Annotated in this window: 46 protein-coding genes, 1 tRNA gene and 12 pseudogenes (2 of these 59 cut by a window edge); 35 read left to right on the forward strand and 24 right to left on the reverse strand. The window is 33.8% G+C overall.

Annotation, left to right across the window (positions count from 1 at the left end):
- From tgt to ACQH21_RS02270, 8 genes are all read right to left on the reverse strand, one after another.
- Nucleotides 1-1,182, reverse strand: the 5' portion of a protein-coding gene (gene tgt / locus ACQH21_RS02235; protein ID WP_425384408.1) for a tRNA guanosine(34) transglycosylase Tgt. It extends 30 nt beyond the left edge of the window; only the first 1,182 of its 1,212 coding nucleotides appear in the window; the start codon lies at nucleotides 1,180-1,182; its stop codon lies beyond the left edge, outside the window.
- Nucleotides 1,183-1,683, reverse strand: coding sequence for an NADH-quinone oxidoreductase subunit NuoE (gene nuoE / locus ACQH21_RS02240; RefSeq protein WP_425384409.1), 501 nt, complete (start codon nucleotides 1,681-1,683; stop codon nucleotides 1,183-1,185).
- Nucleotides 1,684-1,780: 97 nt separating this feature from the next.
- Entirely contained in the window at nucleotides 1,781-3,292 is a 1,512-nt protein-coding gene (locus ACQH21_RS02245; protein ID WP_425384410.1) for a hypothetical protein, read from the reverse strand.
- Entirely contained in the window at nucleotides 3,258-3,845 is a 588-nt protein-coding gene (locus ACQH21_RS02250) for an ankyrin repeat domain-containing protein (RefSeq protein WP_425384411.1), read from the reverse strand. The genes ACQH21_RS02245 and ACQH21_RS02250 overlap by 35 nt, the downstream gene beginning before the upstream one ends.
- A gap of 668 nt (nucleotides 3,846-4,513) precedes the next feature.
- Nucleotides 4,514-5,968, reverse strand: a complete 1,455-nt coding sequence (locus ACQH21_RS02255; RefSeq protein ID WP_425384012.1) for an IS4 family transposase — start codon at nucleotides 5,966-5,968, stop codon at nucleotides 4,514-4,516.
- Nucleotides 5,969-6,220: 252 nt separating this feature from the next.
- Entirely contained in the window at nucleotides 6,221-6,376 is a 156-nt protein-coding gene (locus ACQH21_RS02260; protein ID WP_425384412.1) for an XRE family transcriptional regulator, read from the reverse strand.
- A 106-nt stretch (nucleotides 6,377-6,482) separates the two neighbouring features.
- Nucleotides 6,483-6,578 carry an ArsR family transcriptional regulator gene (locus ACQH21_RS02265; protein ID WP_425384413.1) on the reverse strand — a complete coding sequence of 32 codons (96 nt, stop codon included), beginning with the start codon at nucleotides 6,576-6,578 and terminating at the stop codon, nucleotides 6,483-6,485.
- Nucleotides 6,579-6,786: 208 nt separating this feature from the next.
- Nucleotides 6,787-7,710 carry an Rpn family recombination-promoting nuclease/putative transposase gene (locus tag ACQH21_RS02270; protein WP_425384414.1) on the reverse strand — a complete coding sequence of 308 codons (924 nt, stop codon included), beginning with the start codon at nucleotides 7,708-7,710 and terminating at the stop codon, nucleotides 6,787-6,789.
- A gap of 365 nt (nucleotides 7,711-8,075) precedes the next feature.
- Between ACQH21_RS02270 and wmk (ACQH21_RS02275) the strand changes: the two genes are divergently transcribed.
- The 5 genes and pseudogenes from wmk (ACQH21_RS02275) to ACQH21_RS02295 form a co-directional block, all read left to right on the forward strand.
- Nucleotides 8,076-8,996, forward strand: coding sequence for a WO male-killing family protein Wmk (gene wmk, locus ACQH21_RS02275; protein ID WP_425384087.1), 921 nt, complete (start codon nucleotides 8,076-8,078; stop codon nucleotides 8,994-8,996).
- A gap of 171 nt (nucleotides 8,997-9,167) precedes the next feature.
- Entirely contained in the window at nucleotides 9,168-9,824 is a 657-nt protein-coding gene (locus tag ACQH21_RS02280; protein WP_425384088.1) for a JAB domain-containing protein, read from the forward strand.
- Between the two features lie 106 nt (nucleotides 9,825-9,930).
- On the forward strand, nucleotides 9,931-11,064 hold the full coding sequence (locus tag ACQH21_RS02285) for a hypothetical protein (protein ID WP_425384415.1): 1,134 nt from the start codon (nucleotides 9,931-9,933) through the stop codon (nucleotides 11,062-11,064).
- A gap of 82 nt (nucleotides 11,065-11,146) precedes the next feature.
- Entirely contained in the window at nucleotides 11,147-12,055 is a 909-nt protein-coding gene (gene wmk / locus ACQH21_RS02290; protein ID WP_425384416.1) for a WO male-killing family protein Wmk, read from the forward strand.
- Nucleotides 12,056-12,080: 25 nt separating this feature from the next.
- Nucleotides 12,081-12,575: pseudogene (locus ACQH21_RS02295) on the forward strand (helix-turn-helix domain-containing protein); the annotation flags it as partial.
- Between the two features lie 16 nt (nucleotides 12,576-12,591).
- Here the strand turns inward: ACQH21_RS02295 and ACQH21_RS02300 are convergent.
- The 3 genes and pseudogenes from ACQH21_RS02300 to ACQH21_RS02310 all read right to left on the reverse strand — a co-directional run.
- A pseudogene (locus ACQH21_RS02300) lies at nucleotides 12,592-13,170 on the reverse strand (IS982 family transposase); the annotation flags it as partial.
- A 14-nt stretch (nucleotides 13,171-13,184) separates the two neighbouring features.
- On the reverse strand, nucleotides 13,185-14,057 hold the full coding sequence (locus tag ACQH21_RS02305) for an IS982 family transposase (protein WP_425383942.1): 873 nt from the start codon (nucleotides 14,055-14,057) through the stop codon (nucleotides 13,185-13,187).
- 75 nt (nucleotides 14,058-14,132) lie between these two features.
- Nucleotides 14,133-14,444 (reverse strand): annotated as a pseudogene (locus tag ACQH21_RS02310) (IS982 family transposase); the annotation flags it as partial.
- A gap of 126 nt (nucleotides 14,445-14,570) precedes the next feature.
- Between ACQH21_RS02310 and ACQH21_RS02315 the strand changes: the two are divergent.
- Nucleotides 14,571-14,663 (forward strand): annotated as a pseudogene (locus ACQH21_RS02315) (WO male-killing family protein Wmk); the annotation flags it as partial.
- 199 nt (nucleotides 14,664-14,862) lie between these two features.
- Here ACQH21_RS02315 and ACQH21_RS02320 read toward each other — a convergent pair.
- A pseudogene (locus ACQH21_RS02320) lies at nucleotides 14,863-15,232 on the reverse strand (IS630 transposase-related protein); the annotation flags it as partial.
- Nucleotides 15,233-15,412: 180 nt separating this feature from the next.
- Between ACQH21_RS02320 and ACQH21_RS02325 the strand changes: the two are divergent.
- The 6 genes and pseudogenes from ACQH21_RS02325 (at nucleotide 15,413) to ACQH21_RS02350 (ending at nucleotide 20,072) form a co-directional block, all read left to right on the forward strand.
- Nucleotides 15,413-16,285, forward strand: coding sequence for an IS982 family transposase (locus ACQH21_RS02325; RefSeq protein ID WP_425383942.1), 873 nt, complete (start codon nucleotides 15,413-15,415; stop codon nucleotides 16,283-16,285).
- Nucleotides 16,286-16,329: 44 nt separating this feature from the next.
- Complete coding sequence (locus tag ACQH21_RS02330) at nucleotides 16,330-16,458, forward strand: hypothetical protein (protein ID WP_264376161.1); 129 nt, start codon at nucleotides 16,330-16,332, stop codon at nucleotides 16,456-16,458.
- Nucleotides 16,433-17,360 (forward strand): annotated as a pseudogene (locus tag ACQH21_RS02335) (reverse transcriptase domain-containing protein); the annotation flags it as partial. The gene ACQH21_RS02330 and the pseudogene ACQH21_RS02335, both read left to right, overlap by 26 nt.
- 168 nt (nucleotides 17,361-17,528) lie before the next feature.
- A complete protein-coding gene (locus ACQH21_RS02340; RefSeq protein WP_425384541.1) occupies nucleotides 17,529-17,897 on the forward strand; it encodes a group II intron maturase-specific domain-containing protein in 369 nt (122 codons plus the stop codon).
- 455 nt (nucleotides 17,898-18,352) lie between these two features.
- Nucleotides 18,353-19,090, forward strand: coding sequence for an ankyrin repeat domain-containing protein (locus ACQH21_RS02345; RefSeq protein WP_425384417.1), 738 nt, complete (start codon nucleotides 18,353-18,355; stop codon nucleotides 19,088-19,090).
- A 74-nt stretch (nucleotides 19,091-19,164) separates the two neighbouring features.
- Nucleotides 19,165-20,072, forward strand: a pseudogene (locus tag ACQH21_RS02350) (IS5 family transposase).
- 93 nt (nucleotides 20,073-20,165) lie between these two features.
- Here the strand turns inward: ACQH21_RS02350 and odhB are convergent.
- A complete protein-coding gene (gene odhB, locus ACQH21_RS02355; RefSeq protein WP_425384418.1) occupies nucleotides 20,166-21,338 on the reverse strand; it encodes a 2-oxoglutarate dehydrogenase complex dihydrolipoyllysine-residue succinyltransferase in 1,173 nt (390 codons plus the stop codon).
- A 151-nt stretch (nucleotides 21,339-21,489) separates the two neighbouring features.
- Between odhB and ACQH21_RS02360 the strand changes: the two genes are divergently transcribed.
- The 3 genes from ACQH21_RS02360 (at nucleotide 21,490) to ACQH21_RS02370 (ending at nucleotide 24,674) form a co-directional block, all read left to right on the forward strand.
- On the forward strand, nucleotides 21,490-23,127 hold the full coding sequence (locus ACQH21_RS02360) for a hypothetical protein (protein WP_425384419.1): 1,638 nt from the start codon (nucleotides 21,490-21,492) through the stop codon (nucleotides 23,125-23,127).
- 235 nt (nucleotides 23,128-23,362) lie between these two features.
- Complete coding sequence (gene uppS / locus ACQH21_RS02365; protein WP_063630495.1) at nucleotides 23,363-24,058, forward strand: polyprenyl diphosphate synthase; 696 nt, start codon at nucleotides 23,363-23,365, stop codon at nucleotides 24,056-24,058.
- Nucleotides 24,048-24,674, forward strand: coding sequence for a phosphatidate cytidylyltransferase (locus ACQH21_RS02370; RefSeq protein ID WP_264375531.1), 627 nt, complete (start codon nucleotides 24,048-24,050; stop codon nucleotides 24,672-24,674). The genes uppS and ACQH21_RS02370 overlap by 11 nt, the downstream gene beginning before the upstream one ends.
- 15 nt (nucleotides 24,675-24,689) lie before the next feature.
- Here the strand turns inward: ACQH21_RS02370 and ACQH21_RS02375 are convergent, their stop codons facing one another.
- Both ACQH21_RS02375 and coaD read right to left on the reverse strand, forming a co-directional pair.
- Entirely contained in the window at nucleotides 24,690-24,899 is a 210-nt protein-coding gene (locus tag ACQH21_RS02375; RefSeq protein ID WP_007302836.1) for a zinc-finger domain-containing protein, read from the reverse strand.
- 71 nt (nucleotides 24,900-24,970) lie between these two features.
- Nucleotides 24,971-25,477, reverse strand: coding sequence for a pantetheine-phosphate adenylyltransferase (gene coaD, locus ACQH21_RS02380; protein WP_007302835.1), 507 nt, complete (start codon nucleotides 25,475-25,477; stop codon nucleotides 24,971-24,973).
- A gap of 74 nt (nucleotides 25,478-25,551) precedes the next feature.
- Here coaD and ACQH21_RS02385 point away from each other — a divergent pair.
- From ACQH21_RS02385 to ACQH21_RS02395, 3 genes and pseudogenes are all read left to right on the forward strand, one after another.
- Nucleotides 25,552-25,624, forward strand: a tRNA-Phe gene (locus ACQH21_RS02385).
- A 60-nt stretch (nucleotides 25,625-25,684) separates the two neighbouring features.
- Entirely contained in the window at nucleotides 25,685-26,623 is a 939-nt protein-coding gene (locus ACQH21_RS02390) for a gamma-glutamyl-gamma-aminobutyrate hydrolase family protein (protein WP_264375532.1), read from the forward strand.
- A 163-nt stretch (nucleotides 26,624-26,786) separates the two neighbouring features.
- Nucleotides 26,787-27,735: pseudogene (locus tag ACQH21_RS02395) on the forward strand (IS5 family transposase).
- A gap of 211 nt (nucleotides 27,736-27,946) precedes the next feature.
- On the opposite strand, the gene ubiH reads toward ACQH21_RS02395, so the two are convergent.
- On the reverse strand, nucleotides 27,947-29,104 hold the full coding sequence (gene ubiH / locus ACQH21_RS02400; protein ID WP_425384420.1) for a 2-octaprenyl-6-methoxyphenyl hydroxylase: 1,158 nt from the start codon (nucleotides 29,102-29,104) through the stop codon (nucleotides 27,947-27,949).
- Nucleotides 29,105-29,243: 139 nt separating this feature from the next.
- Between ubiH and ACQH21_RS02405 the strand changes: the two genes are divergently transcribed.
- From ACQH21_RS02405 to ACQH21_RS02425, 5 genes and pseudogenes are all read left to right on the forward strand, one after another.
- Nucleotides 29,244-29,624 (forward strand): hypothetical protein, encoded by a 381-nt coding sequence (locus ACQH21_RS02405; protein ID WP_374699349.1) that lies wholly within the window; start codon nucleotides 29,244-29,246, stop codon nucleotides 29,622-29,624.
- Nucleotides 29,625-29,670: 46 nt separating this feature from the next.
- A pseudogene (locus tag ACQH21_RS02410) lies at nucleotides 29,671-30,297 on the forward strand (IS6 family transposase).
- Between the two features lie 146 nt (nucleotides 30,298-30,443).
- A complete protein-coding gene (locus ACQH21_RS02415) occupies nucleotides 30,444-31,043 on the forward strand; it encodes a peroxiredoxin (protein ID WP_010401485.1) in 600 nt (199 codons plus the stop codon).
- Nucleotides 31,030-31,977: a thioredoxin-disulfide reductase gene (trxB, locus tag ACQH21_RS02420; protein ID WP_425384421.1), complete on the forward strand. Its 948-nt coding sequence runs from the start codon at nucleotides 31,030-31,032 to the stop codon at nucleotides 31,975-31,977. Before ACQH21_RS02415 ends, trxB begins: the two co-directional genes overlap by 14 nt.
- 91 nt (nucleotides 31,978-32,068) lie before the next feature.
- Nucleotides 32,069-33,520 carry a TomO hydrophobic C-terminal domain-containing protein gene (locus ACQH21_RS02425; RefSeq protein ID WP_425384422.1) on the forward strand — a complete coding sequence of 484 codons (1,452 nt, stop codon included), beginning with the start codon at nucleotides 32,069-32,071 and terminating at the stop codon, nucleotides 33,518-33,520.
- Between the two features lie 136 nt (nucleotides 33,521-33,656).
- Here the strand turns inward: ACQH21_RS02425 and ubiB are convergent, their stop codons facing one another.
- Entirely contained in the window at nucleotides 33,657-35,078 is a 1,422-nt protein-coding gene (ubiB, locus tag ACQH21_RS02430; protein WP_425384423.1) for a 2-polyprenylphenol 6-hydroxylase, read from the reverse strand.
- Nucleotides 35,075-35,806 carry a metal ABC transporter ATP-binding protein gene (locus ACQH21_RS02435; RefSeq protein ID WP_264686436.1) on the reverse strand — a complete coding sequence of 244 codons (732 nt, stop codon included), beginning with the start codon at nucleotides 35,804-35,806 and terminating at the stop codon, nucleotides 35,075-35,077. The genes ubiB and ACQH21_RS02435 overlap by 4 nt, the downstream gene beginning before the upstream one ends.
- Here ACQH21_RS02435 and ACQH21_RS02440 point away from each other — a divergent pair.
- Nucleotides 35,798-36,673, forward strand: coding sequence for a zinc ABC transporter substrate-binding protein (locus ACQH21_RS02440; protein WP_425384424.1), 876 nt, complete (start codon nucleotides 35,798-35,800; stop codon nucleotides 36,671-36,673). The two genes, ACQH21_RS02435 and ACQH21_RS02440, sit on opposite strands and share 9 nt — an antisense overlap.
- A gap of 549 nt (nucleotides 36,674-37,222) precedes the next feature.
- On the opposite strand, the gene rpmG is transcribed toward ACQH21_RS02440, so the two are convergent.
- Nucleotides 37,223-37,423 carry a 50S ribosomal protein L33 gene (rpmG, locus tag ACQH21_RS02445; protein WP_012481745.1) on the reverse strand — a complete coding sequence of 67 codons (201 nt, stop codon included), beginning with the start codon at nucleotides 37,421-37,423 and terminating at the stop codon, nucleotides 37,223-37,225.
- A 149-nt stretch (nucleotides 37,424-37,572) separates the two neighbouring features.
- Between rpmG and ACQH21_RS02450 the strand changes: the two genes are divergently transcribed.
- From ACQH21_RS02450 to ACQH21_RS02475, 6 genes are all read left to right on the forward strand, one after another.
- The gene (locus ACQH21_RS02450) at nucleotides 37,573-39,330 is read left to right on the forward strand and encodes an Rne/Rng family ribonuclease (protein ID WP_264704611.1); all 1,758 of its coding nucleotides are present in this window, start codon (nucleotides 37,573-37,575) and stop codon (nucleotides 39,328-39,330) included.
- A 73-nt stretch (nucleotides 39,331-39,403) separates the two neighbouring features.
- The gene (gene dnaK, locus ACQH21_RS02455; protein WP_425384425.1) at nucleotides 39,404-41,314 is read left to right on the forward strand and encodes a molecular chaperone DnaK; all 1,911 of its coding nucleotides are present in this window, start codon (nucleotides 39,404-39,406) and stop codon (nucleotides 41,312-41,314) included.
- 72 nt (nucleotides 41,315-41,386) lie between these two features.
- On the forward strand, nucleotides 41,387-41,671 hold the full coding sequence (locus ACQH21_RS02460; protein ID WP_425384542.1) for a BolA family protein: 285 nt from the start codon (nucleotides 41,387-41,389) through the stop codon (nucleotides 41,669-41,671).
- A 7-nt stretch (nucleotides 41,672-41,678) separates the two neighbouring features.
- Nucleotides 41,679-42,911 carry a cystathionine beta-lyase gene (gene metC / locus ACQH21_RS02465; RefSeq protein ID WP_425384426.1) on the forward strand — a complete coding sequence of 411 codons (1,233 nt, stop codon included), beginning with the start codon at nucleotides 41,679-41,681 and terminating at the stop codon, nucleotides 42,909-42,911.
- Nucleotides 42,880-44,442, forward strand: coding sequence for a Mur ligase family protein (locus tag ACQH21_RS02470; protein ID WP_425384543.1), 1,563 nt, complete (start codon nucleotides 42,880-42,882; stop codon nucleotides 44,440-44,442). The genes metC and ACQH21_RS02470 overlap by 32 nt, the downstream gene beginning before the upstream one ends.
- Nucleotides 44,443-44,555: 113 nt before the next feature.
- On the forward strand, nucleotides 44,556-44,681 hold the full coding sequence (locus ACQH21_RS02475; RefSeq protein WP_006013387.1) for a hypothetical protein: 126 nt from the start codon (nucleotides 44,556-44,558) through the stop codon (nucleotides 44,679-44,681).
- A 163-nt stretch (nucleotides 44,682-44,844) separates the two neighbouring features.
- Here the strand turns inward: ACQH21_RS02475 and ACQH21_RS02480 are convergent.
- The 3 genes and pseudogenes from ACQH21_RS02480 to ACQH21_RS02490 all read right to left on the reverse strand — a co-directional run bounded on the left by ACQH21_RS02480 (nucleotide 44,845) and on the right by ACQH21_RS02490 (nucleotide 50,826).
- A pseudogene (locus ACQH21_RS02480) lies at nucleotides 44,845-46,075 on the reverse strand (IS256 family transposase).
- 24 nt (nucleotides 46,076-46,099) lie between these two features.
- On the reverse strand, nucleotides 46,100-48,220 hold the full coding sequence (locus tag ACQH21_RS02485; RefSeq protein WP_425384427.1) for a hypothetical protein: 2,121 nt from the start codon (nucleotides 48,218-48,220) through the stop codon (nucleotides 46,100-46,102).
- A gap of 41 nt (nucleotides 48,221-48,261) precedes the next feature.
- Nucleotides 48,262-50,826, reverse strand: coding sequence for a valine--tRNA ligase (locus ACQH21_RS02490; protein WP_425384428.1), 2,565 nt, complete (start codon nucleotides 50,824-50,826; stop codon nucleotides 48,262-48,264).
- A 132-nt stretch (nucleotides 50,827-50,958) separates the two neighbouring features.
- Here ACQH21_RS02490 and tnpA point away from each other — a divergent pair.
- Nucleotides 50,959-51,379: pseudogene (gene tnpA / locus ACQH21_RS02495) on the forward strand (IS200/IS605 family transposase).
- Nucleotides 51,380-51,404: 25 nt separating this feature from the next.
- Nucleotides 51,405-51,998, forward strand: a complete 594-nt coding sequence (locus ACQH21_RS02500; RefSeq protein ID WP_425384429.1) for a hypothetical protein — start codon at nucleotides 51,405-51,407, stop codon at nucleotides 51,996-51,998.
- Between the two features lie 117 nt (nucleotides 51,999-52,115).
- On the opposite strand, the gene ACQH21_RS02505 is transcribed toward ACQH21_RS02500, so the two are convergent.
- On the reverse strand, nucleotides 52,116-53,408 hold the full coding sequence (locus ACQH21_RS02505) for a cbb3-type cytochrome c oxidase subunit I (protein WP_425384430.1): 1,293 nt from the start codon (nucleotides 53,406-53,408) through the stop codon (nucleotides 52,116-52,118).
- A gap of 323 nt (nucleotides 53,409-53,731) precedes the next feature.
- Between ACQH21_RS02505 and ACQH21_RS02510 the strand changes: the two genes are divergently transcribed.
- From ACQH21_RS02510 to ACQH21_RS02520, 3 genes are read left to right on the forward strand one after another with little or no spacing between them, the layout of a single operon-like run.
- Nucleotides 53,732-54,841 carry a PQQ-binding-like beta-propeller repeat protein gene (locus tag ACQH21_RS02510; protein ID WP_425384431.1) on the forward strand — a complete coding sequence of 370 codons (1,110 nt, stop codon included), beginning with the start codon at nucleotides 53,732-53,734 and terminating at the stop codon, nucleotides 54,839-54,841.
- Nucleotides 54,834-56,213, forward strand: a complete 1,380-nt coding sequence (gene lpdA / locus ACQH21_RS02515; RefSeq protein WP_010401379.1) for a dihydrolipoyl dehydrogenase — start codon at nucleotides 54,834-54,836, stop codon at nucleotides 56,211-56,213. Before ACQH21_RS02510 ends, lpdA begins: the two co-directional genes overlap by 8 nt.
- Nucleotides 56,214-56,215: 2 nt before the next feature.
- Entirely contained in the window at nucleotides 56,216-57,136 is a 921-nt protein-coding gene (locus tag ACQH21_RS02520; RefSeq protein ID WP_010401376.1) for a tyrosine-type recombinase/integrase, read from the forward strand.
- Between the two features lie 433 nt (nucleotides 57,137-57,569).
- Here ACQH21_RS02520 and ACQH21_RS02525 read toward each other — a convergent pair.
- Nucleotides 57,570-57,671, reverse strand: a pseudogene (locus tag ACQH21_RS02525) (IS256 family transposase) (it continues 1,129 nt past the right edge of the window).

Here is a 57,671-nt window from a genome sequence, read left to right on the forward strand (position 1 = left end):
TTCACTAATCCAATTATTTTTTTCCTGATCTAGCCTATCATTCAATATTGCTTGTCTTATTGATTCCATCAACTTATTCATGAAGAAAACATTGTGAATGGTAACGAGTGTATAAGCCAGCAACTCTTTAGCTTTCAGTAGATGGTGTATATAAGCTCTTGAATGTTTTCTGCAGGTAAAGCACAAACAATCACTCTCAATTGGGTTATCATCTAGTTCGAATCGTTGATTTCGCAAATTAATATGCTCTTTGCACTTTGAAGAAATAGAATCTCTATTTTTTACTTTAACAAGCGCGCCACCATGTCTTGCGAGGCGAGTTGGATGCACGCAATCAAATGTATCAACTCCAAGCTCTACTCCACGAAAAATGTCTACAATTCCACCAATACCAAGCAAATGAGTAGGCCTATCTTTTTTTAAATGTTCCATAGTAAAGGAAACTACATCATACATCTGCTCTTTACTTTGACCAAGTGATCCACCTATTGCTTGACCAAAAAATGGCAAATCGTTGATAAAATCACAACTTTCTCTACGCAAATCTTGATACACTCCGCCTTGACTAATTCCATAAAGCACCTGTTTGCCATTATTATTTTTTTCAAATTCATTTAAAGAACGTTCAGCCCATCTATGGCTCATGAGCATCGATTTCCTTGTGTACTCCTTGCTGACGTGAAATGGAGTACATTCATCTAAAACTAAGATTAAATCTGCACCTAATTTTTGTTGAATTTGTATCGACTTTTCAGGAGTTAGACAATAAGTTTTACTATTTATGTAAGAACGAAAAATTGCCCCATCCTCGTTAATTTTGATCAGAGTTTTTTGTTTCTGTCTTACTCCCTTTATCTCTTCTGAAACTGATCCGTGTCCTAAACTAAATATCTGGTATCCACCAGAATCAGTGAGCATTGGCCCACTCCATCCCATCATCTTGTGCAAGCCACCAAGCTTTGCCACAGTATCCTCTCCCGGTTGGAGCATTAGGTGATAGGTGTTGGAAAGTATTATCTGAGTACCTGCTTCTCTGATTCTCTCGATATCTGCAGCTTTAATAGCAGCTTTGGTTGCACAAAATATAAATGCTGGTGTTTCTATACTTCCATTTGGAGTTTTGATCGTTCCAACTCTTGCAGAACCTGATTGCTTGGTTATCCTAAACGAGAACTTTTCCATCTATTTACTTGAAAGTTCTGCTATGATATTTTCCACTTTTTCAGGAGTGAGGTTTTCATAAAAATCGTTATTGATCTGTACAACAGGGGCATTAACACATGCACCAAGACATTCAACTTCCTTTAAAGTAAATAGATTATCTTTAGTGGTTTCACCGATATTGATTCCAAGCTTCTTTTTAAAGGTACTTAAAACTTCCTCGCTATTGCATAACCAGCAAGGAGTTGTTCTACAAACTTGTATTAGATATTTACCTACTGGCTTTAAATTATACATGGTATAAAAATTTGCCACTTCATACACGCGAATATGTGGAATATGAAGCATGTCAGCAACGTAGCGCATGGCAGATTCAGAAACCCATCCGCATTGTTCTTGTACTAGATACAGTAAAGGCATAACAGCGCTTCCTTCTCTACCTTTAGGATACATCTCTATAGACTTTTTTGCTTTGCTAAGATTGTCTGGTGTAAAACTAAACTGCTCTTCTTTCTCTTTCATCTAATAAGGTTCATGTAAATCTCAACAAATTATACTTGAAGAGTTAACAATTGCAATTAGACTTCTTGCATAATCTAAGACCTACTGTAAACCAAGCTTAGTATAATCCAATTTGACGTACCTTATTATTTTTTTTACTTTGTAATTGATCTACATGAGAAACTTTTTCACCACTTTGTAATCTTTCTCCCTGGAAAATTCCTGCAGGCCTTTCAAAGTACCCACGTTCAATAGCATTGTAAACTGAGTAACCACCAAATAAGCAATTTTTTCCTATTTCTTCTCCACAATCTTTTAATTCTTTCAACCTCTCTTGATCTCTTACTTCTACCTTTATCCAGTCTTTATTTTGCTTATCAGGATATAACCTAACGTCTAACTCTCCCTTAGTGGTAGGGAAAGTCAACACTATATCACTATCGTCCGCAAGATTGGTGTAATTCCTTATACCATTCTTTGTTATAATTGCTACCTCACTTTTACCAATCTTTATTATATCTCTTTCATAGTCTATGTTTCCCTGAGCTCGCCTTAACTTACTAGCTTTTTCTGTGAGCCTTGCAACATTTATTATACTATCTTCGGAATATTCCGAGTATAAAGTAGTGTTATCTATTTTTGCATTCTTTACCATACCATTAATAACTGCTCCTTTTATAACTTCCATAAAATCTAGGGTACTCTCTAGATAATCTAGATAAGCTTCTATCATATTTTCTTTGTGCTCTTTAAATTCAGATTCTAGTGTATCAATTACTTTCATATTATCTTTATTATATAACACTGCCCCTATTGATACCAACTTGCATACTATCTTGCTTGCAACTTCAGGATTCTTTCCTAACTCACCAATCCTTTCCATAACACAATCTGTAAAATTACGCTTCTTATCTTGAGAAAATCGTCTATTAATCCTTCCTCCTGAGAGAATAGCCTCATTTACAACTCCTTCTAGTTCATCCATATTTTGAGCTTTAGAAACTTTATCTAAAAATTCTTTTAGCTTTATCTGTCGATTCGGCGGTAAATTACTCCATAAATCCCTAGAATAATACTCCTTCTCATCATAACTTGACCATTGTAAATTGATTGCATCTGCTTTCAAAAGTAATCTTTTTACTTCAAATTTATTTGCTCTTTCATCAGTACCTGAACGAGCAAAAGAATCAAGATTTTTAGCATGTTGATGCACCTGCAACTCTCCTTCATTACTTCGAAGATTCAAAACCATTCTTAGATCTTGATCATTCCCAAAATCATCTAAGAATTCTTGTAGATCTTCAACAACTGAATCACCTTCTGAGTTATTTACTATATCCAACAACTTTCTTCTCAAGCCCCCCTGTCTCTTAGTTAAAACGTAACCTGAACCATCTTCGAACCAGTCTTTTGTTTCCATTATAGAGCGTAACTTATCACTCAACTTCTCTCGCTTATAAGTCACAAAGTACTTTTCAATATGTTCATGATGATTATCACGTGCAACTTGCAGAGGAGTTTTTCCTTGTTTATCACCTTGATCAGAAATAGCTCCTTTCTCTAAGAGTAAAACTACGCCTTCAGAACAACCAACACTAGCAACATGATGCAAAGGCGTTTTTTTTTTCATTATCTTCTGCATTAAGGTCAGCTCCCTTTTCTAAGAGAGCAGCTATACTATAAGGTCCAGTAGCATAGTGTAATGGTGTCCTTCCTTTATCATTCTTGATATTAGGGTCAGCTCCTGCTTCTAAAAGCAAACTTACGGCACAATCATATTGTTTTCTTGCCCAAGCCATACTTGATATTATGTGCAATATCGTCAAACTAGACTCTCCCCTTTCACAATTAAGAACGGTTTTTAGATTTTGATTATCTTTATTATTTAATAAAAACTTTTGAAGTTGTCGGTAACTATCTCCTGCACTCAAAGATCTCATTGCACTAAAAATAGATAGCAATTCCTCATCTAACTCTTCTTGACTGTCTGTCAACTCAGTTGTAACAAGCCACGCACACATTAAATTATCAAACGAGCCTTTTGTAGCTTCAGCAATATCTACCAAATGACGCCTATCAGGAAACATGAATAAACTTTTAATCAATTCATATTCATAATCCTGTTGTAGCTCGTTTTCTATTCTACTTTCCTTATTAGAATCTTCCCCAGTAACTTCTGGCATATTTACTCCTCACTTTATAAAACCGAATGTAATTATAACAAATAAAGCTAATGCAAGCTAGCTTTCTACTACTTCTTGTATAGTTATATCACTAACACGTAGCGGGATTATAAACATTAAGAAATTAACTAGATGGAAAAAAGGCAAAAGAATCCCCTAGTAGTGAGTTTTATAATGTAAATTGGCGCCGTAATAATGTGCTAACGCTTAAAATAAGCGCGATTTGGCTGAATGTAGAAAAAATAAAAAAAGCCGCTATAATTTTATGTAATTCGCCAATAAATACTCTGAGTTTTTTACTGAATTTTGTCATTGAGCCTGCAGATCAAAACAAGTTTTGAGTCATAAATACCCTTGATGTCATGGTAAGGGTATTTGGGGGATTTGTAAAGGAATTTCTGTTGTCAACAAGCTGCTAAATTTATTATATGGTTTCAAAGGAAACATATTGTCTATGGGAAATCTGGGTTTATTAGCGTATTATCTTAGAGTACTTAAAAAGTAATTTCTTAATTTTAGTTAAAATTTTATTGACGTTACATATAGAAATAATCATAATAGCGTTTTGTTAAAATTTTAAATATAATTATGTCTATATTAAGTAGATTATTTAGAGTTAATACAACTACACTGAAAGTTAAAGAAGCGATAGGTTTTAACACTCACTTTTACCCACAACTTTGAGAGGTCATTATGCGAAGCATAACCATGCTTTCCCTGAGGTTTTCATAACCACGCCATAGAGTCATAGTTCCTGGTAAATTATCACTTTTTCTATTCATAAATCCACCTAATTTTCCTAACCAAATAATAGCTTGTTTTATGTTTGGAGGTTCTTCTGGCAATTTGGCTACTTTATGCTCACGTATGTAAAGGGTTTTCCACTCTTCATTACTTAAAACCTTGGTACAAACCTCCATGGGATTCGATAAAGCGACTTTTGTTAAATATAAAATTTTAAATGCAATAATGCTCTTTATAGCGATTAATTTCTCTAATCTTTCTTTTGTAGCTAAACGAGAGCTTTCTACCTTACATCCTGATTTTAAAATCCTAAAATACTCCTCGATTTTCCATCTTAGCTTATACCAATTGATCCTTTCTATAGCATCTAAAGTGCTATTAACTGGTACATTAGTCAGCAAAGTCCAATCAATAGCTTCTACTCTTTCAGGAGGATTTGTTTCTTTGGCACTTACTACATATATAGCGATTTTATCACTTATTTTATGCTCTGTATCTTTCGATCCATAAATGTAAGAAGATCTGATAGGTATATAGCCTTTCATATACCTGACTTCAATGTTAGCTTTTCTTGAGATTTGGTATTTATTTTCAGCAACATTCAAAACAATTTCCCTTTTTACAGGCAGTTGAGTTATACGTGTTTGCAAATCCGTTTTTCCCCCTTCAATACAGATGAATTTCCTATTAGTTCGGTTGCGGATTACATAAAAACTATCCAATGATTCAATAGTCCATAAAAACTTAAAAATATCTGCTTCCCTATCACCAATAGTAACAAGCTGTGCACCTTCTGCGAGGTTATTTAGGGTTTCTTTTAGTGCCGCTATCCATTTATAGCTTTCTTTCTCCTTTATAGCAGTACGGTATTTCCTGTTTGCTTTTTCTTGCGCTGTTTCTTCCCTGATAGAACGTGCCCAACACTGTTGAGAAGATAGCCCTAAAGGTAATCCGTCTTTGTTAACTATTAAGGCACTGTGCAATAACAAACCCTTTTTATGTTTTGTATAGGCTTTAGAAATACTACCTAGACCCTTAGTCTTTATATGAGAGTCAAAATCCAAATAACTTGTATCTTGAACTGAAAATACAATCTCATCTCCTTTTATCCTTTCTATAGTTTCTTTATAATGGGAAGAATAAATTTCCTTAGCTTCAAGCTTTTCATTGCTAAATAATCTGTATGCACCTTTAGCTTCTTTCCATCCTACACAGCTTTGATTAATTGACCCAGACGCCTTATTCTCTATTAAATAGCTTGTTTTAATAAGTCTTTTATTAAGCCTTACATCTCCCAGATTAACATGTCTCAACTCTTTTTCTAGCCATTTATCTCCTAAGCCATCAGCACATTGTACATTTCTATTTACTTCACACATTTTTACCTCATCTTACTCAGTATATTTTTCTCTATCTTACTTGCTTTTTATACTTGTGGGTAAAAGTGAGAACTGAATCCTGTAGAGAGGTTGTGGCAATATTTAAAGGACAATCTCATAAAGAACAAGATATATGACTATATTACATCATTAGAAGATTCTGTATCTGAGTTTATTTGCAATATTACCGAAAGTTCAATTAGAACCATTTGCTCTGTGAATTATTTGCAATTTTATTTGTGATGGTTGGTATTACCTGACTAACAGGGTTAAAAGAAGTTCTAAAGAAATAAGGTCAGTTCTGAGTCTATTGATACACGATACTTTAGGTTGATCAATTTGCATAAGTGTGGCAGCCTTGTTCTGAGATAAATTATGCTTAGCTATAATGTTTTTCATAAGATGCATAAGCGCTTTGGAATCTATTTTTATTATTGCAAGGTTGTTAATTTTTAAATCTATATCATATCCAAGTTTTAGTAAAAAGCTGAGAAAAAGAAAAGCCAAAGGTACGTCAGTTTTTTATATGTGAAATTTTTGGTTGATCTACACCTAAGATTTTTGCTATTTCTGTTTGTGTACAAGACTTTTCTTGCAAAATAATTTTCATTAATTCTGTCTTGATGTTGTATGGATCAAATTGAATTATAACTATTTTCTAAAGAAACAAGACATTCAGTAACAGCAACATCCATTTTTTTATTTACCTCATTTATCTTACACTACTCACAGTAAGGCACCTATTTGTAGACTATTCAAGTGCTTTATATTCTGTAAGAAGTATAATTAATAAGATAGCAACTATAAAGGTGAAAATATTACTTTTGAAGTTTTTTTATTTCATCTATAGATAAGCCAGTAGACTGTGAGATAATATCAACTGAAACTCCAACTTTAAGTAGGTTCTTTGCCACTACTATTTTAGCTTTCATTTCACCTTCTTCTCTACCTCTTTCCTCGCCGATTTGAATACCTTCTTGTCTACCTTCTTGTCTACCTTCATGTTTAGCATCATCGAGTTTTTGAGCAAGGACAGCCTGTTCATCACGAATACGCTTGATCTCTTGTTCATAGGCAATAAATTCTTTTTCTGACCAGTTAAACCTATTTAGTTCTTCATATGCTCTTTTAATTATTAAATCACTTCCTATTATTCTCTCTAGCTCTTCTTCACTAGTTTCGTCTGCATATCTAAAGAAGTAGACCCATTTTTCAACTATACTTGAAAGCTGATCTTCTTTAGTTTTTGGAAATTTAGGCAACTCAATAAATATAAAGTAAAAATCTTTTAAATCATGTTCATTAGTATTTTCATCGCGAATAGTATGCTTTGACTTATACTCGGACTTATCAGGAAATAAAATACAATCTGCTATAGCAATAAAGATAATTTCCTTAAGGTCATGGTATTGATCACCCTTACTAGCTTGTCTTGAATAAGCTTTAGCTGCGTAATATTGGGCACGTTTTTCAAAGCCTTTGGTTTTAGCGACCTGCATTTCGACTATCACTTGCAGCCCATTTTCATCTCTACAGAGAACATCAACAATGCTTTGTTTTTTAGAAGCAATATCAGGGTCTTGAATAGTACTTAAAAACTCTATATCCTTTATTGTACTTTTGCCAGTGAAGCCAAGAATATCATTAAGAAAGTGAATAAGGATATCTTTATTTTTTTCAGTACCAAAGATACGCTTAAACGATATATCATTCTTGGGATCGAGAAACTTAGAAAGAGCCATGATAAATTAACCTAGAAAGCATTAATAATTATACACAATTGTGAAGAAATATTCAACTAAAATTAAACCAAAGGAGAGCTTACCATAAAATTTTGGGCTGGGTTTTTTAAAATTATTTCTGTTTTGAAATTAGTGAAGATACCTAATAGAGATTGATTTTTATTGACATTAAAGCTATATCTTCATCAGACTGAGAGTTGAAAATATGGCAATAATTCTTTTAGATACAAAAACAACAAACCGTCTTACATAGAAATGAAACTAAGTGATATAGAAAAATTGTTTGAAAGGAGATGAGTTCAGTTTGTCAAAAAGGTTCCCAATTAAGTATACGTAACAGCTCTTCTGGTTATGGAGTATAAAATGTGAAAAAAGAGAATAAATGCTCTAATTTTTTAGATTACAAAGTAATAGGACAGGAAGTAAGAAATCATAGATTAGCAAAGGGATATACTCAAAAAGATTTAGCAAAAAAAATCGGAACAACATATCAGGTAATACTGCAATATGAAAAAGGAACACGAAAAATTTCGATTGAAAAGTTATATGCTATAGCAAAGGTGTTATCGGTTGATATTATAGACCTAATTCCTGTATCAAATGAGAAAGCCTGCTTTAAAAATGAGGAACTAAATCTAATAAGAGAATATAAAAAGATTAACGATCATGAGTTACGTAGGATGTTTTGTTTATTAACCAAATTTGTTCAAGTTAGTGAGAAAAGTAGTAAAAAAACAGAGAGAATAAAAATTGCAAAAGGTCTGGTTAAAGCAGGAGTTTCTGTTGATACTGTTTCAAAAACAATTGGTCTGTCTGCTGATGAATGTGTTGAAGAAAAAGGAGGTTCTATTTACTACCAAATAGGGAAAAAGATAAAAGAATGGAGGCTAGTGAGAGAGTATACTCAAAAGGATTTGGCTGAGAAAATGGATACAACACGTGATGAAATAAGCAACTATGAGCAAGGGCGTGTAGCTATTCCACTGGAAAAATTATATGCAATAGCAGAAACATTATCGATTAATATTACAGATCTGCTAATAGAGGAAGGTAGTAAAGTAGAAAATGAACTACCGAATTTAATTGAAGAATACAAAAAGATTGAAAGTCAAGAACTACGTCATGTACTAATAAAATCTCTGTTTGAAAGCATACAAGTTTGCAAAGAGAAAGTGGAGAGAGCAGAAAAGATGAAAATTGCAAAGAATTTAGTTAAGGAAGAAATTTCTATCAATATTATTTTAAAAACAGTAGGCATCTCTTTAGACAAAATTCAACAAGTTTAAAATAAAAAAATCACCATATATTAATATCTTCACCTATTCATGAAAAAATAAGTAAAAAAGATTGAAAAATTGATTTGACTTCACTCGGAAGCTATGGCTTTATGCCAATGCTGATAAAAAAACAGCAGTAAATAATTAAAAACAATTTGTTGTTAGTGAAAGGTAAATTATATGAATAAAAGTAAAGAAGAAATAGAATTCAGAATATTAGAAAGCAAAGGTAAAGCACTACTTGATCGTGAAATAATGGAAACGTTTCTAAGTGCAGTACATGAAAGGCCACAAGCTCAAGAAATTGCTAAAAATCTGGTGAATACCTATACGGGAGTAGGAAGGATTTTAGGCCGAGAAATGGATGACCTGAAAGTTATAGAAGGAGTAACTGATTCTGCAGTAGCAATGATTATGTGTGTTAAGGAAACACTAGAAAGGGTACTGAGAGAAAAGCTTAAGAGTGAGCCAATAATGGACTTACAAGGGCTAGTAGAGTACTTAAACGTAAGTATAGGCCACTCAGAAAGGGAATGTGTAAAAATACTGTACTTGAATAAAAGGCGCCAATTAATTGGAGAAGAATCCTATATTGGTGAAATGGAAAAAGCACCAGTATACATAAAGGAGATTATAAAAAAAGCATTAATAAAGAATGCAACATTAGTAATAATGTCACATAACCATCCTGGAGGAAGCTTAGAGCCTTCAGAAGAAGATCAAGCAGTAACAAAGAGCTTAGCAGCAGCATGTAGTACTGTAAGCGTTAGATTATTTGATCATATTATCGTTACAAGTGCGGGCTATTTTAGCTTTAGAGAAAACGGATTGTTATAGCAGAAAGTATTTGCAAATCTGCTCGCTATAATTTATAATGAGTAATAAAATGTATAATAACAAAGTTTATTGTACACTTAAAAAGTATTTTTAATATGAGGTTTATATGACTAGTAAAGATCAGAATAAAAAGACTAATGTTAATCACAAGAAAATATTTGGTGCTCTTGAAGGCGTTGATATAAAGCAGTCTAAATTTGTGAGCAAAATTAATAATCAGAAGGAGATAAATCGGGAGGCTTCCCCTAGCAGAAACATTCAAATCAACTACGGGAAAAGCCTTGACTATGTTTATGGCATAAAACCTTTAAATGATCAAGCAGAAGATTTAAATCCATTTGCTTCAAATTTGCAAAAAATAAAACCAAGTGCAAGCGAAAGTGAAAAGTTGAGCTGGTTTAAGAGTGCGATAGTAGAGGCAAAAAGCGTAAATGAATTACACAAAAATATAGACCAAGTATTAGCATCTGGAGCAAGGCTAAATGCATGTAATGATGGCGAATGGAGTATTGCAGAGTATGTAGTATTGGGTACACACTTTCACAGATTAGAAAAAAGTGATCGTAAAAAGCTAATACGTAAACTAATGCTAAGTGGTGCAGAGTTTCATGATACTTTATTGGAGAATAAATTGATAGGTGAAATCTATAATGAGCTACAACCAGAAGTTCAGCCACAGATAGATGAGAGACTAGAAGAACTAGAGAAAGCTGGCGAAAGTGCTGTTCAAGAAGGAGAATTAATAGATATCGAGATAGACAATACAACATCGTATATAGAGTTCTCTGAAAATAGTAAGATAGAAGTAGCCAAAATACTAGAAGCAAACAGAAAGTTAGGAAGTAATATTTTAAAAATTGGTAATGATGCAGTTGAGGTTAAAAGCGAGAAGGGAGGTACAAGAAATTACGTTGATGTATCAGGTGGAGGCTCTATTGTATTAGAATTTCCTACGAGCACTGGTAAGCTTAATATCATATTGTGCCATGATGTAAAAAAATATGATCAAGTACAAGTCAGAGTAGAAAACAAGGAAATGTGGGCTGAATTACAACAAATAGGGGAAGAAATTGGAAAAAATTGCCTTTTCGGGGGAGTAAAACTTAAAGAAGCAGTAGAGAAAGGTAGTTTCACTAGATGTGGCATATGGAGTGAAAAGCAGAAGGAAGTAAGTGAAAAATTGTTTTTATGGGTGGACAAAGTACGTGAAAATAGTAAAGAAACTTGTAGGGCACTTTAATTCATCTACAACCAATTTAAAGGTTCCAGAGTCTAGCTATTATATCTGGAGCCTTTGAGCTATAATAGAAAATATTATATGCATGGTTGTTTTCGTGGAAAAAAGTCTAGACTGTGAAGTAGGGGAAAAAGTGAAAAATTGGAGGTTAGAGAGAGGTTATACTCAGAAGGATTTAGCAGAGAAAATTGGTGTAAAGTACAGGGTAATACTGCAATATGAGAAAGGGAACCGTAGAATTTCAATCGAAAGGTTATATGCTATAGCTGAAGCACTATCAATCAGTATTACGGATCTTATTCCTGCATCAAAAAGCTGTCTTGAAGATGAGGGAGAAGAAATATTAAACCTAATAAGAAAATATAAGAAGATTAACGATCAGGAGTTACGTAAGATGTTTTGTTTGCTAACCAAATTTGTCCAAGTCAGTGAAAAAAGTAGTAGAAAATCGGAAAAAATAAAAATTGCAAAAGGTCTGGTTAAAGCAGGAGTTTCTGTTGATATTGTTTCACAAGCAATTGGCCTCTCTGCTGATGAATGTATTGAAGAAAAAACGGGTTCTATCTACTACAAAATAGGAAAGAAGATAAAAGAATGGAGGCTAGTGAGAGAGTATACTCAAAAAGATTTAGGAGAGAAAATGAGTACAACCCGTCACGAAGTAAGCAACTATGAACAAGGAAGGACTGCTGTTCCACTTGATAAATTATATGAAATGGCAGAAGCGTTATCGATTAATATTACAGATCTACTAATAGATGAAGGTAGTACAGTAGAAAATGAGCTACCTGATTTGATTAAAGAATACAAAGAAATTGAGAGCCAAGAACTACGTAATGCATTAATAAAATCTTTATTTGAAGGGATGCATATTTGCGAAGAAAAAGTGAGGAAAGCGGAAAGGATCAAAGTTGCAAAGGATTTAGTAAAAGGGGGAATTTCTATTGATATTATTTTGCAAATAGTTGGTTTATCCGCTGATCAAATTGCATGAAAATTTATTTCTAAGTAAGGTATATATGTTTGTTTCTGTAAGAGATATTAGTTCTATAAGTTATAAAATAGGGCAAAAAATAGAAGATTGTAGATTAATGCAAAGGTGTACTCAAGCAGAGTTAGCAAGTGAAATCGGATTAGCATATAAAGAAGTAACCAATTATGAAAATGGGTATATTCCTATTACGATTGAAGTACTATATGTAATAGCAAGAGTACTGTCAGTTAATGTTGTAGATCTATTACCTAAACCAATAACAGTAAGAGAGTATGAAGATGAAGACGAAGAAATACTCTATCTAACAAAAATATATGAGAATCAAAAGTTAGGCAAAATAGTACCTTCATTAGTCAGGTTTGTTCATATTAGCGAGAAAATCAATCAAGAGGAGGCAAGATTAGAAGTAGCAAAAAATCTAGTTAAAGAAGGAGTTTCAGTTGACATAATTTCCCAAGCAACCGGCTTATCTATTTACGAGTATGATAATACAGAGAAAGAAGTCTGCACTGATTCTATATAACCTCAGTTGCGGATTAGCCAACGAAGTAAAGCTTAGAAATGCAGGGCTTTTTCGGCTGCATGGAATATGAAACAAGCGTAGAAAAAATGTGTACCAAAAAATTTATCGGTGATCTATGTCTTGTATGCTCAATCTCAAAGTTGTTTTTCAGAGAGCCAAAAACTGTCTCAATAATCGATCTTTTTCTTAACAAAATCTTCTCATTTAGCGCCATTAATGAGTTTTTCATACCCTTTTTTATACTGGTTACAAGCTTTAACCCTCTATCGAATAATTCGTGAAAAAGATCTTTTTTGATATATCCTTTATCTCCAAACAATAATCCAGTCAATTTCTGAGTTAAATTTGGCACAGGTTTTCTATCATCAATGTTGCCTTTTGTCACCGTAACCCCTTGAATTTCGCCAGCTTCGTTGATTACTAGATGTAGTTTAAAACCGAAAAACCACCCATAGGTAGTCTTTCCAATCTTTGCCAACCCTTTGAAAACTTTATTTCTCGAGGTCCTTTTTGGATGGCAAACAGCGATAGATGTTGCATCTATGTACGAAATCCCTGTCACTTTTGACTGTTCGCAAAACCATTGCATTAAACCTCAGTTGCGGATTAGCCAACGAAGTAAAGCTTAGAAATGCAGGGCTTTTTCGGCTGCATGGAATATGAAACAAGCGTAGAAAAAATGTGTACCAAAAAATTTATCGGTGATCTATGTCTTGTATGCTCAATCTCAAAGTTGTTTTTCAGAGAGCCAAAAACTGTCTCAATAATCGATCTTTTTCTTAACAAAATCTTCTCATTTAGCGCCATTAATGAGTTTTTCATACCCTTTTTTATACTGGTTACAAGCTTTAACCCTCTATCGAATAATTCGTGAAAAAGATCTTTTTTGATATATCCTTTATCTCCAAACAATAATCCAGTCAATTTCTGAGTTAAATTTGGCACAGGTTTTCTATCATCAATGTTGCCTTTTGTCACCGTAACCCCTTGAATTTCGCCAGCTTCGTTGATTACTAGATGTAGTTTAAAACCGAAAAACCACCCATAGGTAGTCTTTCCAATCTTTGCCAACCCTTTGAAAACTTTATTTCTCGAGGTCCTTTTTGGATGGCAAACAGCGATAGATGTTGCATCTATGTACGAAATCCCTGTCACTTTTGACTGTTCGCAAAACCATTGCATTAAGAGCACTAAATACCATAAAACCCTAGATTTTAGCCTAATAAACCTACTATAGGATGGCAATTTTGGAAACGCTGATTCGTATAATAATTTCAAATAATGCACATAGAAAATTTTAAAATTGTCGCACTTGGATTGGTGATATAGCAATATTATGGTAAGAATCTCTGAATGCGTAATCTCTGGCGTCCTGGTTGGTTTTTTGCTACTTGGTAGAAGTTTTTCTGCAAAATTCTTGTCAACTGAATTGCAAAAATCGTCGATCAGGCAAAATAATTCTGTTATATTTTCATTCATTGGTAACCTCTCTATTTTGTAAATAATTTTCCGAGGTTACCCTATTTTCCTGGCTTTTTCACTGATTTCTAATCCGCAACTGGGGTGCATTAAGAGCACTAAATACCATAAAACCCTAGATTTTAGCCTAATAAACCTACTATAGGATGGCAATTTTGGAAACGCTGATTCGTATAATAATTTCAAATAATGCACATAGAAAATTTTAAAATTGTCGCACTTGGATTGGTGATATAGCAATATTATGGTAAGAATCTCTGAATGCGTAATCTCTGGCGTCCTGGTTGGTTTTTTGCTACTTGGTAGAAGTTTTTCTGCAAAATTCTTGTCAACTGAATTGCAAAAATCGTCGATCAGGCAAAATAATTCTGTTATATTTTCATTCATTGGTAACCTCTCTATTTTGTAAATAATTTTCCGAGGTTACCCTATTTTCCTGGCTTTTTCACTGATTTCTAATCCGCAACTGGGGTTATATACTATAGAGTAGGGCAAAGAATAAGAGAATGGAGATTGATAAAAAGGTATACTCAAAAAGATTTAGCAAACAAAGTTGGTTTAACACTCAAGGAAATACACGAGTATGAAATAGGATACACTGCCATATCATTTGATAAATTATATCAAATAGCAGAAGGATTATCAGTGAATATTAAAGTTCTGCTACCTAAAACAAGAGAAAGCAAAAAGCTATTGAGTTTAATGGATCAGTACAGAGAACAAGAATCATTAGATGCATTAGTCAAATCTCTATCTGAAGATATGAAAAGTGGCAAGGAAAAAGTTAAAAAAGCAGAGAAAAGGGAATGTTCAAAAATTCAGCGCGTTTTTCTTCGTTTCTTTCTTTGTATCCATATGTCTTTTTTTGCGTGTGAGTCCAATTTTTTTAAGAGCTCGATGGATCGTTGGGATACTAACATTGCTCCAAAGCTTAGCCATTTCCGATACCACCATATTTTTTAGCAAATTCAGTAAATTTATTCCAGTCAGTAATTTTGTGATTATAACCTCCATTTCCAAGTTTTTTTGACTGAAAATCTCCTGTTTCTTTTCTTCTTTGCTGCCACTCCCATAACGTAGTTCTTCCAATTTTAAATCTTGCTGCCACCGTTTCCCTGCTTTCTCCTTCTTCTAGTGCTTCCATTGCTTTTTTTATAACTATATGCTGCTGGCATCCTTACCTTCACTACTATAAAACCTTATTTTACCTCGTTTGGACTATTATGAAAAGAGCTATAACTAAGAAGGTGGCCCACTAAATGCTTCTATACCCCAGTTGCGGATTAGAAATCAGTGAAAAAGCCAGGAAAATAGGGTAACCTCGGAAAATTATTTACAAAATAGAGAGGTTACCAATGAATGAAAATATAACAGAATTATTTTGCCTGATCGACGATTTTTGCAATTCAGTTGACAAGAATTTTGCAGAAAAACTTCTACCAAGTAGCAAAAAACCAACCAGGACGCCAGAGATTACGCATTCAGAGATTCTTACCATAATATTGCTATATCACCAATCCAAGTGCGACAATTTTAAAATTTTCTATGTGCATTATTTGAAATTATTATACGAATCAGCGTTTCCAAAATTGCCATCCTATAGTAGGTTTATTAGGCTAAAATCTAGGGTTTTATGGTATTTAGTGCTCTTAATGCAATGGTTTTGCGAACAGTCAAAAGTGACAGGGATTTCGTACATAGATGCAACATCTATCGCTGTTTGCCATCCAAAAAGGACCTCGAGAAATAAAGTTTTCAAAGGGTTGGCAAAGATTGGAAAGACTACCTATGGGTGGTTTTTCGGTTTTAAACTACATCTAGTAATCAACGAAGCTGGCGAAATTCAAGGGGTTACGGTGACAAAAGGCAACATTGATGATAGAAAACCTGTGCCAAATTTAACTCAGAAATTGACTGGATTATTGTTTGGAGATAAAGGATATATCAAAAAAGATCTTTTTCACGAATTATTCGATAGAGGGTTAAAGCTTGTAACCAGTATAAAAAAGGGTATGAAAAACTCATTAATGGCGCTAAATGAGAAGATTTTGTTAAGAAAAAGATCGATTATTGAGACAGTTTTTGGCTCTCTGAAAAACAACTTTGAGATTGAGCATACAAGACATAGATCACCGATAAATTTTTTGGTACACATTTTTTCTACGCTTGTTTCATATTCCATGCAGCCGAAAAAGCCCTGCATTTCTAAGCTTTACTTCGTTGGCTAATCCGCAACTGAGGTTTCTATGTGGAGGGATTGTTTAAGAAGCTAATGCCTAAAGTAATATTTGGGATATGCAGACGTAAACACTTTAATTTGGAAGGTAAAGTTGTGAATAGTAGTGAATATGTTATGAGCCAACAAAATGTTAAGTATGAATGGAATTTGGCGCAAGCTTGAGAAATCTTCATTTAAGCTACAAAAACGAATTTACCGAGCTTCACAATGTAATGATATCAAGAAGATGCATAATCTTCAGAGGTTATTACTAAAGTCAACAAGTGCAAGAATGCTCGCTGTTAGAAGGGTAACTCAGGATAACAAAGGGAAAAAGACTTCAGGCATTGATGGAAAGTCTAATCTTAATAAAAAGGAAAGATTGCTATTAGCAAATTCCTTAAATATAAGAGAGAAGGCAAAGCCATCAAGACGGGTATGGATCCCAAAATCTGATAGGCCATCGGAGTATCGCCCGCTCGGTATTCCTACAATAGCAGATAGAGCAAAGCAAACACTTGTTAAAATGGCACTAGAACCGGAATGGGAAGCAAAGTTTGAGCCTAACACTTACGGTTTTAGATCTGGTAGATCGTGTCATGATTCAATAGCAGCTATATTTATCGCACTTGGTCAGAAAACAGCATTTATACTAGATGCTGATATTTCCGGATGCTTTGAAACATTCTGCACTGCTTGAAAAACTTAATACCACACCACCTTTAAAGAGAATTATAAAAGGATGGTTGAAAGCAGGCATTATGGAAGATAGAAAGTTCAGTCCTACCAAACGTGGCACAATTCAAGGTGGAGCAATTTCTCCATTACTTGCATGTGTAGCACTATATGGACTAGAACAGAATATCAAAGAAGAACTTAAGGAAGAACTTTTCCAATATGCGAAAAAGAAATATAGCAGGGTGTCTCGCAAGCAGGCGCAAAATTCAGTTAGTGTAATTACGTACGCTGATGATTTTGTGGTATTACACGAGAGCGAGGAACTTGTGATGAAGGCAAAGGTTCTAACTGAAAAATGGCTAAAACCCGTTGGACTAGAATTAAAGTCATCAAAGACAAGAATTGCACATACACTGAAATCCCTAAATGGGGAAAAGCCAGGATTTGATTTTCTTGGATTTTCAATAAGGCATTATCAAACACGTCAAAATAAGAGAGGTTACAAGTTATTGATTAAACCAAGTCGTAAATCTATAAGTCAACACTTGTTATCTATAAAACATAAGCTTAAAGAGTTGCGAGCAGCGCCACAAGAAACTGTAATAAAAGAACTTAATCCAATAATAAGGGGTTGGAGCCAATATTACATCTCGGTAGTCTCAAGCAAAGTCTTTAATTTATTAGACTACTCTATGCATAACAAACTTTGGAAATGGGCTGTCTATAGACACCATGACAAAAGAAGGTGTTGGGTTAAAAGAAAATACTTTAAAAAGTATGGTAACGACAATTGGAGATATATGGTAAATAACAAGTTATATCTTATTAGACATAGGGATCATGCTATTAAACGACATATCAAAGTAAATGGAAATAGATCTCCGTATGATGGAGATTGGCCATATTGGGGAAATCGTTTAAGTAAATTACCAGATCACGAGTAATAAAATTACTGAAGTTACAGCAAGGTAAATGTAATTATTGTTATCTTTGGTTTAGGTTTAACACATGTACATCATCAAGATTGCAATAATAACATGAAAAATCTATCCTTGCTTCATAAGCACTGCCACGATCAATTACATGGAAGTATGTATACCAAATTAGAGAGAAGCCGGATGATGGGAAGTCCGGTTTTGAAGTCGAGTGGGGAGAGGTGACTTTCTCCACTTAGATAACTCACTAGCTGGTTTTGAGTTCTGGAAATGGTTATTTTATCTAAATTTTTAGTAGAATGTATTGCTAGGCCAAAGAGATATATAACTCTTTAGTCAAAAACTTAAATAAAATAGCCTGAAGATAAAATATTAAAAGACACATAAAAACTACTTGCATTGCCAATTGTATTGATTAGCATATAACAAAATTTAGGTTTTTATGTAAAATAGAGAGGGATTTTATGCAAGATATAAAGACTAACCCACAAGCAACTAGTTCAGATAGGGAAGAAAAATCTTTTCAGTTTAAAAATAGAATAAGACGTCAATATAACCCTGATGATACTAATATTGCCAAGTTGTTTCTTATGATACGTGAACACAAAACGGGCAATCCTGAGCTAGACAAGACTAATGCAATTAAAGAATTACTTACTCAAGTAGAAAATATTAATGATATAGATCTCAATGATGGTGGTAATACACCACTACATGTTGCTGTAAGCAAAGAACATCAAGACATTGTCGAACTTCTTTTGAATGTGTCTGGTATAGACCAAAACATTAAAAATAATCAAGGTAAAACTCCACTCGATATTGCTAAGCAATCCAATAAGGAAAAGATTATTGAAACTTTAGAAGAACATTTAACAGAATCTTCTAATCAAGCAGAAAGACTTTCTGCGCAAGAAAAGGAAGTGCATGAAAAGCTCAGAAAGTTTGTTGAAGATTTTGTTTTTATTTATGAACGCTCTTTATCAGAGTACTATGAGAGACTAGAAAATCAAATAGGAAAGCCAGGTAAATGGGCTGAGTTTGCTAATAAAATAATGGATATAGGAAAAAGTGGAACAGAAGGAACAGAAGACATAAAAATAAAGGCCTTTTCTCTTATTGGAATTAAAGTTCTTCAAGAAGCAATATTCAGCATTGGTAGTAGTTATAATAGAGCAGAGCTGGCTTTGTTGCATAGCGAGTAGAGATGGGAGAAAAAAAGGGAGAAAATCTAAAGAAAGTGGTTACTCTATTAAGAAATGAACATTTTGTAGAGTATATGCCACAGAAGATGAAAGTCAGTAGTCATAAAGAGTATAATCAATTTTTAGAAAAAAGAGGAAATGTCTTTCATTTTATCGATGAAGCTATAGAAAACTGGTACGAAAGTTCAGAAAAAATTCCTGGAGATTTATAGCGATAAGGTTGTTATTGCAGTACATATAGTTGTTAATCTATTTAGAATAGGCTTAAGGCAAGCAGTTGGATTTATAAAAGGATATTTACAAAGTATAGTGAAGAATCTCCAAGTATTCACAAGCTTCTCGTCAAACTTAATTTGAAATTATGTGACCACAGAACAGATAAAAATGACATAGAGAATATTGAAATTGCTATAGATAGTACTGTAATCCATATTTATAGTAACAGTACTCAACATAACAAAGATAACGCCAAGATAAGGAAGTATAATGGTACAGATCAAATAAGAAAGCTACATGTTGCTTTGGACGAAAACAGCAAAAAGGCAATAGCAATTCGATATACTAATTTTCTTTCACATGATAGAATCTAAAATACTAAAGGAAATGGGTGATATCTATAAGATTAAGTCTCTGCGTGCAGATGGAGCTTATGATACAGATAATTTATATAAGTTGTGCAATCAATACAATTTGAAACCCATCATAAAGCCAAGAAAAAATCTGCAGCAATATAGATTATCTATCAGAAAGAAACAACAACATTAGTATAAGGAAAACTTACAATTTAACCCACTGGAAAAAGAAGACAAGGTATGAAATACGTTCACGTATCGAGAGTTTTTTCCTGAGGCTCAAAAAAACATTTGGATTTAGTTTTAAGAATAAATCTGAGGTAAATCGCTCTCAAGAGGTGCTTTTAAAATGCTATTTGATTAATAACTTTACTGATATAGGTATGCCTATTTTCAAATTTGCCTCGTAAATTCCTTTCATTACTCCTCCTCATTCCTTGCCATTCAACAAAGCCACCCATCTTGAAAACTTCAGAAAAACTTACTTGTCGCTTTTAACCTGCTTAAATTTCCAAAACCAATCTATTTGGATCTTCTATGTAATTTTTGATTTTCACAAGGAAAGTAACTGCTCCTTTGCCATCAACTATTCTGTGATCGTAAGAGAGGGCAATGTACATCATAGGTCTGATTTCAATTGAGCTACTCACAGCAACTGGTCTATTTTGTATTGAGTGCATGCCAAGTATTCCAGATTGCGGAGGGTTTATTATCGGAGTAGAAAGAAGTGAACCATACACACCACCGTTTGAGATAGTAAATGTTGCACCTTCCATTTCCGATACTTGCAGCTTACCTTCTCGTGCTTTTTTGCCAAGAGCAACTAAAGTTAGTTCAATTTCAGCAAATGACATTTGATCAGCATCACGAATAACTGGTACAACAAGACCTTTGTCAGTGCCAACAGCAACACCTATGTCATAGTAATTTTTATATACAATTTCATCACCTGAAATCTCAGCGTTAATCTCACGAATTTCTTTTAGTGCTTGCACTGCTGCCTTTATAAAAAACGACATGAAACCCAGTTTTATTCCATATTTCTTTTCAAAAGTTTCTTTATACTTTGCCCTCAGATCCATGACGTTTTTCATGTCAATTTCATTGAACGTGGTCAGTATTGCAGCAGTATTTTGCGATGCTTTCAAACGAGCAGCTATTACTTGCCTTATTTTGCTCATTTTCACTCGCTCTTCTCTTCTCTCTCCACTTACTACACTTTTTGGCGATTCATATTGTTTTACCGGAGGTTGTTCAGCTTTACTCATATGGTCTATCACATCCGCTTTAGTTATTCTGCCTCCCATGCCAGTTCCTTTTACATTTTCTGCACTAATTGCATTTTCTTCCATAATTTTACGAGCTGAAGGGGCATCTTTTTTATCAGGGCTTTCGCCTTTATCTTCTTTTTTCACTTCTTCTTTTACTTCTCCTACAGCAAGTTTTGCCAGTAATTGATCAGGGCTAATTACATCATCTTCTTTCACAAAAAATTCAGTTATTTGTCCTGAAGCTTCTGCAGTTAGTTCTAGCGCCGTTTTATCAGTTTCAATTTCAAAGATCAAGTCATCTACTTTTACTGCTTCGCCGATATTTTTCTTTATTTTTACTATACCTTCCGTAACTGATTCACCACCAAGAGTTTTTGGCGCTCTGATTTCTATAATTTTGCTCATAAAATAACTTCTACATAAAACTTTCTATAAATTTATACATGAAAAGAAACATAAATAAACTAATAAATTCATTAGGCCTTTTATCATAATGCTTGATTATTTCCTCCTAATACATGCAAAATTAAAATACTAAGTAAATTGAAATAAGATTATGGATTTTGATAAGGCAGGCAATGCAGAAGACTTATATAACGAAAAACTTCAACTGATATGTAAGACTTATAACAGAGAATTACTATCAAATCAAAGAGTTGTTGATGGCATCAATTCAATGGATTACAGTAAGCTTAAAATCTTATGCAAGTATCATAATAAGTTTAGTCACAAAGGTATTGAAGAATTACTATTAGATGAGAGCATTGTTAATCACATCAACGATTATGATGATGAAATGTTTAGGTCCATGCTAAATGATGCACCTGCGGAGCACAATATTCTAGAAATACTAAAAGGTGGGAAGGTTTGCAATATCAACAATGAATTCGAAAGTAGTGATAGTGAGGAGAATGAAGAAGATTATGGATATTATGATTACGAGGAAGATGAAAAAAATGATCCGAATAACTTCGCTAAAGAAGCACTAGGAAATAAAGGAATTAATGAAAAACATGTTGATGATGTTCAGTTTTGCAACGATGCAGATGTGGGAATACCACTAGAAAATCAAAATGCTATTAGGAATATCCGTTTTATTCAATGGATGATAGTTGAGAGTGATGGTAAGCTTAGTGAGCAAAATGTTACAGAATTACTAAAAGATTCGAGTTCTATTGATCGAATTAACTCTCTTGATGATAAAAAGCTTCAACTTATACTCAAGAGTGATAAGTTTAGTGGTGAAAATATTATAGAGTTATTAGGAAATCAAAGAGTTGTTGAATACCTCTATTTTATTGATTATGAAAAATTTGAACTCATTCATAATAGTGATAAGTTTAATAGTAGCAAGTATGCTAGTAGCAGTCACAAGGTTATAAGGTTGCTAGAAAATCAAGAGCTTGTTAAGCACATCAATTTTATTGATTATGAAAAACTTCAATTCATACTTTGTAATGATAAGTTTCTTCTTAGCGATATTATAATACTACTAAAAAATCAGGAGGTTGTTGAGAATATCATTTCTTTTAACATTGAAAAATTTCGACTCATATTTTATAGTGATAAGCTTAACTGTGTAGATACAATAGAATTACTAGAAAATCAGAAAATTGTTGATTGCATCGATTCGATTGCTCTTAAGAAATTAGAATTCATATTTAATAATGGGAATTTTAGTTTTGAAAATATTATAAAAACACTAAAAGATCAAAAAATTGTTGATTGCATCAATTCAATTGCTCCTGAGAAATTAGAACTCATATTTAATAAGTTTAGTTCTCAAGATATTATAAAAGTACTAGAAGATCAAGATGTTGTTAAGGGCATCAATTCTGTTACCACTAAAGAGCTAAAAGCAATAACAGATAATGTTACTGGTAAGGTATTTGTCAATATATTTAAAAATTTTAAACCTAGCGTAAAGTCGACTTTGAGGCTTGCTATACTCCTGCGTAAAGCTGGTAAAATTACAGATATTAATATCGATTACTTGAACAACAAGGAACGTATTTACGAAGATATAATTAAATATGTTCCCCAAGAGCTGGACATAAATATAGAGTCACTTATACCACTCCCTACATTTAAAAGATATACTGAATGCGAAGAACCTGTGTCAAAATTATATAATTTATCTTTAGAGCAGGTTATTGAGAATATAAATCCACATAAAAGAGCCAGGTATTCCTAACACCACTAAATTCATTTGTTTATAATAATTTCACTATATCGTAAAACCATCTATATCAGACTATTTTTACTATATTTTCTTGGTAAAATCACTGGCAGCTGACACCGAGGTTGAGAAAATTTTTGTAATATAGACTATCAATGATTTTTCAGTAATAATATAGTTTTAGGTGGATATAGTGAACGTTTCATACAGAGATATAGACATTAAGCTAATTAGAACAGGTTGAATTCAAATGTTGAATCTAGAATCTCTGCCAAAACATCTAGCAATTATTATGGATGGTAATGGTAGGTGGGCAAACAATCAAGGAAGGGTAAAAATTGATGGCTATAGAAAAGGCAGTGAGGTTGCATTTGATATTGCTAAGCATTGCACAGTCCTGGCCATACCTTACTTAACTTTGTATGCATTTTCCATGGAAAATTGGCTCAGATCTGAAAACGAAACAGACTACCTATTTAATTTATTTTACTCCACTTTAACTAATGAAGATAAAATGAAATTCATTTACAATTGTAACATTAAGTTAAATTTTATTGGCAATTTAAGTCTATTGCCCAGTAAAATATTCGATCAAATCAAAAAAGCAGAAGAAGTGACACATAAGAACGATGGTCTATTACTCACTGTTGCAGTTAGTTATGGAGCAAAGCAGGAAATTATACATGCTATCAACAACGTCATAAAAGGAAATATTGATTGCGTATTGGAAGAGGAATTTGAAAAATTTCTGTATACTAAAGATTTGCCAAAATTGGATTTATTAATTCGCACTGGTGGCGAAAAAAGGTTAAGCAATTTTTTATTATGGCAAGCAGCTTATGCTGAATTGTATTTTTGTGATACTTTGTGGCCCGATTTTTCTTGTCAAGATTTGACCAAAGCACTAGAAGATTATACAAAAAGAGAAAAAAAATATGGTAGATAATAACTTTATGGTTAGAATATTGTCCTCAATAGTAATATTACTCATATTTTCTTTTGCTACATATTTCAGTGATTTATCATTTTATCTACTAATTTTTTCAATTGCAGTTTTATCTTCTTTTGAATGGTATAATCTAACTCAGGGCAATAGAATCTTATACATTTTTGCATTACTACTCATTGCACTACCAAATGCCTCGCTAATATGCCTATATAATCTACCACAGGGAAAATATGCATTAGTATGGCTTATCTTAACTATTTGGAGCATCGATATTGCTGCCTATTTTTTCGGCAAAAATTTTGGTAAAACTAGAATTTGTCCAATCATTAGCCCTGGGAAAACTTGGTTAGGACTTTTTGGTGCAGTCTTAGCTGGAATAGTGTGTGCAATTTTTGGCTCAATATTTTTGAGTTTATTTCCAATTTTTTATTCTCCAATAATTGGTTTGATAGTTGCTATTCTAGCCCAACTTGGAGATTTCACTGAGTCACTCATCAAAAGAGTTTACAATGTTAAAGATAGTGGAGGTATTATACCAGGCCATGGAGGAGTACTCGACCGTATGGATAGTTTCATTTTTACTGCCCCTCTCATTGCTATTTACATAAGCTAAAAAAATGAAGTACTATTAACCTTTGGTTCTTTCCTTCTTGCTTATTACTTTCACCTCAACAGATTGAAATTCTTCGGCACTCACTATTTCATCCATTGACTTATTACAATAAGGACAATACATTTCTCCTTCTTTGTGTAAGTATACTATTGGATGACCAGAACCATCATCATTCTCATCACCACGGCAGCAAACTATTACATTATTATCCCTCACTTTTAACATGTCTCTCCTTTAGCTTACAATATTTTACACATCTAACATACTCGTTTGGAAATAAAAAAGACAACAAATACTTATTCTCCATTTTCTACCCTATTTAGATTAATCAATTCACTTTGGACACTTTTTGACACAAAGTTGCTAACATCTCCTCCTAATCTCGCTATTTCCTTTACAAAACTTGATGAGATAAATTGAGTATCCTCAGATGCAGGAAGAAATATAGTTTCGATTTCAGGAAAGAGCTTATAATTTACCCAACTCATTTGAAACTCGTAATCAAAATCCGATACTGCTCTCAGTCCTCTAATAATAACAGAAGCATTTTGCTCTTTGGCAAACTTCACTAGCAACCCATTAAAGGATATAATATCTGCATCAATTCCTGCTCCTTTCACTTCATTTTTAGCCATGCTTGTGCGCAGTCTTATGTCAAAATTAGTATGTTTATTAACATTCTCTGCAACACCAATTATCAACTTATCGACTAGCTTACATGCTCTTTTTATTATGTCAAGGTGCCCAAAAGTTATGGGGTCAAATGTACCAGGATAAATTCCTATTTTGTTACTAATGTTCATTCTTTGTTTCTATACTTCAAAAACTTTTGATGGACATGATAACGTTTTTTATCTAAAAATGAAAGTACGTAGTTGGCCTGATAGCTCAGTTGGTAGAGCAAAGGACTGAAAATCCTTGTGTCGCTGGTTCGATTCCTGCTCAGGCCACATTCTTTTTCTTAATGTTCTATAATATATTATAATATTAATATAATTATTTAGGAAATAATGTATAAATGTTACAATAGAATATTTAATATACTATTAATTACATTTCTACTATTAAGTAATATCGCTTATAGTGAAAAAGTAAACAAAGAATTATCTGCTTTGACAGTGGAAAATGCAGTAAATTATAATATAATTGTTGGTTTATTGCAAACAGATGAATCTCAAAATATCTATGAGATATTCAATAATTTTGGGGTTAAAACTATATTCATTGACTACGACAAAATAATTAATCTAAAAGAAATCCAAGAAGAGTTCGCAAAACAAGATGAAATATTGGCAAAAAAGCTGATACTAGATCGAATAAAAGTTGAAGTTGCAAAATTTATCAAAGAGCAAAAGATAAACAGAATATTTATTTCAGATAACTTTCATTCAGCTCTTAACCCTTACCGCCAGCTTGTGAATGAAGCAATTGTAAAAACAGTAGATGACAATCCTACAATTCATTTGCTTGCCATATGCGGTGGTTTACAAGACATTATGCATGCAAAAGAAATTGAAATAACAAATGTTGTTAATGATGAGAAGAATCATTTAAAATCATCATCCTATCCACAAAAAGAGAATATATCTCTTCAGCAGATAAAAATTGTTCCAGGTAGTCGTTTGGAAAAAGTGGTAGCTAGATTTTTACTACCTAATCAAAATGGCTGGTTTTCAACTTATTTTCCGAATGCTCATTCAGGTACAGTAAGTAATACTACAGAGAATAGAAGAAGGCTAGAGCTACTTGGATATAAAATTGCAGCATTTGCCAATGACGGGGTAATAGAAGCTATCGAAGATAAGCATGGTAATATTTACTTTCAAAGTCATCTAGAAGCCCTTGTTGTCAAATCAGATAAAAACTCTCGTTTGTCAAGCCAAAAGGTACGTCAGGTTTCAACACTAGTTGCTATAGCGATTATAAATGATTTTCTTCATCGCGTTTAATGCTAAAATAAGGAAAATCATTTAATGTCATGCCAGTACCCTTTTTCTTGTCATTCCAGTGCGTGACGCTGGAATGGCTTTGTTGCATAGGTCAAATAAAAAGAACTGGCAGTTACTGACAAAATTCACTATAAGACAAGCATTTAAACTACTAAAGAAAAATATGCCACAAAAAATGAGAGTCAGTAACTGCCATGAATATAACAAATTTCTCCAAGAGAGGGGAAATATTTTTTATTACGTCAATGATGCCATAGAAAATTGGTACGAAAAAGGTCCAAAAATGGCTGGTGGCAACTATATTTATAGCGATAAGGTCGTGATTCTGGTTCACATAATAACTTATTTATTTAGAATAGGTCTGAGACAAACAGCGGGATTTATAGAAGGGTACCTTGAGCAAGTAAGGAAAAACTTGCAAGTTATTAGCTATTCCCAGGCCTCAAGAAGGCTTAAAAAACTTAACATCAAAATTAATGATCGAAGACATGATAAAAATAATACAGAAGATATTGAGATTGCCATAGATAGTACTGATCTACAATAATATTCCAGGTCATAGCAAGGCAAATGGTACAGATAGAAAGTATCGCCGCTATGAGCAAACAAGAAAACTGCATGTAATGCTAGAGATAGGTAGCAAAAAAGTTATAGCAGCAAAATACAGTGGCGGAGTTTATTCTGACCACTATGGAGCATGTGATCTTATTGCAAGGATTGATGTTAAATATAATATAAGCACACTATATGCAGACAGGGCATATAATCGAAAGAAGTTATACAAACTGTGCGATGAGCTTGACATAAAGACAAGGATTCCTCCGCAAAATAATGCAGTAGAGCATCCAAAGTTGGATTATATGGATGAGAGAAATTCTACAATCAAGCTCATAAAGTCATATGATGAAGATGGTATGAAGAGGTGGAAAAAAGAGATAAATTATGGGAAGAGATCTTATATAGAAAGTTTTTTCTCGCGACTGAAGCAAACATTTGGGTTTAGTTTTAGAAACAAATCTGAGGTTAATCGTGAGAGAGAACTGCTACTCAAGTGTTATTTGCTTAACAAATTTACTGATATAGGCATGGCTAAATTTGAGATAGCTTCATGAATTTATTCCACGTTACCTATTATCCGAAGAGTGATGAAACAAAGCCCGCTGGAATTCAGTTTTTCATTTCATCAAATTTAGCGTAAGCTCAAGTTTGCTTATAAATTTTTCTGGATGCCAGTGTCTGGGCACTGGCATGACATTATGGAATTTGGGCTCCAGTGTCAACTACTCTAATGACACCTGATTATGATGAAAGAAATCTAATGATTTATATAAACCCCATAGCATGTCGAACGAAGCTTTTTTTAAGAAAATCTGAATTTTCAACTACCATTAAACCAAGATTGCTCAGAACTTTAACGCAAAGTATTCTGTTGGAAAATATTCTATTTAGTCCATCAGTTGCAAGTGCCATAGTAAAATTATCAAAGTATCTATCACGTGAAATTTTCTTCAATAGATAATTACTGCCAACATCAATGCCAGAGGATTTTGCAGCAGTTATTTGTCTAATAACACTCTCTACATCTCTCATTCCAAGGTTAAGTCCTTGACCTGCAACTGGATGGATTGAATGTGCTGCATCGCCAATAAGCAAAATTCTGCTTTTATGAAGCTTTCTCGCAAAAGTAAAACTCAAAGGGTAAGATTTTCTTTCACCCTCTAATTCAATTTCTCCCAAATAAGAACCAAATCTTTTTTTGAGTTCTATGATAAACTCCTCTTCAGATAAGCTCATCAGCATTTTTGAAATTTCGCATTTTTCTGTCCAAACTATTGAAGAAGTATAGCCACCTTTCATTAGCAAAATTGCAAATGGACCACCAGGAAAAAACCGCTCTACAGCTAAGTTTTGGTGATGTAGTTCATGTTTTACATTAAATACCATGCTATTTTGTTTATAATCAAATTTTATTATTGTTATAGAAAACAACTCTGGCAGCTTAGAGTTTTTACCTTCAGCGCAGATAAATAGCGATGATATCAATTTTTGATCATTATCAAGAGTAACTTCCACGTATCCTTCGTCACAAGCGATTGTTTTATAGAAACGTGGAGAATATATATTGAGTTTATGCAAAAAATTATTATTAATTGCATTCCATATAATAGCGCTCTTGATTACATAACCCATTGGCTCTTCACCAACCATTTTATGGTCATAATGAACAGTAAATGGGCTATCTCCATCTAATATGCATATATCAAGTATTGGTTCAGCTTCATCTTCTAAGAACTGCCAAATTCCTAATTTTTCTAGTATTTTTTTTGACCCTTGAGAAATAGCAAATGCTCGATTATCATCAACTGCACGTGGTAAACTATTTTTCTCAATTACGGCTACAGATACAGAGTCATTACTCAGGCCAATAGCAGTAATAAGACCAATTAGCCCACCACCTGAAATGATTACATCGTAATTCATTTTATTTACCTAAAATTACATTTTATTCGTTTTGAAAATAGTTTAAACAAACTTTGTAGATGCTGGACTTCTTATCACTACCTTAGTATACCTCAGATTAGTAATAAAGTATTAATTATTTTATTAAAGGAAACAGCTTATGACTACAGATTGTAAAGAAGAAATGAGAAACTGTATCTCTAAATATAAAGAAGAACTTGCAGAAAATAAAGCAGCAATTAGACAAACTTTAACTAGCGATAAAATTAATATAAGCGATTACTTTTATCAGGGTGATACAATCTGTAATGAAGAACTATTTAATGTAGGAGGCGAGTGTCAAGATACACAACGTGGTAAATATACGTATGATGAATGGAAGCAAAAAATTGAAAAATCTAAAGCTAACGAGTTGTTAGAAGACAAAAATTTGCAAGAAACGTTAAAAAGCAAAGATTCGCAAGAAGAGTTAAAAGGCAAAATATCAAAGAGTCTTGAGGATTATAAACAGTATCATGAAAAGGTTCTGTCGCATTTGTAGGGAAGTAGAAAGAAGAATGATATAATTGTCTAAAAAAAAAGCAAAGATGTTTCGTATCAATCAAAAATTGTTGCCATATTTCAAAGGATTTAGCTTTTCAGCGGATGTTATCTGTATACATGAAATGTCGATTCTCTTTGAGCTATCGAGATTTGGAAGAAATGATGAGTATAAGGGAAGCAAAATGCTACGTTACAAAGGTGGGTTATCACCACTGATAGATGAGGCAGTAAGGAAAAGAAAGAAGCAGGTTGGTAGTAGTTGGAGAGACTTACATTAAATTAAACGGTAAATGGGTTTATTTATATACTGTAGACTTCCTCTTGTGTGTTAGTAGAGACAAGTCTGCAGCACTTGCATTCTTTCGTAAAGCCTTCAGGAGTAACTATCTTCCTGAGAAAATTGTAATTGATAAAAGCGGCAGTAATACTGCTGCTCTTGATGATTTGAATGCAGAAATTTCTGAAGATTACAGTTCTTCAAATAAAATATCTAAATAATATTGTTGATAGATTTATCAAAAAACTAATAAAGCCAATGCTTGGGTTTAAAAGCTTCCATTCCGCAAAGATTACCATCACAGGCATAGAAAATATTCGTATGATTCAAAAAAGACAAATTATTAAATAATGTTTCTACTTTTGAGAATTTTGCTATGTTAATGGCTTCATAACTCCTATAATCCCACCTTTAATGATCTTCTTTCCTATGGTTTATAGATGCAACAGAACCGTTTTTATAGGATTGGGGCTAAAGAAAACTTGCATGTAAATGTATCAAGGTATAAAATTATAAATATTAAGAATGAATAGGTTAGTTATGAATCTTGTAACAAAATCCGCTATCGATTTTACTGCTTCGGCTGTTCTTGCTAGTGGAAAAATAGTTGATGATTTCTGTTTAAGTAAACATATAAAGGATAAGTATGCTGTCCTTTTTTTCTATCCACTTGATTTTACTTTTGTCTGTCCAACTGAGTTGATATCATTTAGCAACAAAATAGAAGATTTTTCAAAACGTAATGTTGAAGTGATAGGAATAAGTATAGATTCAAAATTTTCACACTATAAATGGCGAAACACTCCAGTTAATGATGGTGGTATTGGAGAGGTTAGCTACAATTTAGTGTCTGATATCAAAAAGTCTATATCAAGAGACTATGGGGTCTTATATGATGACTCAATTGCACTAAGAGCAACTTTTGTTATTGATGATAAGTTTGTTGTACGTCACCAATCGATAAATGATTTTCCTTTAGGGCGTAATATCGATGAGTTTATTAGAATTATTGATGCAATAAAACATAATGAAGAGCATGGTGAAGTATGTCCAGCAGGGTGGAAAAAAGGTAAGCCAGCAATGCAGGCAAGCGATGAAGGAGTGGCTGATTATCTAAACTCACACAGTGCAGAATTATAAATTGAGTACAAAAGTTCTTATTATTGGATCTGGAGCAGCGGGTTATGCTGCTGCTATATATGCAGCACGTGCAAATTTAGAGCCAATTGTAGTAACAGGAATGCAACCTGGTGGTCAGCTTACAATTACTACGGATGTTGAAAACTATCCAGGTTTTATTTCTATACAAGGTCCAGAACTCATGGAACAAAAGAGGTTGCATGCAGAGAAGGCGGGAGCAAGAATAATAGACGATGAGATAAAAAGTGTAGAACAACTTGAAGGTTCTGGTGAATATGGATTCAAGTCCTTTGGTAATAGTAATGACTACTATTCAGATTCAATTATAATTGCATCTGGTGCACAAGCAAAATGGCTTGGCCTGGAGAGTGAAAAGAAATTTCAAGGTTACGGAGTTTCAGCATGTGCAACTTGTGATGGCGCATTTTTTAAGAATAAAGTTGTAGCTGTGATTGGTGGTGGAAATACTGCCGTTGAAGAGGCAATATTTTTAACTCGATTTGCTAAAGAAGTTATACTGATACACAGGCGTGATAAATTAAGAGCAGAGAAAGTAATGCAAGACAGGCTCTTTAAAAATGATAAGATAAAGGTGATATGGAATCATACCGTAGAACAGGTTCTTGGAGAAGAAAATCCAAAAAAAGTTACTGGCGTTACAATTAAATCGACAGAAACCAAAAAAATCCAGGAATTGAAAGTGGATGGAGTGTTTATTGCAATTGGGCATGCGCCAAATACATTTATTTTTAAGGGCTTTGTTGAAATGGATCAGCAAGGTTATATAATTACGAAACCTGGAACAACTCTAACAAGTAGGGCAGGGGTGTTTGCCGCTGGCGATGTTCAAGATAAGGTATATCGCCAGGCAGTAGTTGCAGCAGGTACAGGGTGCATGGCTGCACTTGATGCAGAAAAGTTTTTGGAATCATAATTAGTTCTAAAATTTTTAACTAAATTACTTGCAATTTTCTTTGTTTTTTTTATAATTATGTTAATAAATTATAGATTGAGGAGAATTTAGTATGCTTTCGAGAAGTAATGTAGGTTTTAGAAGAAGTGTTGTTGATGATACAGGATTACGAGCTCAAAATCAAACAACTTCAGGACAATCAACAACAAAATTATTTGAAGCTATTGATGAAAAAAAGCTAGGAGATTTTGAGCGAGCTCTGGAAGAAGGTGCGGATGTTAATGCGTTTAATGAAGAAGGCATGACACCTTTGATATCTATAATTGGTGATTTATCTGCAGGCTCTGAAACAGAAGAAGAAAAAGAATATCAGAGTATGATTAGGTTACTTCTACTTCACCGAAGCATAGATGTTAATATTCAAAAAAAAGGTGATGGCAATACAGCTTTGCATCTAGCAATGTCCTTTCAACAAAGGAAAGTGTTACAACTCTTACTAAGTCATCCGAGAATAAGTATGTATCTACAAAATAAAAGATTTCAAAATCCTGGGGAATTTGCTAAAAAACATCGTGCTGAGCATTTGATCATAGAAATACAAAAAGCACAAACAGGAAAACAATTATTGAATGCTCTTTCTCATGGAAATTTCCATGAAGCAAAAAGACTATTAAATGAAGAATTCAACCCTAATTGCTGGAAAAGAAATTTCAATGGAGAAATAGAAACGCTGCTTAGCCTGATTATCAAATCATGTTTACAAGGAATAACACAAGATAACGAGGAAGTATTGACTAAACTTTTAGAACATAAAGACCTAGATTTTAATCAAATAAAACCGATACCAGCTATAGAGCAAAATCCATGGGTGAAGCAAATCATTGAACAAGCTATGAAAGAGCGATTAACTGATGCTATTAATAGAAAAGATTTGGGTGATGTAAAAAAATTAGTAGAAGATAATTGCTTTATGAATGATCAAATTGTTATTGAGTTGCTTAAAAGTTTTAATCCTGTCAGAGAATATCTAAATGGAAAATTCCCTGCAACTGTGGAACAGTCTTCAGCAAATGTACATAATGTTGCCCCGGAAATAAACGACGATTTGATTGCTCAAGAATTGCAGCAGCTCGAAAACCTTAGAAATGAGCTTGAAAGAACAAAGGCTCAACTTACAGAAAAAGAGCAAGAGCTGAATAGGGCCGTAAGTGAAAGAACTAGAGACACTAACAAAATTTTAAAGTTAGAAAGGAATTTGGGGCAGGGGAGATTAGAACTTCAAACTCAAAATCAAGACTCAAAGAACAAAAACAGAAAACTTTCAGAAGCAAGCATTTATAATAGAAGGCAAAGTAACTATGCCTCTGCCTCTTTTGTGTTATCTGGAGCGTTTGCTATTGGTGCATGTTTAACAATATCGAATTTAGAAATATGTATTTCACTTGCTGTAGCTGCACTTGTTTTCATTGCAATTGGGTGCTACTGTTCATATAAAGCAAGTACAGTACTGAGTGATGTGACAAGCACTGAATTTGATAATGTTATCAGTTTAAGACAGAGTTAAGGTTTTTACTTCTTCTCTAAACTCTGCTGAAAGTTTTATACATCCTGAAAATACCTTGATAATTCGAGTGAATGTGAACCTGAGTGGTTTCAAGACTTAAATAGTTGTTGTAAACTTGCTTTTATTATCTTTTAGTTCAAGAAATTAAAAGTTTAACGATGAGAATTATAATTACAGACCAAAGTAAAAAGTAGGCTTTTCCATTTGATCTATTTTTCACTTGTAATTTTTTGTCAGCTACTAGGTTTAATTTTTCTATAAGGCTAAATATTCCTTGGATTGTTTTGATGGGATAAGAGCTTTTAATTTTTTCCCTATACCCTATTTTACTTTCATGTTGACTGTTTATCCATGTTTCAACTACTTTCCACATATTGATTTCTGGATAGACTTTCCTACATGTTCCTTCTAATAAAATCATAGTTTTCTGCAGCAATAACAATTGTGTTTGAACTTTCATATCAAAATCACCAGTTATTTTTAGTAGCTGAGTAAGTAATCGAGCAAATGAAATCTTCTGTATAGGCTGTCCAACAATGGGCTCACCTATTGCTCTGCAAGCTGTAACAAAATTTCTATGCTGTGATGGAACATAACCAGCTTTAAAGTGCATTTTTGCAACGTGATCGTAATCCCGATTTAAAAATCCCTTGAGTATCTCTATAACGTAGTAGCATGTCTCACGATCTATTCTACCCATGATTCCACAATCCAGGGCAATAATATTGTTATTACTATCGATCATTAAATTTCCAGGATGCATATCAGCATGAAAAAAACAATCCCTATATACCTGATTACAAAAAGATTCTATAAGATTGATAGCTATTTGCTTTCGGTTATTCAGCTTTTCAACTTCGTATATTGGTATAGCTTCCATCCATTCTAATGTTAAAACCTTTTTTGAAGTTCTACTCCAATCTATTTCAGGTACGTAGAAACCTCTGTCATGTTTAGTATTTTCCTTCAGTTCCGAAGAGTGGGCAGCCTCAAAGCGTAGATCTAACTCTAATCGGCAAATTTCAGCAAAAGTTTTGACTAATTCAACTGGCTTCAGCCTTTTTGATTGTTCACTAAATTTTTCTGCAATTTCTGCAAGCCAAGAAAGCATTTTTATATCCCTTGAGAATGTTTTCTCAATATTTGGCCTCAAAACCTTTACAGCAACTTCCTTACCCTCAATTGTAACTGCTCTATGCACCTGAGAAATTGATGCTGCTGCAATTGGCTTTTCAGAAAAACTTGAAAAAATGTCGCTTAATTTACAATTAAACTCACTTTCTATAGTTTTAACTGCTATTTTATACGAAAATGATGGCAATCTATCACATATCAATAGCAAGTTATTTGTTATGTCCTCATTTAAAATATCAGTGCGTGATGAAATGGATTGCCCAAATTTAATGAACACCGGACCTAATCTTTCAAGAGCACGCTTTAGTTTATGACCTTGTATTTTATTTATTGATTTTTTTGATGGTGGAAGTAAATAAGGTAACACATTGTAGCGTGTTAGCACTGTAGTTATTTGCAGAAGACGTAGAATATTTTGAATCATTTCGCTGCGTAACTGCCAAATATTTCATTTATCTCCATAATTTCATCAGGTTTACCTTGATAATAGATAGTATTATTTATGCAAATTATGTAATCTGAGGATGGTAGAGCAGAGTTAAGGTCATGAGAAGTCATGAGAATCGACACTGATCGTTCTTTTGCGATTTTATTTATAATATCGTAAAATTTAGCTCGTGCGTTAATATCCATTGCACTGACTGGTTCATCTAAAATGATCAAATCAGATTCTGAAATTAAACAACGTGCAAGTAGCAGTAGTTGTGTTTGTCCTGCAGAAATTTCTAATACTTGATTCTTTAAAATGTTACCGATGCCAACCAATTCTATCGCTTCTGTAACGATAGATTGATTTTTTTTGAATCTCTTCGAGGAGCTATTGAAAAGGAAAGACTCAACTGTTATTGGCATCAAATTACCAATACTAAAATTTTGTGGCATATAGCTAATTTTTACATTATCGGCAAATAAAATACTGCCAATATAGCCTTTATTTATACCAGCAACTGCTTTCACTAAAGAGGTTTTACCTCCGCCATTTGGACCAAGTATTGTAACTATATCTCCTCTTTCTACTGATATATTGATATTATCAAGAACTTTTTTACTACCATGTGCAAGAGTAAGGTTTTCTATTTTTAGAATGCAGTTATTGACATTACTTAATTTTTTGTCAAAAATTGACTTCTTCTCAATATTTATATGAGACATTTACTGATTTTTTTTCTATTACTTTCACTTACACTATACTACAATAGTGCCTTTTCATCCAATTTAAAAATTGTAGCTACAATCAAACCTATACACTCACTTGTAGCTTCTGTTACAGATGGGATTTCAAAGCCAGAATTACTAATGTACGAAATAGTGTCTGAACATAACTACATGCTCAGGCCTTCAGATGCAAGTAAATTAGAATCTAGTAATATTATATTTTATATCGATGATTCTTTGGAAACATTTGTTAAAACTTTCGCTAAAGAAAATAAGAAGTTAATACCGCTATCAAGTGCAATCGATCTACTTCCTGCTCGACCACATTCATTTTCTAGTCACATTCAAGATGAAAAAGATTTGCATATTTGGCTGAGTCCTGAAAATGCAAAAAGTATGATAATTTCTATCAGTGCAACATTATCTAATATAGATAAAGAAAATGCCTATCGATACAATACTAACGCAGAGGAGGCTATAAGAAAGATAGACCAAGAAGTAGAAAAAATTACGAAAGAATTGGATGAGTTAAAAAATCAAAAATACATAGTTACTCACGATGCTTATCAATATTTCGAAAAATATTTTGATTTAAGTTACCCAAGCGCCATTCTTTCTATAGAAGAGGATTCTTACATAGGTATGAAGAGTTTAATGAAATTAAAAAAGGTAATGAAAGAGGAAAACGTTAAATGTATTGTTTCTCATTCACGAGAGGATAGCATAAAGCCTAATGTCTTTTCTAGTGACGTAAAAATGGTGATTCTTGATCCTATTGGATCAGATGTAGAGCCTGGAAAGGATGCATATCTAGATATAATCAGCAGCATTGCACAAAATTTCAAGTCTTGTTTCACTGAGTAATGAGTTCTTTTATCTATTCAGATAGCATTGCAAACTTAGTGCTTTCTATTCCAATCACAACTATACCGACATTATCTACCAGAAGTATACCATCCCAGTATCAAGTACTGGGATGACACCTTCTACTACGCAAATTACCACAATGTCCGCACGGCTATACACGTGATGCTGGAATTCTTAGCACACCTTTTGATTTATGAAAAATCAGTGTCTGCATTTACTTCTATTTTTTTATCTATTTTATTTTGCCATTTTACTGCTTACTCTGTATTCAAATTACATGAACCTTTTTATATGAGGCAAGCTCAGGTTATTTTTACGTTTATATATTGATCCGATCTAGTCCAATAAACCCTCTAAGGAAAACCCTTAGATTTTTGACCTACTAACGTGTGACACTTTAGGTTTTAGAGCGTTTTCTGTGTTTTATACTTTATGTTTATTAATTGTGTAATGATCAACACTATGAGTTTCACCTTCCCTTCCATTATATCTCTGAGCTCCATTATTAGAGTATAACTTGATTATAAACTATATATAACAATAAACTTACTTTAATTTTTCTTCTTTAAATAATACGTGTCTTCTGACCACTGGGTCATACTTCCTAAACTCGAGCTTTTTGGGAAGGTTCTTAGGATTACGTTTTTTTACACAAAAATAGCCTGTTAGTTTCTCTTCTCCAGTTTTTGTTGTTTTAGTTGCAGTGCTAACTAGCTTGACAAGCAAAGAAGCATTTTTTTTCGCCATAATTGTTAGTGATATAATAAACTCTATGCAAGTTTAGAACGCAAAACACTGAAAGTCAACCCAATAATGCAGGTCGCAAAATTCTTGACAATCAATAATATATTAAGTAGTATAAAAAGATTTCAGAATGAAAAGCAGACGGTAAATAAGTGGCGAGTGATGGCAAAAGGTTATTATTGATAGAAAGTACTACCTGTTCTAACGAGGTAAGGGTTGCCCTACTAGTTAATGGTAGGGTTGTAGAGTTTGAACAAGAATTCAAGGAAAAAAGACAATTAAGAGGTAATATATACGTTGCTTATGTAAAGCGTATAGAGCCTGCTTTGCAAGCCGTGTTCATTGAGTATGGAAAAAACAAGCAAGGTTTTTTGTCTTTTTCTGAGATATCTCTAAATTACTTTAATATTCCAGAAAAAGAGAAGGAAATTTTCCCTGACGAAGGCTATTCGAGCGGTGTGGACTGTTCAAATGATAATTGCACAGAAGAAGGCCTGGATTCTACAGCTAGTAATGAATCCAGCAGTGGTTTTGTGAGGGAGGTACCTTTACATAGAAAATATAAGTTACAAGATGTGATTTCAGTAAATCAAAAGTTATTGGTTCAATTAACTAAAGAAGAACGAGGAAATAAAGGAGCTTCATTTACAACATACGTAACTTTGGTCGGTAGATACTGTGTTTTCATGCCCAATTCCATAAGTAGGGGTGGAGTATCTCGCAGAATTGAAGATACCAACGTTAGAAAACAGTTAAAGGATATATTAAATTCAATAAATTTACCAAAAGGCTCAGGTTTAATAGTAAGAACTGTTGGTGCAGGAAAAAGTAAGAAAGAAATTGAGCAAGATTACGATAATTTGACCTTATTATGGCAAAATATCCAGCAAAACTTCTCTTCTTTAAATGTTCCATCATTAATTTACAACGAAGCAGATGTAGTTATGAGATCTGTACGTGACTTTTGTAGTAATGATACAGAAATTATAGTATCTGATAGAGAAGTTTGTGAAGCGGTAAGAAAATACACTAAAAATGTGTTACAAGGAAAATTACGTCCTAGGTTATATAGAGGCTCTGTTCCAATCTTTACTTACTATCGAGTCGAAGATCAAATTTCTGAATTATATAGCAATAGAGTAGAATTACCATCTGGTGGGTCTTTGGTGATAACCTTAACTGAGGCATTTGTTTCAATAGACGTAAATTCAGGGAAAATGACAGGAGAAGATAACATAGAAGAAACAGCTTATAGAACTAATATGGAGGCATTATCTGAAATATCAAGGCAAGCGAATCTCAGGGGCTTATCAGGGTTAATAGTTGTTGATTTTATTGACATGTTGAAACTTGAGTATTGCAAAAATGTTGAATTTGCTATCAAGCAGGCGTTTAAAGATGATAGAGCTAAAGTTCAATTTAGCTTTATCAATGACTTTGGTTTAATGGTCTTTTCAAGACAAAGAATTAAACCAAATATACAGGAAATTAATACTACAGAGTGCTTACGCTGTAAAGGTATTGGAAGAGTGAAATCAAACGAAGTGGTTGTTGCATCGATACTAAGGGATTTGCAACATATTGCTAATAAAAATCAAAATAAGTCCTTTGATTTAATAGCACGCAGTGCAGTTATAGCGCACATTTTTAATAATAAGCGTGATATGGTTTCTACAATCGAAAAAGAGTTCAATATTACATTAAATGTTAGTATTGATAATAGTTTAGATGCAGATACATTTATTTTAAAGCAAGGAGACCATATTAATTTTAATGATTATAAGCCATTGCAGAATTCTGGATGTCAAATTGTGAATAGCAGGGATAAAGAGGCTGGTAGTTCAGATAAACTACCGGGCAACTTTTGGTTAACTAAATGGCTTTCGCGCCTTTTGGGCTCTAACAACTAAACGGGACTTGTAATTAACGAGTTTTATACTTATATATTTTACATCAGATAATATTTAAAAGGGAGTATTCATTATGGGAAGAGCAATAGGTATAGATCTTGGGACAACAAATTCTTGTGTTGCAATAATGCAAGGCAAGGATACAAAAGTAATTGAGAATAAAGAAGGAGCAAGAACTACTCCATCTATAGTTGCATTTACTTCATCTGGAGAAAGGTTGATTGGTGCTCCAGCAAAAAGGCAAGCAACTACCAATGCAAGTAATACTTTTTTTGCAACTAAGAGATTGATAGGTCGCCAATATAGCGATCCTGAAATGAAGAATCTAGGTGTACCGTATAAGGTATTTGCAGCAAAAAATGGTGATGCATGGGTTAAAACAACTGATAGTAAAGAATACTCTCCTAGTCAAATTGGTGCATTTATACTACAAAACCTGAAAGAAGCAGCTGAGGCTTATCTTGGGGAAGAAGTAAAGGATGCTGTGATAACAGTGCCGGCGTACTTCAATGATTCTCAACGTCAAGCAACAAAAGATGCAGGAAAAATTGCTGGATTAAATGTCCTCAGAATAATTAACGAACCAACTGCTGCAGCACTTGCTTATGGTCTTGATAAAAAGCACGGACACACAATAGTAGTGTATGATCTTGGTGGTGGTACATTTGATGTTTCAGTTCTTGAAATAGGTGACGGAGTTTTTGAAGTAAAAGCTACAAATGGTGATACTCACCTTGGAGGGGAAGACTTCGATAATGCAGTAGTAAATTATTTACTGGGTGAATTCAAGAAAAGTAATGGCATTGATTTGAAAAACGATCCAATGGCTATGCAAAGAATCAAAGAAGCTGCAGAAAAAGCAAAGGTAGAATTGTCAAGTGCAATGGAAACAGAAATAAATCTACCGTTTGTTACAGCTGATGCAAGTGGCCCAAAACACTTAAATATGAAGCTAACAAGAGCAAAGCTTGAAAGTTTAGTGAATGATTTAATTGAAAGGACTATAATTCCTTGCAAAAAAGCTCTTGAAGATGCTGGTTTGTCTGCTAGTCAAATTGGTGAAGTAGTTCTTGTTGGTGGCATGACTCGTATGCCAAAAGTCATAGAGAAAGTTAAAGAATTCTTTGGCAAAGATCCACATAGAGGAGTTAACCCTGATGAAGTTGTAGCAATTGGGGCTGCAATACAAGCAGGAATTATTCAAGGTGATGTAAGAGATGTGTTACTACTTGACGTAACTCCACTTTCTCTTGGTATTGAAACTCTAGGGGGAGTGTTCACTCCACTTATTGAACGTAATACTACTATTCCCACAAAAAAATCTCAGGTATTTTCAACTGCAGAAGATAACCAAACAGCCGTTACAATTAAGGTACATCAAGGTGAAAGAAAATTGGCGATTGATAATAAACTGCTTGGTCAGTTTAGTTTAGAAGGAATACCACCTGCTCCTCGCGGGGTTCCTCAAATTGAGGTGACATTTGATATAGATGCAAATGGAATAGCGCATGTTTCTGCAAAGGATAAAGCTACTGGAAAAGAGCAAAAAATACGTATTCAGTCTTCAGGTGGTTTATCGGAGGATGAAATAAATCGGATGGTGAGAGAAGCTGAGGAAAAAGCACAAGAAGATGAAAAGCGTAAGAAATTTATTGAAGTGAAGAATCAAGCGGATAGTTTAGTTCATTCTACAGAAAAATCTCTGACAGAATATGGTGATAAAATTTCTCCAGAAGATAAATCTGCTATTGAAAATGCAGTTAATGAGTTAAAGGAAGTGAGTAAATCTGACAACATTGATGATGCTGATTCAATACAACAGAAAGTTACTAACCTCTCTCAGTTATCTATGAAACTTGGAGAAGCTATGTATAAGGAATCTCAACAACAAGGTGGAGAAAGCTCATCCACAACAAATAATGAGGAAGAAAAAGTAGTAGATTCTGATTATCAAGACATGGATAATAAAGAAGAGAATAAGTAATTCGATTGTCATCCCAGTGCCCAGATACTGTGGGATGACAAGAGGAGCGTATTGTTGCTTAAAGGAACTATTGTGGATATTATTAAGACAATAGAAGAAAAATTACGCGATTCAATAGGTGTAATTGATATTAATATTATCGATGAATCAGCAAAGCATGTAGATCATTATTTTGCTTCTTCTTTGACACTACCTTCACATATCAAATTAGTATTAATATCTAACGACTTTTCTGGAATGAGCTCTTTAAAGAGGCATAAATTGATCTATGAATTATTAAAGAGTGAAATAGAGCGATTACATGCGATTTCTCTTCACTTATATACGCAAAGCGAATACAATCTAAAAAATAAATAATAAAAATGTGAACGAAGAGTCTTTATTAGTTAAAGCAGGAAGAAAATTTAATGATTATAAAGGGTCGATGAACCCACCAGTTTATCATTCTTCTACTATATTATTTCCTACTTACAAGGACTACTTAAATGCAGCAAATGGAGAAAGTATATACGATGTAATCAATGATGGTGTTGCAAGGGATTACAGTTACAGTAATGTTGGTACGCCTACTGTTCATTATTTTTCAAATGCACTGGCTGAAATTGAGGGTAGGGGACAAGCACTCATCTACCCTTCTGGATTATTTGCACTTACTTTTGCTATTTTGACTTTCACTAAAGCAGGTTCACATGTCCTGATACAAGATAATAGTTATTATAGGCTAAAGAGATTTGCCGAAAATGAACTACCAAAAAGAGGAGTAGAAGTAACTTTTTATAATCCGACACAGGATATAACTGATTTAGTTCAGAGTAATACTTCACTCATCATGATTGAGACTCCTGGTTCTATAACGTTTGAGATTTCAAATATAGAGCATATAGTAAAAGTTGCTAAAGCACGTGGAATCGTAACCGTTTGTGACAATTCATGGGCCACTCCTTTGTTGTTTAAGCCGCTTGATTATGGAATTGATGTTGCACTATACGCGGTGACAAAGTATCTAGCCGGTCACTCAGATCTAGTGATGGGAGCTATGGTTGCTGAAGATGAAACTTTTAAATTGCTTTATGAGAGCTATAAAAATTATGGAGTCACCATTCAATCGCATGACTGTTACCTTGCACACAGGGGACTTAGAACACTGCAAACACGCATGAGGAAGCATCAAAGTACAGCAATGCAAGTGGCAAAGTGGCTGGAAAAACATCCAAAAATCAAAAGAGTTTTGTATCCAGCACTTCCCTCCCATCCTCAACATGAATTATGGAAAAGTTATTTCAAAGGGGCAAGTAGTGTATTTAGTATAGTACTAGATAGAGAATATTCATGTGAGGAACTAAGCTGCATGGTTGATCACATGAAAGTTTTCGGCATCGGTGCTTCTTGGGGAGGATGTGACAGTTTGATATTACCAATAGACCATAGATCTATGTCAAGATCTGTAATGAATTCAGATTATGGTGGAAGTTTTGTGCGAATATTTTGCGGACTAGAAGATCCTGAAGATTTGATTTTTGACTTGAATACTGCATTAATAAGACTGCCATGTTCAAGTGTTAAAGATGATTGTGAGACTGAAAGAGCTACTGCATAACATTGTAAATGCTGACTTTGATATTGAAATCAAAGGCGTCACATGTAATCCTAAGAGAGTTAAAGAAGGTTACCTTTTTGTTTGTGTGTCAGAAAGGAGTAAAGAACACGTAACATGTCTTCCTAATGGATGTGTACACAACTGTGTAGACGTTGTAATACAAGGGGCCAAGAAAGATGTCATCCCAGTGCTCAGACACTGGGATCCAGAAAATTTAATTGTAAACAAGCATACTAGACAATTGTATAATGAAAACTGGATTCCAGTGTCCGCTACTCGAATGACAAGTACTCCAAGTTTTGCAGTGCTTTACCACTCGGACCCTCAAGAAATATACAGTGAAATAGTCAGCAGGTTTTATCAATTCAAACAACCTAAATATATTGCTGCTGTAACTGGTACGAATGGTAAAACTTCAGTAGTGGAGTTTTGTCGCCAGATTTGGCAAGATAATGCAGCGTCTATAGGAACACTGGGAACATGTGTCAATAATAATAGAAAAGATAATAGCCTTACAACGCCAAGTGCAGATGATCTTTATTCCACATTGCGTGACATAAATAATAAGAACGTAGAACACTTAGCATTAGAAGCTTCAAGCCATGGAATCGATCAATACAGAATCCATGGACTCAGGCTCAATGCTGCAGCTTTTACTAATTTTTCTCAAGATCATTTGGACTATCACAAAAGTATCGATGAGTATTTTGAGGCCAAGAAAAGGTTGTTTGATGAGGTATTGCCAAAAGAAAAAACAGCGATTTTAAATGCAGATATAGACGAATATGGAGAGTTGCTCAACATAGCTGAAAAGCGTGGCAACAAAGTTATAACCTATGGAAAAAAAAACTCTGACATTACTTTATTAAAGCAGATACCCACTGCCAATGGTCAATACCTAACAATTCAAATCGGTGATGAAATTTATAACGCATTTTTTCCAATTTTTGGGCAATTTCAAGCATATAATTTGTTGTGTGCAATCGGTATAGTTATTTCATCTGGTATGGACTATCAAAGAATGTGTATAGATAAACTCGCTTCTCCACCTGGAAGAATGGAAAAAGTGAACACTTTTGCATTTGTCGATTACGCTCATACTCCAAGTGCACTCAAACAAGCTCTGTTGTCTTTAAAATGGCACTTCAATAAAAAGATAGTTCTAGTGTTCGGTTGTGGTGGGAATCGTGATCAAACAAAACGTGCAGAGATGGGTAAAATAGCACAAATGCTTGCAGGTAAAGTTATAGTCACAGATGACAATCCGCGTGATGAAGATCCGGGGAAAATTCGTCACGATATTTTGTTACATTGCCCTGATGCACTGGAGATAGGAGATAGAAAAAAAGCTATAGAGAAAGGTATAAATATAGCACATGATGAAAATATGATTCTGCTAGTTGCAGGAAAAGGACATGAAAGATTCCAAATAATAGAAGGCCAATCCCTTGAATTTAGTGATGTTGAAGTTATTAGAGAGGGCCAAAAATTTGCTACTGCTGTTTTGCTCTCTCCTTCATCCAACGCCTGAATGGCTTTTTTCCTTAAGTCATAACTGTACGCTGCTGGCATTTTTACCTTCTTGTTATACTAAATCACTATCTTATCTTGTTCCTACTATTATGAGAAGAGCTATACAAGGATATGAAAGTGGAGATTGTGGTTACAAGATTAGTGAGAGAATATAGAAAAATTGAGGATGAAATATTGCGTGATATAGTTCATTTAGTGATAAAGGCTCTTACAGGTATAGTAGCGCTTCATAAGTAAGAATATTTTTACAAAGAATTTAATAATCACAATTTAGGCAATGATGAAAGTTCTTTAAGAAAAAAGTTTAATACTATCAAGAAAAGTTTGCATAGGCATAGCAATATAATACATAATAATCAAAATATCGGGAATGTTCAAAAAAGTGTGTCAAAGCGAATTTTTAGTTCAACTCAATTTTTAACCTATCAGGAAAAAAGATATCAAGTTGAGATATAGTTAGAGCCCAATTAGGCAAAGCCATAGCCCATTTTTGCTCTATCTTTTTTATAGCACAATATACCAATTTGTACAAGGCATTTGTACTGGTAAATGAACCTTTGGTTTTAGTAAATTTTCTGATTTGTCTGTGCAACCCCTCAATTGGATTGGTGGTATAAATTAGCCTTCTAACAGGGCCAGAATACTTAAAATAACTAGACAAATTTTCCCAATTGTTTTGCCACGATTTTATGACTAAAGGATATTTTTCACCCCATTTTTCCTCCAGTTCAAGTAAATAATTTTCGGCGATTTCTCTACTTGTAGCACGGTATATTTTTTTCAAATCATTCATAAAAACTTTTATATCTTTGCTGGATACGTATTTTAGTGAATTTCTTATTTGGTGCACAATGCATAACTGTACCTCAGCATTGGGAAATACGCTATTTATAGCTGTAGGGAAGCTTTTCAGACCGTCAACACAAGCTATCAAAATGTCTTCTACTCCTCTCTCTTTTAAGTCATTTAATACGCCTAGCCAGAAGTTAGCTCCCTCACTTTCTGCTAAGTAAAAACCCAGTACTTCTTTTCTGCCATTTTGGTCTATTCCTAATATATTGTACATGCATTTACTTATGCAATGTCCATTCTCTTTGACCTTAAAAAACATCCCATCCATAAATACTATCGGGTATACTGATTGTAGGGGACGACTCCTCCATTCATTGATTATAGGCAGTAATTTATCTGTAATTCCAGATATCTCTGCTGCAGATATTTTATGGTCATAGATTTCTTCCACATAGGATGCTATATCCCTGTATCCCACACCGCTTGCAAACATGTTCAAGACCTTTGTTTCAAGTTCTGGATGTAAGCTTGTTTGCCTTTTTTTCACTATCTGTGGTTCGAAACTTCCCTCTCTATCTCTTGGTGTCAATAGTTCAAATACTCGTCTTCAAAGTTTTGCCATTCTTTCCGTTTCTTCGATTCTTTTCTTCTCTTTCATTGGATAAATGATGCTCTATTTCACCTTCTAGACTTGCTTCCAGCAGCCTTTTTACAAATGGTGTTAATGCTCCATCTCTCCCCATCAATGGTTTACCTTCCCTTATTGATGACAGTATATTTGCTTCCAGCTCTTTGTAATCTACCAGGCCAGTCGTTCCATTTTCTATTTTGTAACTCATATATCAAACCTCTATTTTTTGTTTCTATTTTATTTTTATTTCTCGGTTTGACACACTTTTTTGAACATTCCCAGAATATCCAAAATCTTCTGAATATGAAGCTTCATCAAGCTCTTTATTTGGTAGTGCTGATAAATCTCCATTACTTATATCTGAAGGAGGAAGGCTATCATTAGTTTGTACAGATATTTCTTCAATTACTCCTTTTATTTCTTGATCACTGACTCCAACATTCTTGATTAATTCCTCCAATCTATTCAAAATCTCTAATACAGTTTCCTGCGATATAATCACTTTATCTCCTTCTCTTACATTCTCTTTGAACAAATATATCATGTTTTTTGCCAAATCTTGTGCTAAGCTCACACGATTCTGATGAACTAATGAAGATTGATCATTCAAATCTGAAATTTCTTCTTTTATAGAATGCTTCTCAAATAGTAACTCTTTGTACTTTTCATGTTGAATTTGACTTTCTTCCTCCAGATTGATGCTATAATTTTCCAACTCTTCACTGTTTTTTCTTTCTTTATTAAGAATTTTTTCTAACTCTTTAATCCTACTGAAATATTTAGTTTCTTTCTCTTCCGATTGCTTACTTAGTTCTTCTAAATCTACAGTTAGTTTAATCACTTCTTGAGTTTTTTCATTTAACTTTTCTTGTAATCGTCTTTTTTCTTCTTCTAAATCCGATGATTTAAGTATTAAATCATAAGTTTCAGAACTTTCTTTTTGCAACTGCGCTTCTAACTCTGCTATTTTTTTCTCTTTCTTTTCTAAACATGTCATCAATTCTGTTACTTTTTTAGATTCTAATTCATGTGATTGACTTTCTAATCTCTGGATTTCACTATATTTATCACCTAAATCTTTTTTAGTATCATTCAATTCTTGTTCTAACCTTTTATTTTCATTTATTGATTCATCCAGTTTAAGCTCTGATCGCCCTATTTGATTAACTAGTTTTTGTATTTTGACAACTAGAATTTTAGCATATTCTTCCAAGCCTTGCTTTTCTTGCACTAATTCAGCTTTTTCTTTACTTAACTTTTGTATCTCTTTTTGCGCTTTCCTTAACTTCTCCTCTAACTTTTCCTTCTCTACTTTTCTCCTTTCAAATTCACTCTCTACCGAATCACTTGGCTGCTTGAGTTTTTGTGTTACTTCAGCCAAAACTTCATCTTTTTCCCTTACCTTTCCATTTAATTCCTCCACCTCTCTCATTTTTTGCTGTAATTGTTCTAATATAGTTTGATTATTTCCAGTTAATCTTGTATTTTCTTTTTCCAATTTATTAATTCTTTCGTTTAAGCTGTCATCTACAACTTGTGCAATTTTGTCTTGCATTTTAGTACTGCCTATTTGAGCTTCTTTGCTGCCAAGCTCAATTTCTTGAGTTGTTTGAATGTTAATATTTCTATTACTATTTTCTATCACAATCTCAGATGATTTATGATTGCCTTTCTCCTTATTTCTAAATTTTATTTGATACAAGAATAAGTTACCTATTTTTACATCTTTATTTGCTTTCAATTGATCATCAGTAACACGATTACGCTCGATAAGTTCTATACCATTAGCATCAATATTAATTATAATAGTGCACTTTTTTCCGTCCTCATCACACCAATTCAGAGTCATTTCGTATGCACCATCAGTTACAACATAGTGCCTTATTCCTTCTTCAGAAACAAAACCGTGCATTCCATTTTTTCCATTGCTATGCAGAGTTGAAAATCCTGAAATTCCATTATCTTGACAGAAATTACTATTCAAAAACTCACTGACTTTGAATTTGTTTTTATTAGCTCCCAATTTAACTTCTGCACAACTACCATATATTGACACTGTTTCAACACCACTTTCAATATACCCATTCAATACTTTTTTAGCCTTATCTTGAAGCTCTAGTCTCGCCTCCTTTACATTATTGAAATCTTGGATAACGGCTTTATACACTTCATCTTCATTAAAATTGGCATTGTATTTTATTAAAAAAGATAATATGTAAAAACTAGCTACAGCAGTGTGAATTGATTTATTCTTTTCTTTTATCTTACCGAGCAAAAACAAAAACCTTTGAATGAAGTCATGATAATCATCTTTTTGCTCTTCAATTTTATTATTATATGAATTACCAATCATTATTACCTCACAACTAAATAATTAGTATAGTAATACGAATGCTAAGTTACATCAATCAATAAACTTACAGTAAATTTTCCATTCTCAGTTATAAGCTCTGCTTCTGTACTCTCAACCCATTCTATCACTTCAGCATTGCAAACTGACTGCAAATCATGCTGAGCAGAATAATTTAACTCATCCTCTTTTACACTCGCTTTTATCATCAACTTTTGTATAAGATGCTTAACTGATACGTTATTATCTGCTTTTATTTTTCTCACAAGGTTTAATATCTGCACGAAATTATCTCCCATTTCCTCAGAATACTTATCATAGGTAAGTTCTTCCTTGTTAGGCCAATTACTTTTATTGTGAACGGAGTTATAACTATACAACTGATGATATATTTCCTCTGTAATGTATGGCAAAAATGGTGCAAATAACCGCAAAATAATATTGAGTACATATGCCAAACTCTGTTTCGCACTCATGTTTGCCTCGCTGTCCAATGCATCTCCATATGCACGTTTTTTAACTAACTCTAAGTAATTATCACAAAAATCTTTCCAAAAAAATTCTTCTATTGCGCTCAAAGCTTCGCAGTATTCAAACTGTAATAGGTTGTTCGTCGTTTTTTCTATCACTTTATATAATTTGGACAATATCCACTTATCCATCGTCTCACTGATGGAATTTATGCTCAATGCTTGATGTTTTTCCATAAACATGGAAACAAATTTGCTAGCATTCCAAAGTTTCGTAACAAGTCGTTTGCCAATTTTGAAGATATTTTCAGAGTAGACTGTGTCAACTCCAAGTCTTGAGTTTGCTGCCCAATAGCGTACTACGTCAGCTCCATAGGTTTCAAGCATTACATGAGGAGTGATGATATTACCTTTTGATTTACTCATCTTTTTTTTATCATCAGCCAAACACCAACCACTAATCATGATATTTGTCCACGGCAGTGAATCTGCATGATAATGTGCCTTCAAAATCGTATAAAAAGCCCAAGTTCTTATTATCTCATGGCTTTGGCTGCGCAGATCTGCAGGAAATATCTTATCATACCGATGGCTTGGTAAACCGAGCTCACTGTTTACTGCCAGTGCACTTAATTGAGGAGTGATCGCACTTGTTGCCCAAGTATCCATCACATCTTGATCTGGAGTAACTTCTTCTTTAATATACCCTTTCGGCAAATCTTTGAGTGGATCTACAGGTAAATCCTTTACTTCAGCTAGAATGATTTTGCCTTCTTCTCCCTTACGTTTTGAATACCAAACTGGAAATGGTACACCAAAATAACGCTGTCTTGAGATGCACCAATCCCAACTTAGCCCTTCTATCCACACCTCCATACGTTTACGCATAGATTCTGGATGCCAATTACATTTACTCACTTTATCTAATACTTGAGTTTTTTGCTCTAAAGTCTTGACAAACCATTGATAAGTAGGTAATATTTCAAGCGGCGCACCAGATCTTTCAGCACATTTAACAGAATGAGAAATGCTAGTGCTTTCTATTAAAAGTCCTTTTCCACTGAGGATTTCAATGATCCTCTTTCTTGCTTCTTTAACTTTTAGTCCATGGATCCCAGTGTCAGCTACTCGGATGACACCGGCATGTGTCTCCTCTGTCACCTGAGTAGCTTGATACTGGGCATCTTTCTCCCCTGTCATCCCAGTGCGTGACACTGGGATCCATTTTTGATCACACACTGCATGCAGATTCATCCTTCCATCCTGATCAATTATAATTGTCACCGGCAGATTATGCTTTTGCTGCCAATATATGTCGAGCTCATCACCGAATGTACAGCACATAACAAGCCCAGTGCCTTTATCTATTTTGACCTTATCATCAGCTATTATTGGAACTTTTGCCTCTGTAATTGGCACTACGGCTATTTTTCCAATCAGATGGGCATATCGTGCATCTTCTGGATGACAAAAAACTGCAACACATGCAGGAAGTAACTCAGGTCGCGTAGTTGCAATATGAATCTGCTCATTTTTTTCAGTGGAAAAAACTATCGTGTTCAAAGATGACTCAAAGACTTTATCCTCTATTTCCGCTTGCGCAATTGCGGTTTTATCAACTGGGTCCCAAAGAATAGGTTGCATTTTCCTATATATATACCCTTTGTTATATAGATCAACAAACGACGTTTGAGAAAGTGCCACAGCTTCCTTGCTGATCGTGTGATATTCCAAACTCCAATCATAACTAATGCCGACCGATTTAAATAACTCCTTGAATTCTTGCTTTGACTTCTCAATAACTTCATGGCACATCTCTATAAATTTTTCTCTGCCAACTTCTTTTGCACTAACTTTATAGGTTTGCTCAACTAACCTTTCAGTCGGAAGGCCATTATCATCAAAACCAATTGGATAAAACACATCTTTCCCCAGCATACGTTGGAACCTTGCAATAAAATCCGTATGGCAATAGCTAAATATGTGACCGATGTGCAACTTTCCTGATATAGTTGGTGGAGGAGTATCTATAGTGAAATTGTTATCCTCTTCACCATTCCACCTATAAACTTTACTCCCTTCCCATAATATGTTGTATTTATTTTCAATTTCTCTAAAGCTGTACTTTTCTTCTAACATAAATATTTTTCAGTTTTAAGCTTTAAGTTAGCACAATTGAGCAAATACAGCAATTTTAATGTCTGACATTTTAGTGTCCCCCTTCGGGGATTGTCCCGCCTTGAGGCGAAGGGCAAGTTACAATAGTCGCGTATGCGACGTTATGGGTATAATGCACACTCTAAGTACGATATGAAAGTACACTTGGTATGATATCGCAAAAGGGTGCTAATAGGCCAAATTGCTGTTAGAGTTAGGGAGCTGCTAAGGCAGATTATTACTATGGAAAATGAGATCCAAATTATCTCAGGCAAAGTTGCAGTAGATCATATTCATATGTTTATATCATATAAACCACAGCAAAGTGTTAGTAAAATTGTACAACTTTTGAAAGGAACAAGTTCAAGGTTGCTGATGCAAGATTTTGCAAGTCTAAGGAAGCAATTTTGGGGCAGGCACCTTTGGGCACGTGGATATTGAGCCGTAAGTTCTGACAGACGAGGTTATACAAGAGTACATATCTATCCAGGAAGGCGAGCCACTTCATGACAATGATCAATTTCAAATTGATTAAAATTTAACCCTTCACCTTGTAGGTGATGGTTGTTGAGTTTATAATACAAAATTTCTTGATTTTAGTTTTTTATGTATTACACGATAAATTTTTAGTATTGAGGTTTATTATGCCTGATTTTAAATTTTCTGATTTACAAGATCTTGTTAATGCTCTATATGATCCATACTATCTGCCCTCCAACGAAAAAATAAAACTAGCAGAATTGCTTGAGGACGTGTTGGAACTAGAAGTTAAAAAAAGCCCAGAAAAGGCAATATCTAAATTAAAAAATAAAATAAAAAATGAACTAAAAAGTGAAGTATCGAATGAACTGAAACAAAAAATAAATACTCAAATCCAGCAGTTACAGCAAGAAAAGAAAATATTAGAAACCAAAAATGAAGCAAATAAACAACTAAAAGAAAAAGCAACATATATCGCTACTGCTAGTACTGGTCTTGCTGTTGGGTTAGTAGTGTATATTACACTTGAACATACAACTAAATTGGACATGTGGTTAATCGTTGTTATAGCAACATTATCTGCATTCTTAGCTGGTGGTTTAATAATGAAACCTAGCTCTCAAGTAAATGGAACACAAGAACCACAAGGAGTAGCAAATAAGAATTCAGTCTAGCTTGATATAGTTTTTTTCATTTCATTGCCTTTCCAAATTTGAAGCAGGTTGTTTGAGCCATAGTACAAAGTAAATATAGTAATTTTACACTAAAATTTTTAGTTTTGTTTCTGTGGGTTAGTTGGTACGAGCCTTGCCTTTAAGAAGATGTAAAATCACAATTATTACGAATAACATTCCACCAATAACTGATATAGCTCCACCCGTAATAAAACAAGCACGTGCCAACATTGATGAAATACTTGGCAGATCTGCAACTTTTCTTAATGCACCATATCCACCAAGCCAAACAAGTCCAGTAATGTGGAGAAAATGTCCCAAGCTATATGCATAAATCTGTAATCTTACTATGGAGCTTTTTATTTCTTTACAGCCCAATTTTGGTAACAGCCAGTAGACAAAATTCATAAAAGCTATAGTAATACCAACCACAGAACCGTGATAATGCGCAGGGATAGTGACATTTCCTTCAATAGTTAGCACTCCAAGCACACCTCCATAAATGAACAATACAAACGAGTGGAGAAGATAATTGCCCTTATCATTGAGCAGAGTTTTTATGTTGCAAGACACTAATATTGTTAAAAAGCACGGCAGAACTGCTCCAGCAATTCTCATATGCCAGGTAAAAAACTGTATTAATTCAGCACTATCCGCCGAATAAGTAAAGTATATAAACGGCGCACCTACGGTCAAAACTGTGTTTATAAATAGTGGTAAAATGGTAATTTTATTTAGACTAATATAGCGAGCATTCAGTATGATCAAATAAACTAAAAACATTGCTTGAGCAAAGGCAAACTGCAGTAAATGTCCGCCTCCCCAAAAGAGATATTCATAAAATAAATTCTTGTCTGAGTGATATAGACCTGGAGGCATATTTTTATGTGCTAAAACAACACAAAGAAATGATGACACAAGTATAATGACCAGGCCAATTTGTCCGATTGAAAGATATGAGTCTTGTTTATTTGATATGTAGGCTAGAGCTGTATTTATCAATATGATGGTAATGAAAAGACTGAGTCCAAGTAAAAATAATTTGTTTTGTAATACAGGTATATAGTTACTTTTGATAACTTCAGTATTTGGAACAAATGCAGATATAAACATTAGCAGCATGGAAAGGATTGAGAGAATCCATGAGAAGTTAAACCAATGATTGGTGTTTTTTAAGTTTATGATGAAGAGCAGAGATATTATAGAGCACATCCATACCAAAATTGACAAATTTACGTGTATCACAAGTGCATTATCAAAGATATATTGTGCAGAAGGAATGAGAGAAGAAATAAAAGGCAATCGTAGAAAAATAACAATTATTGACAGCAGTCCAGAACAAGCAAGAGCAAGTACTGCCAAGAATATCCATTGCCTGCAAAGTGAAGCGTTATTTTGTATGTTGAGCATTTACTTTTAGGTACTATAGCATAAGACAATGTACATTTTTCAAATTGATATGCATAGTTTAAATGAATGACATTACAACAATATCTTTCATCGTGAAAATGCTGCGTCCATTTCCATTTCATATTATGGTAATATTACTGACAGCGTTAGTCTGGGCTATCGAAATGTGTTTTAATCAATACTTGATAAAAATTATTACAGTAAGAGAATCTTTACATAATGGCATGACATTACGTTAATGCTTTTGATCCACAATTAAGAACATTTTCGTTGTGATTTACGTTTCTAGTATGTATATTAATGAATCTTGTTTTCACTAAATAATGAAAATAATAATTGTCATGATAATGTTATTGTATAGTAACTATACAATGGCAAGCGAACGAATAAGTTTAGTAGATAAAAAATTATCTCAAGGATATGTAGCTCCAATACTTACAGAAAATAGCGTTATTTTACCAGACAAGCACGGTACCTTATATTCCTTTGATATCGATAACCCAAGAGTTATAAATTGGAAATTATACCTCTCAAGTAGGAAAAAAATTGGTAATATGAGTTTATCGAGCTACAAAGAAAATGTTTTCTTTGTAGTGGATAACATTCTACACACAATAGATGCGAAAACAGGGGAGATTCAATGGGAAAAAGAATTAAGAGCTCCGGCAATAGGGAAAGCAATAGTAATAAACAATAAGTTGGTAGTATTGACTATTGATAACTATCTACATGTATTTGATGTAAAAGATGGCAGCCCCATTTGGGCTTATCAAAATGGTATAAATGAGGTTCGAGGTTTATATTCCATCTCACCAGCAGTCTCTAATGATAAAATAATGGCACCATTTTCAAATGGCGAGTTAATAGCTTTTAATGAAGAAGGTAAAAAACTATGGAGCCAAAAATTAGCTACAAATCTTTTAGACACACAGCTTACAGATGTAACTACTACACCTAGAGTACACGATAATATCTTAATAGCTACGAGCAACTCTTATATTTATAGCATTGACGTAAACTCAGGAAATATTTTATGGTCAAGGCCACTACAAGTAAAAAGTATATCAAACATTGAGTCATATTATAGCCCTCTTATTCCTGCAGAGAAACAAAAAGAAGGCGGAAGAATTTTCATGGTGACTAAAGATAATAAGGTAATTGGCATCGACATACAAAGTGGAAAAACAGTTTGGACATCTGATTTTATAGAGAATGTGCAATTGTTTGTTCCAATTATGTATGCCCATACGCTTTGGGTAACAAGTAATAAAGGTTCAATATTTGCTTTTCCTGGATCTGAAAGTACAGGAAGGGTAATTAAAATACCCGGTAATGTGTTTCATGCTCCAGTATTTACCCATGGTAAGATGTATATAACGACTGAAGGAAATGGTGTTTATTCTTTAGAAAATAGGTTTGTTTTTTATGACTGATTATGATTTGATTATTATAGGTGGTGGTCCAGGTGGTTACAAATGCGCTATTGCTGCTGCAAAACTTGGACTCAAAGTTGCTTGTATAGACAAAAATAGCATTTTTGGTGGCACGTGTTTGCGAGTTGGGTGTATACCATCAAAAGCATTACTCCATTCCTCTTATCAGTATGCTAGCGCGAAAAATAATCTATCAAAACTTGGCATAAAAGTTAAGGATGTAAGTCTCGATTTGAGAGAAATGATAGGCTATAAAGACGCTAGAGTTCAGGAACTTGGAAAAGGCATAGAATATCTGTTTAACCTTTACAAAATTACTAAGATCAATGGACTTGGAAAAATTACTTCTTTTGATCAAGGCAACCTTGAAGTTTCAGTTGAAGGTAAGGTGCTGAAGACAAAAAATATAGTAATTGCAACCGGTTCTGACGTTATTTCTTTGCCAGGAATTAATATCGATGAGAAAAGTATTATTTCATCAACTGGTGCATTGTCTTTAACTGAAGTACCAAAAAAACTTGTCGTAATCGGAGCCGGGGCAATAGGGCTTGAAATGTCTTCTGTATGGAGGAGGCTAGGGTCTGAAGTCACTGTAGTAGAATTTTTTGACAGAATCGCTGCAGCAATGGATGGAGAATTAAGTAAGTCTCTACTTTCTAGTCTACAAAAACAAGGAATAAAATTTTTACTTAGCACTAAAGTTGAGGGAATAAAACAAAGTAGTAACTCTTTGAGTGTGAAAGTTTGCTCTGTAAAAGATAATCAAACAAATACTATAGAGGCGGATAAGGTATTGGTGGCAGCAGGACGCAAACCATGCTCTGAGGGTCTTGAAAAAATAGAAAAAGACAGTCGTGGCTTTATTAAAGTCAACAATAGTTATGAAACCAACGTAAAAGGAATATTTGCTATTGGTGATGTGATTGGTGGAGCAATGCTTGCTCACAAAGCTGAGGAAGAAGGGGTGGCAGTTGCAGAGATACTAGCAAGGCAATTGCCTCACGTTGATTATGAAATCATACCGTCAGTCATTTACACCCACCCTGCAGTTTCTTCAATCGGTAAAACTGAAGAAGAACTAAAAAGTGCTGGTCGAAAGTATAAAGTTGGTAAATGTCAATTTGCTGCAAACGGTAGAGCAAAAGTCACTGACGATGCTGAGGGATTCGTGAAAGTTCTGACTTGTAGCAAAGCAGATACAATACTCGGTGTACATATCATAGGAGCATACGCTGATACGCTAATCAATGAAGCAGCGGTTGCAATGGCATATGGTGCAGCAGCAGAGGATATATACAGAATTTGTCACTCTCATCCTGATATAAATGAAGCCTTTAGGGATGCGTGCATCGATGCTTTCTTTAAAAAGTAACTGTGGACCTCGGTTCAATCATTGAAAAATGGTATGATTGGCTAAAGTACAACAGGTCTTACTCACCAAACACTTTGGAGTCATACATGAGGGACCTCAAGGATCTTATAAGTTTCCTAAATACTCACATTGGTGAAGAAGTAAATGTTGGCTCTTTAGAAAAATTAAGCATACCTGAACTGAGAAGTTGGTTTACCTCTCGTTATGCAAGAGGTGTAAATGCGAGATCTAACACTCGCGCATTGTCAGTAATCAGAAATTTTTTCAAATATATAAAAAACAATTATGAAATAAATAATGAAGCGGTATTTTCTTTATCAAGGCCAATTCAGAGAAGAACTCTACCTAAAGCACTTTCAATATCTAACATAGAAACTCTATTGAAAGAAATGAAATTGCCTGATCTAGGCGAGCCTTGGGTGGTAAAAAGAGAAATTGCAATTGTCGTTCTGCTATATGGTACGGGCTTAAGAATCACTGAAGCACTGAATCTTAAGGTTAGTGATATTAGCAATGAAAGTTTAATAGTAACAGGTAAGGGAGATAAACAAAGGCAGGTATTTATTCTTCCAGTAGTAAAAAAGTGTATACAAAAATATATAAAAGCTTGTCCCCACTTTGACGAAGCGGGACATCTTTTTGTCGGGGTAAGAGGAAAAAAATTGGGAAGAACTTATGTTGCTAATCGTTTGCAAAAAATAAGAAGATTTTTAAACTTACCAGAAATTTTATCTCCACATGCATTTCGCCATAGTTTTGCTACTCATTTGCTTCAGGAAGATATTGACATAAGATCAATACAACAGCTGCTTGGCCACTCAAGCCTTGAAACTACTCAAGTTTACACTCACCTAAATTATCAAGATGTCTTCAATATGTATAAAAACTTTCAGAAGAGTTTGAATAAAAAATCGAAATCTTAACTTCGTCTTAAATCGATAATATTGCCGAACTGAGTGCTTGCAACATCATTCAGTACTATACTTGCTTTATATAAGCAATAGTGACCAGCAGAGAAGAAAGCAAAAACGTTTTGCAAAAGGTTATGAATGAAAGAGAATAGACAGCAGAATTTAAATTAGAAGCTATGTAAAGAAACAAGTCAAGCAAATAGCAAAAGAGCTAGGCTCTGTGTACAAAATGTTAGCAGGTCAAATTAATTGAGGACGGGGATTTGTGACTAAAGTTCATGCACTTGTTGACGTACTGGGAAACCCATTCAAATTTATTTTGACCTCAGGCTAGAGGAACAAATTACTCGGGAATGTTCAAAAAAGTGTGTCAAAGCGAATTTTTAGTTCAACTCAATTTTTAACCTATCAGGGAATGTTCAAAAAAGTGTGTCAAAGCGAATTTTTAGTTCAACTCAATTTTTAACCTATCAGGAAAAAAGATATCAAGTTGAGATATAGTTAGAGCCCAATTAGGCAAAGCCATAGCCCATTTTTGCTCTATCTT

The sequence above is a fragment of the Wolbachia endosymbiont (group B) of Eupithecia inturbata genome (assembly GCF_964030915.1).
Lineage (GTDB): Bacteria > Pseudomonadota > Alphaproteobacteria > Rickettsiales > Anaplasmataceae > Wolbachia.

Bases quoted from the DNA above. Each gene is read 5' to 3' on its own strand.
- nuoE (WP_425384409.1), bottom strand. From the start codon at position 1,683: ATGAAAGAGAAAGAAGAGCAGTTTAGTTTTACACCAGACAATCTTAGC.
- ACQH21_RS02245 (WP_425384410.1), bottom strand. From the start codon at position 3,292: ATGAAAAAAAAAACGCCTTTGCATCATGTTGCTAGTGTTGGTTGTTCT.
- ACQH21_RS02250 (WP_425384411.1), bottom strand. From the start codon at position 3,845: ATGCCAGAAGTTACTGGGGAAGATTCTAATAAGGAAAGTAGAATAGAA.
- ACQH21_RS02255 (WP_425384012.1), bottom strand. From the start codon at position 5,968: ATGTGTGAAGTAAATAGAAATGTACAATGTGCTGATGGCTTAGGAGAT.
- ACQH21_RS02260 (WP_425384412.1), bottom strand. From the start codon at position 6,376: ATGCATCTTATGAAAAACATTATAGCTAAGCATAATTTATCTCAGAAC.
- ACQH21_RS02265 (WP_425384413.1), bottom strand. From the start codon at position 6,578: ATGAAAATTATTTTGCAAGAAAAGTCTTGTACACAAACAGAAATAGCA.
- ACQH21_RS02270 (WP_425384414.1), bottom strand. From the start codon at position 7,710: ATGGCTCTTTCTAAGTTTCTCGATCCCAAGAATGATATATCGTTTAAG.
- ACQH21_RS02280 (WP_425384088.1), top strand. From the start codon at position 9,168: ATGAATAAAAGTAAAGAAGAAATAGAATTCAGAATATTAGAAAGCAAA.
- ACQH21_RS02285 (WP_425384415.1), top strand. From the start codon at position 9,931: ATGACTAGTAAAGATCAGAATAAAAAGACTAATGTTAATCACAAGAAA.
- wmk (WP_425384416.1), top strand. From the start codon at position 11,147: ATGGTTGTTTTCGTGGAAAAAAGTCTAGACTGTGAAGTAGGGGAAAAA.
- ACQH21_RS02305 (WP_425383942.1), bottom strand. From the start codon at position 14,057: ATGAATGAAAATATAACAGAATTATTTTGCCTGATCGACGATTTTTGC.
- ACQH21_RS02325 (WP_425383942.1), top strand. From the start codon at position 15,413: ATGAATGAAAATATAACAGAATTATTTTGCCTGATCGACGATTTTTGC.
- ACQH21_RS02330 (WP_264376161.1), top strand. From the start codon at position 16,330: ATGCCTAAAGTAATATTTGGGATATGCAGACGTAAACACTTTAATTTG.
- ACQH21_RS02345 (WP_425384417.1), top strand. From the start codon at position 18,353: ATGCAAGATATAAAGACTAACCCACAAGCAACTAGTTCAGATAGGGAA.
- odhB (WP_425384418.1), bottom strand. From the start codon at position 21,338: ATGAGCAAAATTATAGAAATCAGAGCGCCAAAAACTCTTGGTGGTGAA.
- ACQH21_RS02360 (WP_425384419.1), top strand. From the start codon at position 21,490: ATGGATTTTGATAAGGCAGGCAATGCAGAAGACTTATATAACGAAAAA.
- uppS (WP_063630495.1), top strand. From the start codon at position 23,363: ATGTTGAATCTAGAATCTCTGCCAAAACATCTAGCAATTATTATGGAT.
- ACQH21_RS02370 (WP_264375531.1), top strand. From the start codon at position 24,048: ATGGTAGATAATAACTTTATGGTTAGAATATTGTCCTCAATAGTAATA.
- ACQH21_RS02375 (WP_007302836.1), bottom strand. From the start codon at position 24,899: ATGTTAAAAGTGAGGGATAATAATGTAATAGTTTGCTGCCGTGGTGAT.
- coaD (WP_007302835.1), bottom strand. From the start codon at position 25,477: ATGAACATTAGTAACAAAATAGGAATTTATCCTGGTACATTTGACCCC.
- ACQH21_RS02390 (WP_264375532.1), top strand. From the start codon at position 25,685: ATGTATAAATGTTACAATAGAATATTTAATATACTATTAATTACATTT.
- ubiH (WP_425384420.1), bottom strand. From the start codon at position 29,104: ATGAATTACGATGTAATCATTTCAGGTGGTGGGCTAATTGGTCTTATT.
- ACQH21_RS02405 (WP_374699349.1), top strand. From the start codon at position 29,244: ATGACTACAGATTGTAAAGAAGAAATGAGAAACTGTATCTCTAAATAT.
- ACQH21_RS02415 (WP_010401485.1), top strand. From the start codon at position 30,444: ATGAATCTTGTAACAAAATCCGCTATCGATTTTACTGCTTCGGCTGTT.
- ACQH21_RS02425 (WP_425384422.1), top strand. From the start codon at position 32,069: ATGCTTTCGAGAAGTAATGTAGGTTTTAGAAGAAGTGTTGTTGATGAT.
- ubiB (WP_425384423.1), bottom strand. From the start codon at position 35,078: ATGATTCAAAATATTCTACGTCTTCTGCAAATAACTACAGTGCTAACA.
- ACQH21_RS02440 (WP_425384424.1), top strand. From the start codon at position 35,798: ATGAGACATTTACTGATTTTTTTTCTATTACTTTCACTTACACTATAC.
- ACQH21_RS02435 (WP_264686436.1), bottom strand. From the start codon at position 35,806: ATGTCTCATATAAATATTGAGAAGAAGTCAATTTTTGACAAAAAATTA.
- rpmG (WP_012481745.1), bottom strand. From the start codon at position 37,423: ATGGCGAAAAAAAATGCTTCTTTGCTTGTCAAGCTAGTTAGCACTGCA.
- dnaK (WP_425384425.1), top strand. From the start codon at position 39,404: ATGGGAAGAGCAATAGGTATAGATCTTGGGACAACAAATTCTTGTGTT.
- ACQH21_RS02470 (WP_425384543.1), top strand. From the start codon at position 42,880: ATGATTGTGAGACTGAAAGAGCTACTGCATAACATTGTAAATGCTGAC.
- ACQH21_RS02475 (WP_006013387.1), top strand. From the start codon at position 44,556: ATGAAAGTGGAGATTGTGGTTACAAGATTAGTGAGAGAATATAGAAAA.
- ACQH21_RS02485 (WP_425384427.1), bottom strand. From the start codon at position 48,220: ATGATTGGTAATTCATATAATAATAAAATTGAAGAGCAAAAAGATGAT.
- ACQH21_RS02490 (WP_425384428.1), bottom strand. From the start codon at position 50,826: ATGTTAGAAGAAAAGTACAGCTTTAGAGAAATTGAAAATAAATACAAC.
- ACQH21_RS02500 (WP_425384429.1), top strand. From the start codon at position 51,405: ATGGTTGTTGAGTTTATAATACAAAATTTCTTGATTTTAGTTTTTTAT.
- ACQH21_RS02505 (WP_425384430.1), bottom strand. From the start codon at position 53,408: ATGCTCAACATACAAAATAACGCTTCACTTTGCAGGCAATGGATATTC.
- ACQH21_RS02510 (WP_425384431.1), top strand. From the start codon at position 53,732: ATGAAAATAATAATTGTCATGATAATGTTATTGTATAGTAACTATACA.
- lpdA (WP_010401379.1), top strand. From the start codon at position 54,834: ATGACTGATTATGATTTGATTATTATAGGTGGTGGTCCAGGTGGTTAC.